The sequence below is a fragment of the Pseudomonas sp. RW10S2 genome (assembly GCF_014268985.1).
Lineage (GTDB): Bacteria > Pseudomonadota > Gammaproteobacteria > Pseudomonadales > Pseudomonadaceae > Aquipseudomonas > Aquipseudomonas wayambapalatensis.
The window spans coordinates 1-57671 of record NZ_JABWRO010000008.1 but is presented as its reverse complement, the minus strand read 5'-3'; the positions used below and the strand labels follow the sequence as shown (position 1 = coordinate 57671).

At 63.1% G+C, this 57671-nt stretch carries 46 protein-coding genes (1 of these 46 running past the window's edge); 26 read left to right on the top strand and 20 right to left on the bottom strand.

All coding sequences use genetic code 11. From position 1 onward, the window contains the following. Nucleotides 1-5428: the final stretch of a non-ribosomal peptide synthetase gene (locus HU729_RS03500; RefSeq protein ID WP_186708396.1), read on the top strand. 7526 nt of this gene lie to the left of the window's left edge; only the last 5428 of its 12954 coding nucleotides appear in the window; its start codon lies beyond the left edge, outside the window; the stop codon is at nucleotides 5426-5428. Between the two features lie 79 nt (nucleotides 5429-5507). Here HU729_RS03500 and HU729_RS03495 read toward each other — a convergent pair whose 3' ends face one another. The 5 genes from HU729_RS03495 to HU729_RS03475 all read right to left on the bottom strand — a co-directional run bounded on the left by HU729_RS03495 (nucleotide 5508) and on the right by HU729_RS03475 (nucleotide 13744). Next, nucleotides 5508-8270 carry an RHS repeat-associated core domain-containing protein gene (locus HU729_RS03495; RefSeq protein WP_186708394.1) on the bottom strand — a complete coding sequence of 921 codons (2763 nt, stop codon included), beginning with the start codon at nucleotides 8268-8270 and terminating at the stop codon, nucleotides 5508-5510. Between the two features lie 104 nt (nucleotides 8271-8374). Further along, nucleotides 8375-9133 carry a thiol:disulfide interchange protein DsbG gene (dsbG, locus tag HU729_RS03490; protein ID WP_186666329.1) on the bottom strand — a complete coding sequence of 253 codons (759 nt, stop codon included), beginning with the start codon at nucleotides 9131-9133 and terminating at the stop codon, nucleotides 8375-8377. 1 nt (nucleotide 9134) lies between these two features. After that, nucleotides 9135-9971 (bottom strand): TlpA disulfide reductase family protein, encoded by an 837-nt coding sequence (locus HU729_RS03485; protein ID WP_186708392.1) that lies wholly within the window; start codon nucleotides 9969-9971, stop codon nucleotides 9135-9137. Beyond that, nucleotides 9971-11701, bottom strand: a complete 1731-nt coding sequence (dsbD, locus tag HU729_RS03480; protein ID WP_186708390.1) for a protein-disulfide reductase DsbD — start codon at nucleotides 11699-11701, stop codon at nucleotides 9971-9973. Before dsbD ends, HU729_RS03485 begins: the two co-directional genes overlap by 1 nt. Before the next feature lie 114 nt (nucleotides 11702-11815). Continuing rightward, entirely contained in the window at nucleotides 11816-13744 is a 1929-nt protein-coding gene (locus HU729_RS03475; RefSeq protein WP_186708388.1) for a transglycosylase SLT domain-containing protein, read from the bottom strand. A 235-nt stretch (nucleotides 13745-13979) separates the two neighbouring features. Between HU729_RS03475 and HU729_RS03470 the strand changes: the two genes are divergently transcribed. Further along, a complete protein-coding gene (locus HU729_RS03470) occupies nucleotides 13980-15911 on the top strand; it encodes an ATP-binding cassette domain-containing protein (protein WP_186666325.1) in 1932 nt (643 codons plus the stop codon). A 60-nt stretch (nucleotides 15912-15971) separates the two neighbouring features. Here the strand turns inward: HU729_RS03470 and HU729_RS03465 are convergent, their stop codons facing one another. Beyond that, entirely contained in the window at nucleotides 15972-16412 is a 441-nt protein-coding gene (locus HU729_RS03465) for a universal stress protein (protein ID WP_186666323.1), read from the bottom strand. Between the two features lie 109 nt (nucleotides 16413-16521). Between HU729_RS03465 and HU729_RS03460 the strand changes: the two genes are divergently transcribed. The 7 genes from HU729_RS03460 (at nucleotide 16522) to HU729_RS03430 (ending at nucleotide 24722) form a co-directional block, all read left to right on the top strand. Beyond that, the gene (locus HU729_RS03460; protein WP_186666321.1) at nucleotides 16522-16959 is read left to right on the top strand and encodes a hypothetical protein; all 438 of its coding nucleotides are present in this window, start codon (nucleotides 16522-16524) and stop codon (nucleotides 16957-16959) included. Nucleotides 16960-17431: 472 nt separating this feature from the next. Continuing rightward, on the top strand, nucleotides 17432-19579 hold the full coding sequence (gene fadB / locus HU729_RS03455; RefSeq protein ID WP_186666319.1) for a fatty acid oxidation complex subunit alpha FadB: 2148 nt from the start codon (nucleotides 17432-17434) through the stop codon (nucleotides 19577-19579). Between the two features lie 30 nt (nucleotides 19580-19609). After that, nucleotides 19610-20785 (top strand): acetyl-CoA C-acyltransferase FadA, encoded by a 1176-nt coding sequence (fadA, locus tag HU729_RS03450; protein ID WP_186708386.1) that lies wholly within the window; start codon nucleotides 19610-19612, stop codon nucleotides 20783-20785. A gap of 79 nt (nucleotides 20786-20864) precedes the next feature. Next, complete coding sequence (locus tag HU729_RS03445) at nucleotides 20865-21116, top strand: DUF1653 domain-containing protein (RefSeq protein WP_186708384.1); 252 nt, start codon at nucleotides 20865-20867, stop codon at nucleotides 21114-21116. Between the two features lie 100 nt (nucleotides 21117-21216). Continuing rightward, nucleotides 21217-23826, top strand: a complete 2610-nt coding sequence (gene topA / locus HU729_RS03440; RefSeq protein ID WP_186708382.1) for a type I DNA topoisomerase — start codon at nucleotides 21217-21219, stop codon at nucleotides 23824-23826. 89 nt (nucleotides 23827-23915) lie between these two features. Further along, complete coding sequence (locus HU729_RS03435; RefSeq protein WP_186666314.1) at nucleotides 23916-24437, top strand: DUF6586 family protein; 522 nt, start codon at nucleotides 23916-23918, stop codon at nucleotides 24435-24437. Nucleotides 24438-24488: 51 nt separating this feature from the next. Then, a complete protein-coding gene (locus tag HU729_RS03430) occupies nucleotides 24489-24722 on the top strand; it encodes a hypothetical protein (RefSeq protein ID WP_186666313.1) in 234 nt (77 codons plus the stop codon). Between the two features lie 49 nt (nucleotides 24723-24771). Here the strand turns inward: HU729_RS03430 and sulA are convergent, their stop codons facing one another. After that, nucleotides 24772-25248 carry an SOS-induced cell division inhibitor SulA gene (gene sulA, locus HU729_RS03425; RefSeq protein ID WP_186666312.1) on the bottom strand — a complete coding sequence of 159 codons (477 nt, stop codon included), beginning with the start codon at nucleotides 25246-25248 and terminating at the stop codon, nucleotides 24772-24774. 13 nt (nucleotides 25249-25261) lie between these two features. Then, entirely contained in the window at nucleotides 25262-25870 is a 609-nt protein-coding gene (gene lexA, locus HU729_RS03420; protein ID WP_054894445.1) for a transcriptional repressor LexA, read from the bottom strand. A gap of 241 nt (nucleotides 25871-26111) precedes the next feature. On the opposite strand from lexA, the gene HU729_RS03415 reads away from it, so the two are divergent. The 3 genes from HU729_RS03415 to nagZ are packed head-to-tail and all read left to right on the top strand — an operon-like array spanning nucleotide 26112 to nucleotide 28411. Next, nucleotides 26112-26825: a TetR/AcrR family transcriptional regulator gene (locus HU729_RS03415; RefSeq protein ID WP_186708380.1), complete on the top strand. Its 714-nt coding sequence runs from the start codon at nucleotides 26112-26114 to the stop codon at nucleotides 26823-26825. A 40-nt stretch (nucleotides 26826-26865) separates the two neighbouring features. Continuing rightward, nucleotides 26866-27387, top strand: a complete 522-nt coding sequence (locus tag HU729_RS03410; RefSeq protein WP_186708378.1) for a L,D-transpeptidase — start codon at nucleotides 26866-26868, stop codon at nucleotides 27385-27387. Between the two features lie 25 nt (nucleotides 27388-27412). Next, nucleotides 27413-28411 carry a beta-N-acetylhexosaminidase gene (gene nagZ, locus HU729_RS03405; protein ID WP_186708410.1) on the top strand — a complete coding sequence of 333 codons (999 nt, stop codon included), beginning with the start codon at nucleotides 27413-27415 and terminating at the stop codon, nucleotides 28409-28411. 31 nt (nucleotides 28412-28442) lie between these two features. On the opposite strand, the gene HU729_RS03400 is transcribed toward nagZ, so the two are convergent. From HU729_RS03400 to mfd, 3 genes are read right to left on the bottom strand one after another with little or no spacing between them, the layout of a single operon-like run. Next, a complete protein-coding gene (locus tag HU729_RS03400; RefSeq protein WP_346655285.1) occupies nucleotides 28443-31742 on the bottom strand; it encodes a DEAD/DEAH box helicase in 3300 nt (1099 codons plus the stop codon). Between the two features lie 12 nt (nucleotides 31743-31754). Further along, nucleotides 31755-32330 carry a CsiV family protein gene (locus HU729_RS03395; protein ID WP_186708374.1) on the bottom strand — a complete coding sequence of 192 codons (576 nt, stop codon included), beginning with the start codon at nucleotides 32328-32330 and terminating at the stop codon, nucleotides 31755-31757. A gap of 9 nt (nucleotides 32331-32339) precedes the next feature. Further along, nucleotides 32340-35789 (bottom strand): transcription-repair coupling factor, encoded by a 3450-nt coding sequence (mfd, locus tag HU729_RS03390; RefSeq protein WP_186708372.1) that lies wholly within the window; start codon nucleotides 35787-35789, stop codon nucleotides 32340-32342. A gap of 167 nt (nucleotides 35790-35956) precedes the next feature. On the opposite strand from mfd, the gene HU729_RS03385 reads away from it, so the two are divergent. The 3 genes from HU729_RS03385 to sthA all read left to right on the top strand — a co-directional run bounded on the left by HU729_RS03385 (nucleotide 35957) and on the right by sthA (nucleotide 40148). After that, the gene (locus HU729_RS03385) at nucleotides 35957-37420 is read left to right on the top strand and encodes a glyceraldehyde-3-phosphate dehydrogenase (protein ID WP_186666302.1); all 1464 of its coding nucleotides are present in this window, start codon (nucleotides 35957-35959) and stop codon (nucleotides 37418-37420) included. 132 nt (nucleotides 37421-37552) lie between these two features. Further along, nucleotides 37553-38551, top strand: coding sequence for an FAD:protein FMN transferase (locus tag HU729_RS03380; RefSeq protein WP_186708370.1), 999 nt, complete (start codon nucleotides 37553-37555; stop codon nucleotides 38549-38551). A gap of 202 nt (nucleotides 38552-38753) precedes the next feature. Then, nucleotides 38754-40148, top strand: a complete 1395-nt coding sequence (gene sthA / locus HU729_RS03375; RefSeq protein WP_054894437.1) for a Si-specific NAD(P)(+) transhydrogenase — start codon at nucleotides 38754-38756, stop codon at nucleotides 40146-40148. Nucleotides 40149-40196: 48 nt separating this feature from the next. Here the strand turns inward: sthA and HU729_RS03370 are convergent, their stop codons facing one another. Continuing rightward, nucleotides 40197-40913, bottom strand: coding sequence for a glycerophosphodiester phosphodiesterase (locus HU729_RS03370; protein ID WP_186708368.1), 717 nt, complete (start codon nucleotides 40911-40913; stop codon nucleotides 40197-40199). 31 nt (nucleotides 40914-40944) lie between these two features. After that, entirely contained in the window at nucleotides 40945-41529 is a 585-nt protein-coding gene (locus HU729_RS03365; protein WP_186666294.1) for a PilZ domain-containing protein, read from the bottom strand. Between the two features lie 93 nt (nucleotides 41530-41622). Between HU729_RS03365 and HU729_RS03360 the strand changes: the two genes are divergently transcribed. Genes HU729_RS03360 through HU729_RS03350 form a run of 3 tightly spaced genes read left to right on the top strand, consistent with a single transcriptional unit; the run spans nucleotide 41623 to nucleotide 44865 of the window. Further along, entirely contained in the window at nucleotides 41623-42873 is a 1251-nt protein-coding gene (locus HU729_RS03360; protein ID WP_065861986.1) for a lipoprotein-releasing ABC transporter permease subunit, read from the top strand. A 7-nt stretch (nucleotides 42874-42880) separates the two neighbouring features. Further along, nucleotides 42881-43564, top strand: a complete 684-nt coding sequence (gene lolD / locus HU729_RS03355; protein ID WP_186666292.1) for a lipoprotein-releasing ABC transporter ATP-binding protein LolD — start codon at nucleotides 42881-42883, stop codon at nucleotides 43562-43564. Between the two features lie 56 nt (nucleotides 43565-43620). Next, complete coding sequence (locus HU729_RS03350) at nucleotides 43621-44865, top strand: lipoprotein-releasing ABC transporter permease subunit (RefSeq protein ID WP_186708366.1); 1245 nt, start codon at nucleotides 43621-43623, stop codon at nucleotides 44863-44865. 23 nt (nucleotides 44866-44888) lie between these two features. Here the strand turns inward: HU729_RS03350 and HU729_RS03345 are convergent, their stop codons facing one another. Continuing rightward, nucleotides 44889-46226 carry a heavy metal sensor histidine kinase gene (locus tag HU729_RS03345; RefSeq protein ID WP_186708408.1) on the bottom strand — a complete coding sequence of 446 codons (1338 nt, stop codon included), beginning with the start codon at nucleotides 46224-46226 and terminating at the stop codon, nucleotides 44889-44891. Further along, a complete protein-coding gene (cinR, locus tag HU729_RS03340) occupies nucleotides 46223-46903 on the bottom strand; it encodes a two-component system response regulator CinR (RefSeq protein WP_186708364.1) in 681 nt (226 codons plus the stop codon). Before cinR ends, HU729_RS03345 begins: the two co-directional genes overlap by 4 nt. A gap of 207 nt (nucleotides 46904-47110) precedes the next feature. On the opposite strand from cinR, the gene HU729_RS03335 reads away from it, so the two are divergent. Continuing rightward, nucleotides 47111-47605, top strand: a complete 495-nt coding sequence (locus HU729_RS03335; protein WP_153774539.1) for a cupredoxin family protein — start codon at nucleotides 47111-47113, stop codon at nucleotides 47603-47605. A gap of 67 nt (nucleotides 47606-47672) precedes the next feature. Further along, nucleotides 47673-48503, top strand: a complete 831-nt coding sequence (gene queF, locus HU729_RS03330) for an NADPH-dependent 7-cyano-7-deazaguanine reductase QueF (protein WP_186666287.1) — start codon at nucleotides 47673-47675, stop codon at nucleotides 48501-48503. Nucleotides 48504-48585: 82 nt separating this feature from the next. On the opposite strand, the gene HU729_RS03325 is transcribed toward queF, so the two are convergent. Together HU729_RS03325 and HU729_RS03320 are read right to left on the bottom strand one after the other, a co-directional pair. After that, nucleotides 48586-48849 carry a DUF4404 family protein gene (locus tag HU729_RS03325; protein WP_063545619.1) on the bottom strand — a complete coding sequence of 88 codons (264 nt, stop codon included), beginning with the start codon at nucleotides 48847-48849 and terminating at the stop codon, nucleotides 48586-48588. A gap of 123 nt (nucleotides 48850-48972) precedes the next feature. Next, the gene (locus HU729_RS03320; RefSeq protein WP_186666286.1) at nucleotides 48973-49536 is read right to left on the bottom strand and encodes a phosphonoacetaldehyde phosphonohydrolase-related protein; all 564 of its coding nucleotides are present in this window, start codon (nucleotides 49534-49536) and stop codon (nucleotides 48973-48975) included. A 199-nt stretch (nucleotides 49537-49735) separates the two neighbouring features. On the opposite strand from HU729_RS03320, the gene HU729_RS03315 reads away from it, so the two are divergent. The 6 genes from HU729_RS03315 to rssC all read left to right on the top strand — a co-directional run bounded on the left by HU729_RS03315 (nucleotide 49736) and on the right by rssC (nucleotide 53505). Beyond that, nucleotides 49736-50443 carry a VacJ family lipoprotein gene (locus HU729_RS03315; protein WP_186666285.1) on the top strand — a complete coding sequence of 236 codons (708 nt, stop codon included), beginning with the start codon at nucleotides 49736-49738 and terminating at the stop codon, nucleotides 50441-50443. 167 nt (nucleotides 50444-50610) lie between these two features. Next, nucleotides 50611-50799 carry a LysR family transcriptional regulator gene (locus HU729_RS25725; protein WP_238348293.1) on the top strand — a complete coding sequence of 63 codons (189 nt, stop codon included), beginning with the start codon at nucleotides 50611-50613 and terminating at the stop codon, nucleotides 50797-50799. 20 nt (nucleotides 50800-50819) lie between these two features. After that, nucleotides 50820-51083: a LysR substrate-binding domain-containing protein gene (locus HU729_RS25720; RefSeq protein WP_238348291.1), complete on the top strand. Its 264-nt coding sequence runs from the start codon at nucleotides 50820-50822 to the stop codon at nucleotides 51081-51083. A 9-nt stretch (nucleotides 51084-51092) separates the two neighbouring features. Beyond that, nucleotides 51093-51509 (top strand): aldo/keto reductase, encoded by a 417-nt coding sequence (locus tag HU729_RS03305; RefSeq protein WP_186708362.1) that lies wholly within the window; start codon nucleotides 51093-51095, stop codon nucleotides 51507-51509. Between the two features lie 332 nt (nucleotides 51510-51841). Next, nucleotides 51842-53026 carry a two-component system response regulator RssB gene (gene rssB, locus HU729_RS03300; protein WP_186666280.1) on the top strand — a complete coding sequence of 395 codons (1185 nt, stop codon included), beginning with the start codon at nucleotides 51842-51844 and terminating at the stop codon, nucleotides 53024-53026. Continuing rightward, the gene (gene rssC / locus HU729_RS03295; RefSeq protein WP_054894422.1) at nucleotides 53023-53505 is read left to right on the top strand and encodes an anti-sigma factor antagonist RssC; all 483 of its coding nucleotides are present in this window, start codon (nucleotides 53023-53025) and stop codon (nucleotides 53503-53505) included. The genes rssB and rssC overlap by 4 nt, the downstream gene beginning before the upstream one ends. 27 nt (nucleotides 53506-53532) lie before the next feature. Here rssC and HU729_RS03290 read toward each other — a convergent pair whose 3' ends face one another. The 3 genes from HU729_RS03290 to dusA all read right to left on the bottom strand — a co-directional run. Beyond that, a complete protein-coding gene (locus tag HU729_RS03290) occupies nucleotides 53533-55425 on the bottom strand; it encodes an alkaline phosphatase D family protein (protein ID WP_186708360.1) in 1893 nt (630 codons plus the stop codon). A gap of 202 nt (nucleotides 55426-55627) precedes the next feature. Beyond that, nucleotides 55628-56554, bottom strand: a complete 927-nt coding sequence (gene tal, locus HU729_RS03285) for a transaldolase (protein ID WP_186708358.1) — start codon at nucleotides 56552-56554, stop codon at nucleotides 55628-55630. A gap of 195 nt (nucleotides 56555-56749) precedes the next feature. Next, a partial coding sequence (gene dusA, locus HU729_RS03280) for a tRNA dihydrouridine(20/20a) synthase DusA (protein WP_186708356.1) occupies nucleotides 56750-57671 on the bottom strand: 922 nt, incomplete at its 5' end.

Sequence of the window (57671 nt, the reverse complement as noted above, 5' to 3'; positions counted from 1 at the left end):
CGACGAGGACCTGGCGCTGTTGCCCCAGGGTGGCATTGGTGAGCTGTATGTCGGTGGCGCGGGCCTCGCCCAGGGCTATCACGACCGTCCGGGGCTGTCGGCCGAACGTTTCGTCGCCGACCCCTTCAGCCATGACGGTGGCCGGCTGTATCGCACCGGCGACCTGGTGCGCCTGCGCGCCGACGGGCTGGTCGAGTACATCGGCCGGGCTGACCAGCAGGTGAAGATCCGTGGTTTCCGCATCGAGCTGGGCGAGATCGAAAGCCGCCTGCAGGAGCACGCCGCTGTCGAGGAGGCCGTGGTCCTGGCCCTCGACCTGCCGGGCGGCAAGCAACTGGTGGGCTACCTGGTCTGTGATCAGGCCAAAGGTGGCAGCGAGGCCCAGGCGCACCTGCGCGAGGCGGTGAAGGCCCATGCCCGCCAGCACCTGCCTGACTACATGGTGCCTGCGCACCTGGTGCTGCTCGAGCGCCTGCCGCTGATGGGCAATGGCAAGCTCGACCGGCGGGCGCTGCCAGCGCCGGACCTCGAGCAGGCACACCAGCTTTACCAGGCGCCGACCAATGAGCTGGAGACGCAGTTGGCGCAGATCTGGTGTGAGGTGCTCAACGTTTCCCGCGTGGGGGTACAGGACAACTTCTTCGAACTGGGCGGTGACTCGATCCTGTCGATCCAGGTGGTCAGCCGCGCCCGTCAGTTGGGCCTGCAGTTCACCCCGCGCGACCTGTTCCAGCACCAGACCATCCAGACCCTGGCAGCCGTGGTCACCCATGGCGCGGCGCCGACGCATGTGGAGCAGGGGGCGCGTCAGGGCCGTATCGGTCTGACGCCGATCCAGCATTGGTTCTTCGACAGCGAGGTGCCACAGCCACAGCACTGGAACCAGGCGGTGCTGCTGCAAGCACGCAAGCCGCTGCACGCCGAACGGCTGGAGACTGCACTGGCGGCGCTGGTGCAGCATCACGACAGTCTGCGCCTGCGCTTCCTCCAGGCCGCAGATCGCTGGCAGGGCGAATACGACCAGGCGAGTGCCCAGCCGCTGCTGTGGACGGCGACAGTCGGTGACTTCAGTGATTGCCAGGCGCTCTATACCGACGTGCAGCGCAGCCTCGACCTGCAGCAAGGGCCCCTGTTGCGCGGCCTGTTGCTGACCGATGGCGCAGGCGAGCAACGCTTGCTGCTGGCCATCCACCACCTGGTGGTCGACGGCGTGTCCTGGCGTGTGTTGCTCGAAGACCTGCAGGCGCTGTATCGCGGTGAAACCCTGGCGGCCAAGACCCATGCCATGGGCGACTGGTCGGCGCGCCTGGCCAGCTATGCCGGCAGCGACTCGCTGCGTGACGAGCTGGACTGGTGGGAGGGGCAACTGGGACGTGTGCGCCGCGAACTGCCGTGCGATCACCCGCAGGGCGGCAACCTGCACCGCCATGCCCGCACCCTGGCTATCGAGCTCGACACCGAGCAGACCCGCCAACTGCTGCAGCAGGCACCAGCGGCCTATCACACCCAGGTCAACGACTTGCTGCTGACCGCCCTGGCCCGCACCCTGAGCCACTGGAGCGGCGATGAGCAGGTGCTGGTACAGCTTGAGGGGCATGGTCGCGAAGGGCTGTTCGAAGACATCGACCTGACCCGCAGCGTCGGCTGGTTCACCAACGCCTATCCGCTGAGCCTGAGCCCGGCAGCCGGTAACAACGATGCCGCGCGCAGTGCTTCGATCAAGGGCATCAAGGAACAACTGCGCCAGGTGCCGCACAAAGGGCTGGGGTATGGCGTGCTGCGCTACCTGGCCGATACTGCGGGGCGTGAGCGCATGGCGGCGTTGCCACAGGCGCGCATCACCTTCAACTACCTGGGGCAGTTCGATCAGCAGTTCGACACCAATGCCGTGTTCCAGCCGCTGGATACCCCGGCGGGCCTGGCCCATGACCTGGATGCTCCACTGCCCAACTGGCTGAGCGTGGATGGCCAGGTCTATGGTGGTGCCTTGCAACTGCGTTGGACCTTCAGTGCCGAGCGCTACGACGAAACGACCATCGCCGAGCTGGCCGAAGCCTATCGCCAGGAACTGCTGGCGCTGGTCGCCCACTGTCTGGCCGAGGGCAACGGTAGCTTCACGCCGTCGGACTTCCCGCTGGCCCAACTGACCCAGGAGCAGATCGATACCTTGCCGGTGCCGGCAGCCGAAATCGAGGATGTCTACCCGCTGACGCCGATGCAGGAGGGGCTGCTGCTGCACACCCTGCTAGAACCGGGCACCGGCATCTACTACATGCAGGACCGCTACCGCATCAACAGTGCGCTGGACCCCGAGCGCTTCGCCCAGGCCTGGCAGGCGGTGGTCGCACGCCATGAGGCGCTGCGCGCATCGTTCAGCTGGAACGCGGGTGAAGCGATGCTGCAGATCATCCACAAGGCGGGCAAGACCCAGGTGGACTACCAGGACTGGCGCGAGCTGGACGACGCCAGCCAGGAGCAACGCCTGCAGGCCCTGCACAAGCAGGAGCGCGAAGCCGGATTCGAGTTGCTGCGCGAGGCACCGTTCCACCTGCGCCTGGTGCGCGTGGCCGATGAGCGCTACTGGTTCATGATGAGCAACCATCACATCCTCATCGATGCCTGGTGCCGCTCGTTGCTGATGAACGATTTCTTCGAGATCTACCAGGCGCTGGGCGAAGGCCGTGCCGCGCAGCTGCCGGTGCCGCCGCGCTATCGCGACTACATCGGCTGGCTGCAGCGCCAGGACCTGGACGAGGCGCGCCGCTGGTGGCAGGCCAACCTGGCCGGTTTCGAACGCGCCACGGCGATCCCCAGCGACCGCCCGCTGCGCCATGACCACGCCGGTGACGGCATGATCGTCGGCGACTGCCATACCCGCCTGCAGGTGAGCGAGGGCGCGCGTCTGCGTGAACTGGCCCAGGCTCATCAACTGACCGTCAACACCTTCGCCCAGGCGGCCTGGGCACTGGTGCTGGCCCGCTACAGCGGCGAGCGCGACGTGGTGTTCGGGGTGACCGTTGCCGGTCGCCCGGTGAGCATGCCGCAGATGCAACGCACGGTCGGGCTGTTCATCAACAGCATCGCCTTGCGTGTGCAGTTGCCGGCGGCCGGCGAGCGCCAGAGCGTGCGCCAGTGGCTGCAAGGCCTGCTCGATCGCAACATGCAGTTGCGCGAATACGAGTACCTGCCGCTGGTGGCGATCCAGGAATGCAGCGAACTGCCCAAGGGCCAGGCGCTATTCGACAGCCTGTTCGTGTTTGAAAACGCGCCGGTCGAGAGCAATGTGCTCGACCACGCCCAACACCTGAACGCCAGCTCCGATTCGGGCCGTACCCACACCAACTTCCCGCTGACGGCGGTGTGCTACCCGGGCGATGACCTGGGCCTTCACCTGTCGTTCGACCAGCGCTACTTCGACTACCCGACCGTCGAGCGCCTGCTGGCCGAGTTCAAGCGCCTGCTGCTGGCGTTGGTCGAAGGCTTCGAGGGTGAGGTGCAGGCACTGCCACTGCTGGGGGCCGACGAGCAGCGCTTCCTGCTCGAGGACTGCAACCGCACCGAGCACGCCTACACCCTGGAGCAGAGCTACGTCGAGCTGTTCGAGGCGCGCGTTGCAGCGCACCCCGAGCGTATCGCTGCCCGTTGCCTGGAGGCGTCCTACGACTATGCCGGGCTCAACCTCGCCGCCAATCGCCTGGGGCATGCCCTGGTCGCGGCCGGTGTGAGCATCGATCAGCCCGTCGCCCTGCTGGCCGAGCGTGGCCTGCCGCTGTTGGGCATGATCGTTGGTAGCTTCAAGGCCGGTGCGGGTTATCTGCCGCTGGATCCGGGCCTGCCATCGGCGCGTCTGCAGCGAATCGTCGAGCTCAGCCGCACGCCGGTACTGGTGTGCAGCGCCGCCTGTGCCGAGCAGGCGGGCCAGTTGCTCGACGAACTGGGTGGGGCGGTGCGGCCGAAACTGCTGGTATGGGAGGATATCCAGGCCAGCCAGGTCGCGGGCCACAACCCCGGTATCTACAGCGGGCCGGACAACCTGGCCTATGTGATCTACACCTCGGGCTCCACCGGGCTGCCCAAGGGCGTGATGGTCGAGCAGCGCGGCATGCTCAACAACCAGTTGAGCAAGGTGCCGTACCTGGCGCTGGACGAACACGACGTGATCGCCCAGACCGCCTCGCAGAGCTTCGATATTTCGGTGTGGCAGTTCCTTGCCGCGCCGCTGTTCGGTGCCAGTGTCGAGATCGTGCCGAATGCCATTGCCCACGATCCACAGGGCTTGCTGGCGCATGTCCAGGCTCGTGGTATCACCGTGCTGGAAAGCGTGCCTTCGTTGATCCAGGGCATGCTGGCCAACGACCTCCAGGCGCTGGATGGCCTGCGCTGGATGCTGCCGACCGGCGAGGCGATGCCCCCGGAGCTTGCGGCCCAGTGGTTGGAGCGCTATCCGCAGATCGGCCTGGTCAACGCCTATGGCCCGGCCGAATGTTCGGACGATGTGGCGTTCTTCCGTGTCGATACCGATTCGACCCGCGGCAGCTACCTGCCTATCGGCACCCCGACTGACAACAACCGCCTGTACCTCTATGGCGAAGAGCAGACGCTGGTGCCGTTGGGCGCAGTGGGCGAGCTGTGCGTGGCCGGTACGGGTGTCGGGCGTGGCTATGTCGGTGACCCGGTGCGTACGGCCCTGGCGTTCATCCCGCATCCACACGGTGCTTCGGGCGAGCGGCTGTATCGCACCGGCGACCTGGCGCGGCGCCGTGCCGATGGTGTGCTCGAATATGTAGGGCGCATTGACCACCAAGTGAAGATCCGCGGCTACCGTATCGAGCTTGGCGAGATCGAAGCGCGCCTGCACGAGCAGCCGCAGATTCGCGATGCGGCAGTCGGTGTCCAGGAAGGCGCCAATGGCAAGCACCTGGTCGGCTACCTGGTTGCCCACCAGGGCGTGATAGCGGATGCCGGCCTGCTCGAGCAGATCAAGCAGCGCCTGCGCGCCGAGTTGCCGGAGTACATGGTGCCGCTGCACTGGGGTTGGTTCGACAAGCTGCCGCACAACGCCAATGGCAAGCTCGACCGCAAGGCACTGCCGGTCATCGAGGTCGGTGGCCAGCACAGCCAGGACTACCTGGCTCCGCGCAGCGAGCTGGAAGAGACCCTGGCCGCTATCTGGGGCGAGGTGCTCAAGGCTGAGCGGGTCGGGGTGCGCGACAACTTCTTCGAACTGGGCGGGCATTCATTGCTGGCCACGCAGATCGCCTCACGCGTGCAGAAGCGCCTGCAACTGAATGTGCCGTTGCGAGCGATGTTCGAGTGCAGCACCGTGGAAGAGTTGGCGGTGTATGTCGAAGGGTTGCAGGGTAGTGCGCTGGATGAGGAGAAGGTGGATCGGTTGAGTGATCTGATGGCGGAGCTGGAGGGGTTGTAATCCAGTTGAGCTGGATATGTAGTGCTGTGGCTGTGCCAAGGGTTGGATCAGTGTCCAACCCTTGGGCTAGTCAGTGCTTTCATTTATTTTGAGTGGAAGGTTTTCTGCGTAAGTTATTAGCAGATATAAAGCTGTTGCGCTTAGTGGGTCGCTGCTTGGCTGCCCCACCAGGCGATTCATCAATCTCGACGATAGCTTCGCTCGGACGGGCGTTTGCAGTGGTCCTCGCTTCTGTCGTTATTGTTTGCAGAGGGATATGCTCCCCTGTTGGGGCGACTTCACGTATTGGCCGGGCAGTAAGTGTTTGTATAGGTGCAGATAGGTCGGATTCAACTGCAAGTGGAGGTGGAGGAGTATCGGCGGAGGTGAGTTCCGGTGTCGGATTTGCTTCAGCGTTCACACGCCCTGCTTCTGCTTGGTCATCGCTGCTGTTTTGCATATTGGCAAGTCGTGTGTTGGTGATATTAATGGCTCTCCTGGTTGTAAAGACCGTGGCGCTGGTGTTAAATAAAATATTGAAAAAAGTTATACCAAGCAATACGAGTTCTGGATATGCCTGCGTTGCTGCACCTATCAAAGTGATGATCGCAGTTAAGACCCCCGTGAATCTGAGAGTTGAAGCCAAGGCACTTAACCTTCCATTATTACCCTCAAACGCTGTTTTGTAAGTACGCCAAAAAGTGGCAGCAGGTGTTGGTGACCCTTCTGCGGCATTCCGCGCGAGCGTGGTTGGCTCAAGCTGCAGGCTATACAACGAATACCCTCCGGCACCGGCCGTCAAGCCGTTCGCAGCCAGGATCATTAGCATAATGATCCTCCTGGCATCCTCGAGCGGGTCATCGGCGGCCAGCCCTGTGGGATCGCGCCTGTTGACCGGGTTGTTACCCACCATGCAGAAAAGATTCAAACCGTCGACCAGTCCTGCAGGATCCGCACTCAACCATCTACCGAAGGCGCATAGATAATAACGCCAGCCAAAATAGTAAAGTCCGCTGGCATCGAGTTCTTTTCCCGAATAACGGTGTGTGCGCAGTTGCAAGCTATCGACTTCAATACCGTCCTCATCGACACCTGTCGTCGCGCCGAACGGTGCATATTCTTCCCGTGATACCACCAGGCCTTGCTCGTCGGTTTCCCCACCCACATTGTTCTGGTGATCACTGAATGCGTAGCGCAAATAGCACCGTTCATTGGTGCGATCCGATATCCAGCGCACCTCTTGAATCTGGCTGATGGCGATATGTTGCCGAGGTTGTTCCTGACCTTCCAGCATCCTGATGCGCACTTCGCAATCCTGCACGTAGGTGGTAACGGTCAAAGCCACTTCATTTGATCGCCGGGTCCGATTCACCTTGCGTGAGCGTACTCCGCCACTGGCGTAGTGGTAGTGCTCGGTATCGTTGTCTTCGCCTGGTCGCTCGACCATGACCACCTGATGCAGTTGATTGTCCGCCTGCCATATCAGGGGCCTGCCGCCATCCAGTTGCTTCTGCAGACCGCCCGCCAGAAACCCCTGTTCTGGGGTAAGCGGATGATCTTTGGGCAGTGCCCGGTTGCTGTTGGCGGCAACTTTCAGGTGGCGTGTGCGCGAGCCCGCGCCGCCGTTATGACTGAGGCGGGTCAGGTTGTCGCCGTCGTCATAGCTGAAGTGCTCTGTGTAACGAGTCCATACGGTGCCTCCCTGGCGGTCGGACCTGGCAAAGGCCCGCGCCGCGAACCTGGTGACTGACGCGCGCTCACGACCTGTGGCACAGGTGAGGCGTTGCAGGCTGTCGTAGTTGAATTCACGCCGCGCCGTGATGTGCTGGTTGTCATGCCAGCCTGGGGCGGCGCCCATATCGTCGATGACGGTGATGTTGCCAATGGGGTCGTAGTGATAATGCAAGTCGCTGATCGACAACGGCCCCAACGGATGATCGACGGGACGGGCGATGTGGTGTCGGCTGAGAAGGTTGCTGCGCTGCGAGTAAGTCCAGGTCTGAACCACACCATTACCTGTGATCTTTACCCGCATTTTTCCATCGGCGCGATACTGCACGGTGTCGAGCAGCACAGCGTAGCGTTTGTCGTGCTGCAGTATGGTGTGGCATACCTCACCGCTGAGGTCATGGGTGTGATGCGTGATTACACCGGTTGCATCGGTCTGTCTCAGTAGCTCGCCCAACGCGTTATGTCGAGCGATGTTCGACCACTGCTGTTGTTCCAGTTCGTCTTCACTGCCTTGTGCCCAGTCTGGCTGACTGGCCGAGGGTTGTAGAAGGCGACGCTGGGTTTCCAGGGGCTGGGAAGTCAGTGACAGGGCGGCAGTCGTCGTGACTCCAGCGTTGTCATGATGTTCGATCAGTTGTCCGGCAAGGTTGCGCAACCGGCTCGGGGCGTCGGCGAGCCCATACCGAAGACGCTCGCGCTGGCGCTGAGCGCCCGCGCAGGGCTGTTCGAGAACTGCTTGTGGTCGACCACCTTCTTCTGGCGAGGTATACAAGGTGCGAGTGACAGTGCCTTGGGCGTTGCTCTTCCACAATGGTTGCCCGGCAATATCGTTGAAACTCAGGGTACGGTCATCGTCCACCGTTTGTTGCGCCAGTACCTGACCGCCCAGGGTGACGATGCTGGTGGCATTGGCAAGAAGCGTGGCTTCGGGCGTTGCGCGCAGTGGACGAGCCCCGAATATCGAGGTGCTCCGTTGTTCGGGCTGTATCTGGACCCGACTGCGCAAAAGCCTGGGTGAACCGCTTTCACCAGGCTGACGCAGCAGTGACAGTTCCAGTACGGGATGACCGCGACTGGAACTGACGGAGGCATGTGGGGTACCGGAATGATGTCGATGCTCGGCGTTGAACATGGGCATGACCAAATGACGATTCAGTAGTGTTCGTCAGTGTAGTTTCGCAACCGATTGCATACACCTGACAGAATTATCAGGTACCCGTCAGCGAGCCTTGTTATTCAGCGCTTGCCGAGTATCTTCCCCAGCATTTCCGGCCGCGGTGCACCCTGCTGGCTCTGCAGTTGCCCTTGCTCATCCTGATAGAAGATCGCCGGTGTCGCACCTAGCCCCATTTCCTCCATCAGTGCCTGGTTGACTGCCAGCTGTTTCTGGGTCGCGTCGGGAATGGTGTCCAGCGCCTTGAGCGTACTGGCCTTGCCGGCGCTTTCGTGGTCTTGCAGTGCCTTGGCAGGGTCTTTTGCCGACAACAGCGCTGCGGATTTGCCCGGGCTGTCCGGGCGGATGATGCCGACCATGATATGGCGCAGTTGCACCTTGCCCGACTCGACCCAGGGCCGCGCCTGTTGCCAGAACATGTTGCAGTACGGGCAGTTGGGGTCGCTGAACAGGTAGACGATACGTGGCGCATCGGTCTTGCCGTCCTGGATCCAGGCGGTCTTTTCCATCTTCGCCCAGATTTCCTTGCTCATCGGTGTGTAGACCAACTTGTCCAACGGTTCGGCGCTCAGGTCCTGGCCTTGTTCATCGAAAAGGCTGCCAACCAGCACGTGCTTGCCGTCGGGCGTCAAGTACAGGGCGATGCCGTTGTTGTGGTACTCGGCGGCATAACCGCGCAGGCCATTGGGCGCGTCGAAAGTACCCTTGATTACCGCGCCCTTGGCTTCCATCTGCTGGATCGCCTTTGGCCAGGGCTCGGCCTGCGCCAGGGGCGCGACGAGCAGGGCCAGGGAGAGGGGCAGGAGAGCAGTCAGTCGCATGTCATTTTCCTTGTACGGCGGGGGCGGGCGCTACGGCCCGCTCTAAAGGCTCCAGGGCGTTGTGCAGGCTGGCGCGGGATAGCTCGCCGAGGTGGCTGCCGACCAGGCGTCCCTCGGCGTTGTAGAACAGGGTGGTGGGCAGGGCCATGGAGCCGACCCGTTGCGCCAGTTGCCCGCTGCCGTCGAACAGCACGTGATTCAGGCTCAGGCCGGTCGTGGCCAGGAAGGTACTGACGCTCTCTGGTGTTTCGCCTTGGTTGACGAACAGGAAGGTCACGTCGGGGTAGTCGCTCTGGGCCTGTTGCAGCACAGGCATCTCACGCCTGCACGGTGGGCACCAGGTGGCCCAGATGTTGATGACCAGTGGTGTGCCGCGGTAGCTGTGCAGGGCCACCGATTCGCCGCTGGCGTTTTGCAGGCTCAGTTCGGGCAGCTCGGTGCCTTTGCTGTACAGGTGGCTGCCCAGGCTCGCCAGCCCCCAGAACAGTGCGCCGCTGAACAGCGCCCAGCCCAGCGGGCGGCGCAGCCCCGGTCGGCGGCGACCCTGCCACAAGGCAGCAGCGATGAGTCCCGCCAGGCCACTCCAGAGCTGGAAGCCGCCATCGCGAATGTCGATGATCTGCACAGGGTCATCGCGGTACATCGCCCAGTACTCCAGGACGAAGCCCGCACGGGCGCAGAGGAGCCCGACCAGAAACAGGTTGAACAGCGCCGATTCGGGGCTCTCGCCGCCACGGCGAGCGACCCACCAGCCGACCAGGCAGGCGATGCCCAACGCTGCAAGCAACAGCAGGTGGTTCAAGGCCATGGTCAGCGGCCCCAAGGTTACCGTCAGCATCAGCCTTGACTCCTGGTCTGGGCCCAGTGTTGCAGGAATGCAGCGGCGTCGATTTCACCGGTGATGCGTCGGGCGCGCCGCTCGTCACCTTCCGGGCCGATCCAGATCAGGCTGGGCGGGCCTGGAACCTGGTAGCGCTGCAGCAATTCGCGGCTGGCAGGGGTGTCGGCGGTGACGTCCAGGCGCAGCATTTGCACGCCGTCGAGGCTGACCTGGACATCGCCGCGGGCGAACACCTGTTTCTCCATCACTTTGCACGATACGCACCAGTCGGCGTAGTAGTCGACCAGCACCCACTGGTTGCGTGCCTTGGCGGCATCCAGTTCACGCTGCAGGTCCTGTGGGGTGTTGACGGTGATGACCCGTGCATCGTGGACATTACCGGCGGTTGTCGTGCCGCCGCCGGTGAAGGGCTGCAGCGGTTGCCAGAGATCGTTGCCTCCTGCGGCGGCACCGACCAGCAGCAGGCCACCCCAGAGGCTACCGAGTAACGGTAGGGCGCGCAGCGCCGGTAAACGCTGCAGGGCAGGCCAGGCCGCCCAGGCCAGGGCAATCAGCCAGGCGCCGACCAGTGCCAGCAGCAGCGGCTCGGGCAGCAGGCTGCGTAAGGTGTACAGGGCCATGGCCAGGAAGACGAAGCCGAACACGCCCTTGACCAGGTTCATCCAGGCTCCGGGGCGTGGCAGGTAGCGGTTGCCCAGGGTGACCAACAGCAGCAGCGGTACGCCCATGCCCAGCCCCAGGCTGAACAGCACCAGTGCGCCTTGCACCACATCGCCGCTCTGGGCGATATAGAGCAGGGCACCGGCCAGTGGCGCGGTCATGCACGGCCCCATCAGCAGGCCAGAGAGCGCGCCAAGCAACGCTGCGCCATACAGGTTGCCGCCACGTGTTCCCTGACCTGCACGATCGAGGCGATCACGCACGGCGGCGGGCAGTTGCAGTTCGAAGGCGCCGAACATCGGCAGGGCGAGCAACACGAACAGACCCGCCAGGCTGCCCAACAGCCAAGGTTGTTGCAGCCACGCCTGGAGGCTCGCGCCGAGCAATGCCGCGACCACACCCAAGGCGGCGTACACCAGCGCCATGCTCAATACATAGACCCCGGCCAGCACCCAGCCGCGTCGGGCACTTGCGCCATTGCCCATGACCAGTCCGGCGAGGATGGGCAGCATCGGCAGGGAGCAGGGGGTGAACGCCAGCAGCAGTCCCAGGCCGAAGAAGGCCAGCAGGCTCCAGGCCAGGCTGCTGTGTTGCAGGCCGCTGGCCAGGGCCTGGTCGCTGGCTTGTCCGCTGTCGGCTGCGGCTGGCGCAGAGAGCGCAGGCTGGCCGCCCAGGTCGATCACCGTAGTTTGCGGTGGATAGCACAGCCCGGCATCGGCGCAGCCCTGCCAGCCCAGTCGCAGTTCTCCAGTGGCATTGGCGGGCAGCAGCAATTGGAGTTCGGTGCGGTAGACGGCGCTATCACCGAAGAACTCATCGTGATGGTTGAGGGCAGGAGGCAGTTGCGGTTGCTGATCGACGGGAATGCCGTCGAATTTGAGGCGCTTCTGGTAGAGGTAATAGCCGTCCTTGATCTGGAAATAAAGGCGCATCTGCCCGGAGGGCAGGCGATCCTGACTCAGGACGAAAGCCTGGTTCACCGGCAGGAAATCCGACTTGGGAGCGAAGGGATTGGCCTGGAGCGGGCCGGCGAGCAGGAATGTCAGGAAGAGCAGGAGAACACGCATGTCGACGCCTTGGCAGTGCATTGAGTGCACCATGCTGGAGCAGGCTGATTAACCGAAAGTTAACCCGGTTCGACATGAGGCCCTGCCGGTTGTTCCGGCAGGGCCTTGGTCGGGTCACATGTCGTCGAAGTAGCGCTCGTGCCAGTCCACCAACGGTTGTGGTGCGTTCAGTTTCTGGCCATAGATCACCGAGTAGGACAGCACGTTCTGCACATACTGACGTGTCTCGTCGAACGGAATCGACTCGACCCAGACATCGAAGCTCAGGTGCTTGGCGCCCTTGAGCCACTGACGTACGCGACCGGGGCCTGCGTTGTAGGCGGCCGACGCCAGCACGCGGTTGCCGTTGAACTGGCCGTGTACCTGGCTCAGGTAGGCGGCGCCGAGCTGGATGTTCTTGTCCGGATCGAGCACCTGCGCAGGTGAGGCCAGGGGGATGCTGAACTTGCGCGCGGTCTCCTTGGCGGTTCCTGGCATCAGTTGCATCAGGCCGCTGGCGCCCACCGGCGAGCGGGCATCGTCCATGAAGGCACTTTCCTGGCGGGTGATGGCGAACACCCAGCTGGAGTGCAGGCCGCGGACCTTGGCTTCACGTACCAGGGTATCGCGGTGAGCCATCGGGAAGCGGATGTCCAGGTCGTCCCAGTACTTGGCCTGGCTGATGGTGCGAATGGCCGGGAAGTACCACCGCAGGTCGTAGGCCAGGCGGGCCTGGGCGACCATCTCGTCACGGTTGAAGTGGCGGCTGACGTGGTACCACTCGCGGCGCCCTTCGACGATCTGGCCACGGGCGTGGAACTCCAGGGCGCGGCGCACGCCGGGGGTGTTGCGCACCTTGTTGATCAACTGCTGGCTTAGCACCAGAGGCTTGTTGTTGAGCTGGTAAGGTGTCTGCGCGCGGTCGGCAGCAAGGAAGCCATAGAAGTCGCGCTCACGCGAGACATTCTTGTAGAGCAGTGGGATCTGCGGGTTGTTCGGTTGTGCCAGCTCCAGGCTGCGCGCCTGCCAGTAACGCCAACGGCTGCTGTCGGCCAGATCCTGGGGCAGGCGGCGGCTCAGTTCGTAGGCTTCTTCCCAGCGCCCGAGACGCAGGAGCAGGCGCATGCGCCATTCGCTGACGGTGTTGTCGCGCAGTTCCGGGTCGTAGCGGGTCATCAGGTCGAGGGCGCGCGGATCGTAGCGCCGCGCCAGCGTGAGGCCGATTTCGCGGGCGATGGCGACCTTCTCGTCGCGGGAGAAATGCATGCGTTGTGCGTAGTCGTCGAGCAGTGCCATGGCTTGCTCGGGATCCTGCCGCGCCAGGCGGCGCAGGCCGAGGCTGACCACATCGGACATCGCCTCGTTGACCGGGGTGAAGCGCGAAGGCTGCTTGAGCAGCTCGGGCTTTTGCGCCACGTCGACCAGCAGCTTGCCCTGTGGGCCGAGTGTGGTGAGCGTTTGCACCAGGTTGTTGGCCAGGCTGTAGTTGCGCGCCTCGGCCGCCAGTTTGGCGCGCTGCCAGCGGCGAGCCTCGGTGAGCTGGCCTTCTGCGGCCCACAGGCCGAACAGGGTATCGCAGGCCGCAGGTTGCGACTTGCCGACGTTCCACAGTTTTTCTGCGGTGGCGAAGCCTTCGGCGCGCAGCCCGTTGGTCAACTGGTACTGGCCGTTGAGGCAGTCCAGTTCTGTGAAGTTCAGCTTCGGGTCATAGTATTTGGCGAAGGTCTTCCAGTCGCCGCGTTCGGCCTGCCAGCGCAACCAGCGCAGTTTCATCCAGTTGGCCTGGGGCAGGTCGCCGTGCTTGGCGAGGAAGCCTTCGATTTCCTCGTTGCTGGCAGTCTTCAGCCGCGCGGTGAGTTCGTCGTAGGCCAGGTAGGGTGTGAGCGGATAGTCGCTGAGCGCTTGGGCATAGCGCAGGTAGGGGCCCTTGTCGCCTTTGGCGAGGGCACGCTTGGCCTCGTCGTAGTACTGGCGCTGCTGGGTGATGTCGATGGCCTGTGCAGCACTCGCGGTCGTGGCGGTGAGCACCAGGCAGGAAACGAATTGGAACAGGCGGCTGCGCATGATACGTCCGGGCAGTTGAACCATGAAAAGTGACGGCGAAGCCAGCACTGTTGAAATCTTGTTTCCTTAGCTTAGCCGTTTGCCGGCGGTGGATGAAAGCATTGGGCTTGTATCGAATCGTTAACGCCGACCACGCGTCGCCAAGCGCGCGCCGTCATCGCATCTGGAATGTCACGCAGGGGCGAAGTAGGCGTGAAAGTCAGGTAGAATGCGCGCCCGGTTTTTGGAGATGATCATGACCCTGCTCAAATTCAGCGATGTGTCCCTCGCGTTCGGCGCCATGCCGCTGCTGGACAAAGTGTCCTGGCAGATCGCCCGTGGCGAGCGGGTGTGCATCATCGGCCGCAACGGCACCGGCAAGTCGAGCATGCTGCGCCTGGTCAAGGGTGAGCAGAAACCCGACGAAGGGGAAATCTGGCGTGCGCCGGCACTGAAGATCGGTGAGCTTCCGCAGGAGTTGCCGGTGGCCGACGATCGCAGTGTGTTCGATGTGGTCGCCGAGGGCCTCGACGGCGTCGGTGCGCTGCTCGCCGAATATCACCACCTGAGCCAGAACATCCAGAATGATGCCGACCTGGACAAGCTGATGCATGTCCAGCATGAGCTGGAGGCCCGCGACGGCTGGCGTCTGCAGCAGGTCGTGGAGAGCACCCTGAGCCGCCTGCAGTTGCCGGCCGACAAGACCCTCGCCGAGCTGTCCGGCGGCTGGCGCCGTCGCGTGCTGCTGGCTCAGGCTCTGGTGTCCGAGCCTGACCTGCTGCTGCTCGACGAACCGACCAACCACCTGGACATCGGTGCCATCGCTTGGCTCGAAGAGGCCCTGAGCGGCTTCAACGGCGCCGTGTTGTTCATCACTCACGACCGCTCGTTCCTGCAGAACCTGGCCACGCGGATCCTCGAGCTGGACCGCGGCGGGCTGATTGACTGGAACGGCGACTACGCCAGCTTCCTGGTGCACAAGGAGGCTGCGCTGGCCGCCGAGGAAACCGCCAATGCGCTGTTCGACAAGCGCCTGGCCCAGGAAGAGGTCTGGATCCGCCAGGGCATCAAGGCCCGGCGTACCCGTAATGAAGGTCGTGTGCGTGCCCTCAAGGCCCTGCGCGTGGAGCGCAGCGAGCGTCGCGAGCGCCAGGGCAGGGCGAACATCCAGATCGAGGTCGCCGACAAGTCCGGCAAGCAGGTGATGGTGCTGGAAAACGTCAGCTTCGCGCACCCTCAGGGGCCGAAGCTGGTCAAGGATTTCTCCATGGTCCTGCAGCGCCAGGACCGCATCGGCCTGCTCGGCGCCAACGGCACCGGCAAGACCACCCTGCTCAAGCTCATGCTGGGTGACCTGGAGCCGACCGCCGGCAAGGTCGATCGCGGCACCAAGCTGGAGGTGGCCTACTTCGACCAGATGCGTCACCAGCTCGACCTCGAGAAGACGGTGATCGACAACCTCGCCGAAGGTCGCGACTTCATCGAGATCGATGGTCAGAATCGCCACGTGTTGAGCTACCTCGGAGACTTCCTGTTCAGCCCCCAGCGTGCACGCACGCCGGTCAAGGCGCTGTCTGGTGGTGAACGTGCGCGTCTGTTGCTGGCCAAGCTGTTCAGCAAACCGGCCAACTTGCTGGTGCTGGACGAGCCGACCAACGACCTGGACGTCGAGACGCTCGAGCTGCTTGAGGAAGTGCTGTCCAACTTCAAGGGCACGGTACTGATGGTCAGCCACGACCGGGCCTTCCTCGACAACGTGGTCACCAGCACCCTGGTGTTCGAGGGTGAGGGCAAGGTGCGTGAGTACGTGGGTGGCTATGAAGACTGGATCCGCCAGGGGGGCTCGCCGAAGCTGCTGGGCGTGACCGAGAGCAAGGGCGGCAAGTCCGAGCTCAACAGTGCGGTGGTCGAGAAGGTTGCGGTCGAGGTCGCCCCGGAGCCCGTGGCGCCTGTGGTGGCCGACAGCAGCAAGAAAAAGCTGAGCTACAAACTGCAGCGTGAGCTGGAGATGCTGCCTGGGCAGATCGATGCGCTGGAGCAGAAGATGGCGGTGCTGCAGGAAGAGGTGAATGCGCCTGGCTTCTATCAGCGGCCGATTGGCGAAACGTCGGACGTGCTGGCCAAGCTCGAGACGTTGCAGGCTGAGCTGGATGTGCTGGTCGAGCGCTGGGCCGAGCTGGAAGGTTGAGTCGATCGAGCCGGCCCTATCGCGGGACAAGTCGCAGCGATAGGGCCGGCTCGGGCTATATCATTCTTTCTTCTGCAACCGCACCGCCAGCACATCGCACGGTGCTCCATGCAGGACGTCATTGGCCGTGGAGCCCAGTAGCAGCGCCAGGCCATGGCGGCCATGGCTGCCGACCACGATCAGGTCGCACTTCTGATCCTTGGCCAGTTGGTGGATTTCCTGGCGCGGCTGGCCGTAGGTCAGGTGCGAATCGCCGCGATTGATGTCTGGATATTTGTTGAACAGGCGATCCATGCGTTCCTTGGCCTGGTCGAACTGCTGTTGCTGCAGTTGCGACAGGTCCATCGGCACGTCGCCACCAAATGCCATGGCCATCGGCTCGACGATATGCACCAGCGAGACCTTGGCGTTCGACGGTTTCGCCAGTGCCATGGCACGTTTGATCACTGGGTCGCATTCTTCGGTCAGGTCGACGGCAACCAGAAGATGTTCGTAGGACATGAGCGGCACTCCTGACAATCGCAATAGTGAAAGTATGGTCGCTTTCTGGCAGGCCTTGCGTGAAAAAGACTAACCCGCTCATTTGCAACGCTTTATGGGAACTACAGATATGACGGTATGGCTGGTGGTGTCAATCCTTGCGCTGATTCTCAGCCCGCTGGCCTGGTTGCGACCGTCGCGCAAGCAGAGCGAACAGATGAGCCTGCGCCTGGAGGGGCGGCGCATGGGTCTGGCCATGCAGCTGGCGCCCCAGGAGTGGCCGCACTGGCTGGAAAACCAACCGCCAAGCCCGTGCCCACAGTACTACCGCGGGCGGCGCAAGGGGCGAGAGGATAGCTGGTGCTACTGGCAGGTCAGCCCGGGCGTGTGGTGGAACAAATGGCGCGAACCCTGCCAGGAGCCACGTCTGGCGGAGTGTTTTGCGCGGTTGCCGGCCAGTGTCTACAAGGTGGAGGCCGATACCCGCATGATCGCCTTGTACTGGAGCGAGCGCGGCGAAAAATCTGTATTGCAGGATATTGCCCACACCCTCGAAACCCTCGCCTGAGGCATGCGCAAAAAAAAAGTGGGAGCAGGGCAACCCTGATCCCACAGTGGTGAAGCTGGCCAGGCAGGCCGGGAAAACATTCGATTCGAGGGCAGTGTAGACCCTTGTCTCCAATGTGCACATGAAAAATCAGCAGGCTGGCAGCGCAACTAACCCCACCAGCCATTGGCCGATCGTCGTCATGAATGATCGACAATCACTGTCATCATGTTTTATCCCCTGGTGTTACAAAATGACTGGAAAGTCGCGTTTTCCGGGTGCTTTCGAGCATTTGACAACGCCGACCTTTTCGGAGAATGTGTGCGTACCCAAATCAAACGGGCGTATGAATTGAGCGTTTGTATGTTCACATCGCTCGTACAGAATCCCGACTAGCGCGCTGACGGGTGTGCCTGGGGGAGGGGCGTAAAGCCGGCCTTCCTGCCAGTGATCGGCGTGTACAGTTCAGCTTCCATATCGTGGAGATCAGTTGATGATTTACGAAGGTAAAGCCATCACGGTTAAGGCTCTTGAAAGCGGCATCGTCGAACTGAAGTTCGACCTCAAGGGTGAGTCCGTCAACAAATTCAACCGCCTTACCCTGAACGAGCTGCGTCAGGCCGTAGACACCATCAAGGCCGACGCCTCCATCAAGGGTGTGATCGTCAGCAGCGGCAAGGACGTGTTCATCGTCGGTGCCGACATCACCGAATTCGTCGACAATTTCAAGCTGCCCGAAGCCGAGCTGGTGGCCGGCAACCTGGAAGCCAACCGTATCTTCAGCGACTTCGAAGACCTCGCGGTGCCAACCGTCGTGGCCATCAACGGCATCGCCCTGGGCGGCGGCCTGGAAATGTGCCTGGCGGCGGATTACCGCGTCATGTCCAGCAGCGCCAAGATCGGCCTGCCGGAAGTCAAGCTGGGCATCTACCCGGGCTTTGGCGGCACCGTTCGCCTGCCGCGTCTGATCGGCTCGGACAATGCCATCGAGTGGATCGCCTCGGGCAAGGAAAACCGCGCCGAAGACGCCCTGAAAGTGGGCGCCGTCGATGCCGTGGTCGCCCCTGAGCTGCTGCAGGCCGGTGCCCTGGACCTGGTCAAGCGCGCCATCAGCGGAGAGCTGGACTACAAGGCCAAGCGTCAGCCCAAGCTCGAGAAGCTCAAGCTCAACGCCATCGAGCAGATGATGGCCTTCGAAACCGCCAAGGGCTTTGTCGCCGGTCAAGCCGGCCCGAACTACCCGGCTCCGGTCGAAGCCATCAAGACCATCCAGAAGGCCGCCAACTTTGGCCGTGACAAGGCCCTGGAAGTCGAAGCCGCAGGCTTTGCCAAGCTGGCCAAGACCTCGGTCGCCGAGAGCCTGATCGGCCTGTTCCTGAACGATCAGGAGCTCAAGCGCAAAGCCAAGGCCCATGACGAGATCGCTCGTGACGTGAAGCAGGCTGCCGTACTCGGCGCCGGCATCATGGGTGGCGGTATCGCCTACCAGTCGGCCGTCAAGGGCACGCCGATCCTGATGAAGGATATCCGTGAAGAAGCCATCCAGCTGGGCCTGAACGAAGCGTCCAAGCTGCTTGGCAAGCGCGTCGAGAAAGGTCGCCTGACCCCGGCGAAGATGGCCGAGGCACTCAACGCCATTCGCCCGACCTTGTCGTATGGCGATTTCGCCAACGTCGACATCGTCGTCGAGGCCGTGGTCGAGAACCCAAAGGTCAAGCAGGCGGTGCTGGCCGAGGTGGAAGGGCAGGTCAAGGAAGACGCGATTCTGGCGTCGAACACCTCGACCATTTCGATCAACCTGCTGGCCAAGGCCCTCAAGCGTCCGGAAAACTTCGTTGGCATGCACTTCTTCAACCCGGTGCACATGATGCCGCTGGTCGAAGTCATTCGTGGCGAGAAGTCCAGTGAAGTGGCGGTCGCCACCACCGTGGCCTACGCCAAGAAGATGGGCAAGAACCCGATCGTGGTCAACGACTGCCCGGGCTTCCTGGTCAATCGCGTACTGTTCCCGTACTTCGGCGGCTTCGCCAAGCTGGTCAGCGCAGGCGTCGATTTCGTGCGCATCGACAAGGTCATGGAGAAGTTCGGCTGGCCGATGGGCCCGGCCTACCTGATGGACGTGGTCGGCATCGACACCGGCCACCATGGTCGCGACGTGATGGCTGAAGGCTTCCCGGATCGCATGAAGGACGATCGCCGCTCCGCCGTCGACGCCCTGTACGAAGCCAATCGCCTGGGGCAGAAGAACGGCAAGGGCTTCTATGCCTACGAAACCGACAAGCGCGGCAAACCGAAGAAAGTCGCCGACGCGTCCGTGCTGGACGTGCTCAAGCCGGTGATCTTCGAGCAGCGTGAAGTCAGTGACGAGGACATCATCAACTGGATGATGGTGCCGCTGTGCCTGGAGACCGTGCGCTGCCTGGAAGATGGCATCGTCGAAACTGCAGCCGAGGCGGACATGGGCCTGGTCTACGGCATCGGTTTCCCTCCCTTCCGCGGTGGTGCGCTGCGCTACATCGATTCGATCGGTGTTGCCGAGTTCGTTGCCCTGGCCGACAAGTACGCCGATCTGGGTCCGCTGTACCACCCGACTGCGAAGCTGCGTGAAATGGCCAAGAACGGCCAGCGCTTCTTCAACTGAACGGCCACGAGCTAGAGCGAGATTATTGATATGAGCCTGAATCCAAGAGACGTGGTGATTGTCGACTTCGGTCGCACGCCGATGGGCCGTTCCAAGGGTGGCATGCACCGCAACACCCGCGCCGAAGACATGTCGGCGCACCTGATCAGCAAGCTGCTGGAGCGCAACGACAAGGTCGATCCGAAGGAAGTCGAGGATGTGATCTGGGGCTGCGTCAACCAGACCCTGGAGCAGGGTTGGAACATCGCGCGCATGGCGTCGCTGATGACCCCGATCCCGCACACCTCCGCCGCCCAGACCGTCAGCCGCCTGTGCGGCTCGTCGATGAGCGCGCTGCACACCGCTGCCCAGGCGATCATGACCGGCAACGGCGATGTATTCGTGGTCGGTGGTGTCGAGCACATGGGGCACGTCAGCATGATGCACGGCGTCGACCCGAACCCGCACCTGTCCTTGCACGCCGCCAAGGCTTCCGGGATGATGGGCCTGACTGCGGAGATGCTCGGCAAGATGCACGGCATCACCCGTGAGCAGCAGGACCTGTTCGGTCTGCGTTCGCACCAGTTGGCTCACAAGGCCACCGTCGAAGGCAAGTTCAAGGATGAGATCATCCCGATGCAGGGCTATGACGAGAACGGCTTCCTCAAGGTTTTTGACTACGACGAAACCATTCGTCCCGAGACCACCCTCGAGGGCCTCGCTGCGCTCAAGCCGGCGTTCAACCCCAAGGGTGGCACTGTCACCGCCGGTACCTCGTCGCAGATCACCGACGGTGCCTCGTGCATGATCGTCATGTCCGGCCAGCGTGCCATGGACCTCGGTATCCAGCCATTGGCCGTGATTCGTTCGATGGCAGTAGCCGGTGTGGATCCGGCGATCATGGGTTATGGCCCGGTGCCTTCGACTCAGAAAGCCCTCAAGCGCGCGGGTCTGACCATCGCCGACATCGATTTCTTCGAGCTCAACGAAGCCTTCGCCGCACAGGCCCTGCCAGTGCTGAAGGATCTGAAAGTGCTCGACAAGATGGATGAGAAGGTTAACCTGCACGGCGGCGCCATCGCCCTGGGCCACCCGTTTGGTTGCTCCGGTGCACGGATTTCCGGCACCTTGCTCAACGTCATGAAGCAGAATGGCGGTACGCTGGGTGTGGCGACCATGTGTGTCGGCCTGGGTCAGGGCATCACCACTGTCTTCGAACGCGTCTGATCGCTTCGCGGGACAGCAGCCGGGGCCTAGTGCCCCGGTTTTTTGTTTTTTACAGGATTTGTTCAAGAGGGTGGGCGGCATGCAGATACAACCAGGCGTATACCGGCATTACAAAGGGCCTGAGTACCGTGTCTTCAGCGTTGCGCGGCACTCGGAGAGCGAAGAGTGGATGGTGTTCTACCAATGCCTGTATGGTGACTATGGGTTCTGGGTACGTCCACTTTCGATGTTCCAGGAGTCGGTCGAGGTTGACGGCGAGCAGGTGCCACGCTTTGCTTTGGTCAAGGCCGAAGAGGGGCTTGCGGCACTGGCCGGGAAGCCCTGCGAGTGATCGACCGCGCTTGACCTCACTCTTTTGCCACTATATATAGCGGTGCCGCGTCCGGCACCTGACGCGTTTTTCATCTTCAGATTCAGGAATACTCCGATCCATGGGCAAATCGCTGGTCATTGTGGAATCCCCGGCCAAGGCCAAGACCATCAACAAGTACCTGGGCAGCCAGTACGTGGTGAAGTCGAGTATCGGCCATATCCGAGACCTCCCCACCAGCGGTTCGGCCAGTACGGCCAAGGAACCGGCGGCCAAGCGCGGCAAGACCGCGGGTGAGGCTCCGGCGCTGACGCCAAAGGAGAAAGCCCGGCGCCAGTTGGTGGCGCGCATGGGCGTCGACCCGGAGGCCGGCTGGAAAGCCAAGTACGAGATCCTTCCCGGCAAGGAGAAGGTGATCGATGAGCTGCGCCGCCTGGCCAAGGATGCCGACACCATCTATCTCGCAACCGACTTGGATCGCGAGGGGGAAGCCATTGCCTGGCACCTGCGCGAAGCCATCGGGGGAGATGACAGCCGTTACAAGCGCGTGGTGTTCAACGAAATCACCAAGAAGGCCATCCAGGAGGCGTTTTCGCAGCCTGGCGACCTGGATATCGCTCGGGTCAACGCCCAGCAGGCGCGGCGCTTCCTCGATCGCGTGGTGGGCTACATGGTTTCGCCGCTGCTGTGGTCCAAGATCGCCCGTGGCCTGTCTGCCGGTCGTGTGCAATCGGTAGCAGTGAAACTGGTGGTCGAGCGTGAGCGCGAGATCCGTGCGTTCAATCCCGAGGAGTATTGGGAGGTCCATGCTGACCTGGGTACTGCGAAGAACGCCAAGGTGCGCTTCGAAGTGGCGCGCGAGAACGGCGAAGCCTTCAAGCCGTTGAACGAAGCGCAGGCCATGGCGGCGCTGGAGAAGCTCAAGGCTTCCAGCTACAGCGTGATCAAGCGTGAGGATCGCCCGACCAGCAGCAAGCCGTCGGCGCCCTTCATCACCTCGACCTTGCAGCAGGCGGCAAGCAATCGCCTGGGCTTCGGGGTAAAGAAGACCATGATGATGGCCCAGCGTCTGTATGAAGCCGGTTACATCACCTATATGCGTACCGACTCGACCAACCTGTCGACCGATGCCGTTGAAATGGCGCGCAGCTACATCGAAAGCGAGTTTGGCAAGCAGTACCTGCCGGCCGCTCCGGTCGTCTACGGCAGCAAGGAAGGGGCACAGGAGGCGCACGAAGCGATTCGTCCGTCCGACGTCAACACCCATCCGACCAAACTCAGCGGCATGGAACGCGATGCCGAGCGCCTGTACGAGCTGATCTGGCGCCAGTTCCTGGCCTGCCAGATGCCACCGGCGCAGTACCTGTCCACGAGCGTCACCGTGGCGGCTGGCAACTTCGAGTTGCGTGCCAAGGGGCGTATTCTCAAGTTCGACGGTTACACCCGCGTATTGCCTCAGCAGGCCAAGCCGGGCGAGGACGACGTGCTGCCGGAAATGGGGCAGGGCGAGACGCTCAAGTTGATCCAGCTCGATCCGAGCCAACATTTCACCAAGCCGCCAGCGCGCTTCACTGAAGCGAGCCTGGTCAAGGAAATGGAAAAGCGCGGTATCGGTCGTCCGTCGACCTATGCAGCGATCATTTCCACCATCCAGGACCGCGGTTACGTGACCCTGCACAACCGCCGCTTCTACTCCGAAAAGATGGGCGACATCGTCACCGAGCGTTTGTCGGAAAGCTTCTCCGATCTGATGGACTACGGTTTCACCGCCGGCATGGAGGAGAACCTCGATGATGTGGCCCAGGGTGAGCGTGACTGGAAGAACGTGCTCGATGAGTTCTACGGCGATTTCAGCAGAAAGCTGCTGGCGGCCGAGTCCGCCGAGAATGGCATGCGTGCCAACCAGCCGACCCTGACCAACATTCCATGCAAGGAATGTGGTCGCCCCATGATGATCCGTACCGCGTCCACCGGAGTGTTCCTCGGCTGTTCGGGCTATAGCCTGCCACCGAAAGAGCGCTGCAAGGCTACTGTGAACCTGGTGCCGGGCGACGAAATCGCGGCGGATGACGAAGGTGAGTCCGAGTCGTTGGTGCTGCGCGGCAAGCACCGCTGCCCGATCTGTTCGACGGCGATGGATGCCTATCTGCTCGACGAGAAGCACAAGCTGCATATCTGCGGTAACAACCCGGATTGTGCCGGCTACGAGATCGAGGAAGGCAGCTACCGTATCAAGGGGTACGAAGGGCCGAGCCTTGAGTGCGACAAGTGCGGCAGCGAGATGCAGCTCAAGACCGGCCGCTTCGGCAAGTTCTTCGGTTGCACCAACCCGGCGTGCAAGAACACCCGCAAGCTGCTCAAGAGCGGTGAGGCGGCGCCACCGAAGATGGACAAGGTGGAGATGCCGGAGCTCAAGTGCGAGAAGGTCGATGACACCTACGTGCTGCGTGACGGTGCCTCGGGCTTGTTCCTGGCGGCAAGCCAGTTCCCGAAGAATCGCGAGACCCGTGCGCCATTGGTGCTTGAGATCATCCCGCACAAGCACGAGATCGACCCCAAGTACCATTTCCTCTGCGATGCGCCGCAGAAGGATCCGGACGGTCGTCCGGCGGTGATCCGCTATAGCCGCAAGACCAAGGAGCAGTACGTGCAATCCGAGGTAGACGGCAAGCCGACAGGCTGGAAGGCGTTCTACGACGGCAAGGCGTGGAAGGTCGAAGACAAGCGCTGATTCTTCGGTGTTTTGATTAGGGCCGCTTTGCGGCCCTAATCATTTATGATGCAGCTATTCGCCTTGCTGCCTATGGGAGGTCATCCGAAATGGCCCAGGAACTCTACACCCGCACCAACCAGAAACTGTTCTTTGCAGGCCTGGCCCTCGAGTCCATGGCCAAGGCAGGGCAGAGCCAGGCCATGAACGCCCAGGGCCTGATCCAAGCTGAGCGCGAAGCGGCGTTGTTCCATCTGTATGGGGCGTTGCTCGGGCTGTGTCACGAGATTGCTGGTTTCTATCGCCTGCCGCAGGCGAAGGCGTCCCGTGCGGAGCTGTTGCTTGACGATGAAACGCTGAAGACCGTTGCCATTCCGGAAATGGCCGAGATGCTTGAGCTGGCACGCCAGCCGCAAACCTGGCTGGCGCAGTTGATCAAGGCTTATGCCGATTTGTTCCAACCACCGGTCGCGAAGAAAGTCGCCAAGACCGATGTCACCCAGCCGTTGATTCAGGCCGTCAATCTCGATGAAGTCGAGGAAATCGTGCTGTCTCGGGAACAGTTGGAAGAGTGGCGGCAGAACCTCAAAGGGCTTGTAAGACGTTTCCGGGAAGCGTTGAGTGAGTGCTGACAATCTGCGCGGCTGGTACACTACTCGCCTTTCGTGAACAGCAGGCCCTTTATGTCAACGTCCTTTCTAGAAATTGTCGAATTGCCTGATGGCCGGATCGAACTGCGCCGTGCCGAGGACGAGGGTTCGCTGGTTACCCTGGATTTCTCCGAAGATGCCAAGGCATTTCTTCAAGGGCAGCATGTAGAAGTGGCCAAAGCCATGCTCAGCGTTGGTGTGCAGATGGCAGGTAAATTGATCGAAGGCGACTTCGAGCGTGATGAGGGGCCGCGTGTTCTGCATTGAACACGCCAGTTGAGTCATCATTGCAGATCGCACAGGCAAAGCCTGAACATCAGCCGAGGCGGATGTTCAGGCTTTGTGCGTTTCCGCAGGTGGCGGCACGAACGAGCTGTTGGCGGATGCTGGTATTGACGTTGCCGAGCCAGCTGACCACGGTGTGACTATGGCCCAGGCGTAGCGCTTCGCAGGCCAGTTGCAGGGCGCTTTGGTTGCTTCCGGGGTGCAGCAGCAGGATGCGTTCGCGATTCAGGCCCGCCTCACGCAGCCAGGTTTGGGTGAGGCTGGCCGGCGGTGCGATCAGTGTCAGCCAGCGCGCATCATCTTCTTCGCTCAGCTCGCGCAGGATAGGGGCCAAAAGGCTCTGGCAGTGCCCTGGCGCGCCGCGCAGCGACAGTTCACTGAACAGTTCAGGTTGGCCGGGCTTGCGCGGTTCCTCTCGACTTTTCAGGCCTGGCAGTACCGGCTGTGCGAGAAAGGCTTCGAACAATGGCAATTGTGCGGGCTGCGATAAATGGGCGGACTGCTGCATGACGCCTCCTGGATCAGCGGCGAATGACGCCGACGCTCAAGCCCTCGATCACCAGCTCCTGATCTTTCAGGTCGACTTCGATGGGGGCGAATTCGGGGTTTTCGGCAATCAGCCAGACCTTGCTGCCCTCGCGCTTGAAGCGCTTGACGGTAACTTCGTCACCGATGCGGGCGACCACGATCTGGCCGTTGCGGGCTTCGCGGCAGGTGTGCACGGCGAGCAGGTCGCCGTCGACGATGCCGATATCCTTCATGCTCATGCCGTGGACGCGCAACAGGTAGTCGGCGCGGGGATGGAAGAAGGCTGGATTGATGTTGCAGGATTCCTCGATGTGCTGCTCGGCGAGGATCGGGGCACCTGCTGCAACACGACCGATGATCGGCAGGCCGCTGTCGTCAGGCTTGGCTTCGAGGCCAGGGATGCGAATGCCGCGGGAGGCGCCCGGCGTCATCTCGATGGCGCCTTTGCGCGCCAAGGCCTTGAGGTGCTCTTCGGCGGCATTGGGCGACTTGAACCCTAGCTCTTGTGCGATTTCTGCGCGGGTAGGCGGGAAACCGTTGTCTTCGAGGCAACGTTTGATGAAGGCCAGGATCTCGGCTTGGCGGGGCGTCAGTTTCAGCATGGCGAGTGGCTCTGTCTTTTTATACAGTGACTGGGATTATATACAGTACAGGGGCTGCTGCAAGCGCCGCGCTTCAAGAAAATCGCCGCGATCTGCCAGACGTTGTGCCCAGCCCTTGATATTTGTGGCTTGCAGCTTGAGCCCCGGCGCTTTAAAAAGGGCGACCGTCGGGTCACCGAACCTTGACATGCGCGTGCTTGAAACGTATGTTTCAAACAACTGTTTGTCAGGCGGATAAGTCATGGCCCAATCGGAAACCGTTGAACGCATTCTCGATGCTGCCGAGCAGCTGTTCGCGGAAAGAGGTTTCGCGGAAACTTCGTTGCGTTTGATCACCAGCAAGGCCGGGGTCAACCTGGCGGCGGTGAATTACCATTTCGGCTCCAAAAAGGCGCTTATCCAGGCGGTATTCTCGCGCTTCCTCGGTCCGTTCTGCGCCAGCCTGGAGCGTGAGCTCGAGCGCCGCCAGGCGCGCCCGGAGCAGAAGCCGACGCTCGAAGAGCTGCTGGAGATGCTGGTGGAGCAGGCCCTGGCCGTGCAACCGCGCAGCAACAACGACCTGTCGATCTTCATGCGTCTGCTGGGTCTGGCCTTCAGTCAGAGTCAGGGCCACCTGCGCCGCTACCTTGAAGACATGTACGGCAAGGTGTTCCGGCGCTACATGCTGTTGGTCAACGAAGCTGCTCCGCGCATTCCCCCCATCGAGCTGTTCTGGCGCGTGCATTTCATGCTGGGTGCCGCGGCGTTCAGCATGTCCGGTATCAAGGCGCTGCGCGCCATCGCTGAAACCGATTTTGGCATCAACACTTCGATCGAGCAGGTCATGCGCCTGATGGTGCCGTTCCTCGCCGCCGGCATGCGTGCCGATACCGGGGTGACCGACGAGGCCATGGCGGCCGCGCAACTGCGACCACGCAGCAAGAGCGCAGTCAGCGCTACGCCAGCCAAGGCTTGAGCACTGGGCGCAGCAGGGCGCTTCGGCTAAGCTAGCGCCCATGCCTGACCTTGATTTCCTGCACATTTCCCTCGCAGACCAACGCCTTTACGGATTTTTCCGGGGGACGTTGTGCGTGCGCCTGGATGTTTCCACTGCGCGTCTGGGAGCGGGTGAACTCAAGGGTTCCGGCTGCACACCGCGTGGCCTGCATCAGGTCAGGGCGAAGATCGGCGCTGGATTGCCGCAAGGGGCTGTGCTCCGCAGCCGACGCTGGACCGGCGAAGTCTGGTCGTGCGCTCTGCATGAGCAATTTCCAGGCCGAGACTGGATTCTCACCCGAATCCTCTGGCTCAGTGGCTGCGAACCGGGCGTCAACCGCCTGGGTCGAGTCGATACCTTTAGTCGTTACATTTACCTGCACGGCACGCCGGACAGCGAACCGCTGGGCGTGCCGTTGTCCCATGGCTGCGTGCGCCTGCGCAACCGCGAGCTGTCGGATCTGTTCGAGCGCGTACCGCTCCATTGTCCGGTGCGCATAGACGAGTCTGCCTGCCCGCAATGGGCCTCTCTGGATATTTAATGAAGGACACCCTATGACTGCCAGCCTGCAAGGCTCCCTGATGGTGGATATCGCCGGTCAATGGTTGACCCCCGAGGATCGTCACCTCCTGCGCCAGCCCGAAGTGGCCGGTCTGATCATCTTTGCCCGTAACATCGATAGCCCACGCCAGGTGCGCGAGCTGTGCGCCTCGATCCGTGCTATTCGTCCTGACCTGATCCTGGCGGTCGATCAGGAAGGTGGTCGGGTCCAGCGTCTGCGCCAGGGCTTCGTACGTTTGCCCGCCATGCGTGCCATCGCCGACAACGCCAACGCCGATTACCTCGCCGAACAATGCGGTTGGCTGATGGCGACCGAAGTTCTCGCGGTCGGCCTGGACCTGAGCTTTGCGCCGGTGCTTGACCTCGATCACCAGCGCAGCGCGGTGGTTGGTAGTCGTGCCTTCGAGGGCGATCCACAGCGCGCCACGCAACTGGCCGGTGCTTTTATTCGTGGCATGAGCGCCGCAGGCATGGCGGCCTGTGGCAAGCACTTCCCGGGGCACGGTTGGGCCGAGGCCGACTCGCACGTGGCGATCCCGACCGATGAGCGCAGCCTGGCGCAATTGCGCCAGGCTGACCTGGTGCCGTTCACCCGCCTCAGTGGGCAACTGGCAGCGGTGATGCCGGCCCACGTGATCTACCCCCAGGTCGACAACCAGCCGGCAGGTTTCTCGCGGCGCTGGCTGCAGGACATCCTGCGTGGTGAGCTGGGCTTCGAGGGGGTGATCTTCAGTGACGACCTGTCCATGGCCGGTGCGCATGTGGTGGGCGATGCGGCCAATCGCATCGAGGCGGCGTTGAGCGCCGGTTGCGACATGGGCCTGGTGTGCAATGACCGGGCGGCGGCGGAGCTTGCACTGAGCGCGGCGCAGCGCTTGAAGGTGCGGCCTTCGCCACGTATCGCCGGCATGCGCGGGCGGGGCTTTGCGCGCACTGACTACCGGCAGCAGCCGCGTTGGCTCGAGGCGCTGGGGGCTTTGAAGGACGCGCAGTTGGTGGATTGACCGGGGTGTCTGCGAAGTAGGCGCCCCGTATTCAGCGCCCTCGCTTGCCCGGCAACGGCGCGAACAGTGCTTCGATCTCGTCATCCCCGAGCCGCCACTGACCGGCCTGCCCACCATCGAGCAGGCCGGCCGCGAGGGCGGCTTTCTCTTGCTGCAACTGCTGGATCTTTTCTTCCACCGTGCCGCGGGTGATCAGCTTGTAGACGAACACCGGCTTGTCCTGACCGATGCGGTAGGCGCGGTCGGTTGCCTGGTTCTCGCTGGCCGGGTTCCACCAGGGATCGTAGTGAATCACCGTATCGGCAGCGGTCAGGTTCAGGCCAGTACCGCCGGCCTTGAGGCTGATCAGGAACACTTCGCTGTCGCCGCTCTGGAACTGTTGAACCGGCGCGCGGCGGTCGCGGGTGTCGCCGGTCAGCAGGCTGTAGCGAATGTCGCGCTTTTCCAGCTCCTGTTCGATCAGTGCGAGCATCGAGGTGAACTGGGAGAACAGCAACACTCGGCGGCCTTCACTGAGCAGTTCCTCGAGCATTTCCATCAAGCTGCCCAGCTTGCCCTTGTCGGCTTGATTGCCCTTGGCTTCCACGCCCTTGACCAGGCGCAGGTCGCAGCACACCTGGCGAAGCTTGAGCAGGGCATCGAGGATGACGATCTGGCTGCGTGAGGCGCCGTTACGGGCGATTTCATCGCGCACCTTCTTGTCCATCGCCACGCGCACGGTTTCGTAGGTGTCACGCTGTGCATCGCTGAGGTCCACCCAGTGAACCATCTCGCTCTTGGCCGGCAGCTCGCGGGCCACCTGCTCCTTGCTGCGGCGCAGCAGGAAAGGGCGGACCCTGCTGGCCAGGTGGGCCAGGCGCTCGCGGTCGCCATGACGTTCGATGGGGGTGCGGTAATCCTGGTTGAAACGTTTCTGATCGCCCAGCCAGCCGGGCATCAGGAAGTGGAAGATCGACCATAGCTCACCCAGGTTGTTCTCCATGGGCGTGCCGGTCAGGCACAGGCGCTGGTTGGCCTGCAGCTCCCGGGCGGCCTGGGCGGCCTTGCTGGTGCTGCTCTTGATGTTCTGTGCTTCGTCCAGCACCAGCACGTGCCAGGCTTGGGCCTGCAGTTGCTCGAGGTCGCGTGGCAGCAGGGCATATGTGGTCAGGATCAGGTCGTACTCGTGCAGTGCGCCGAAGAACCGGGTGCGGCCCGGGCCGTGCAGGGCCAGGACACGCAGGTCGGGTGCGAAGCGTTGGGCTTCGTCCAGCCAGTTGGGCACAAGGCTGGTGGGCATCACTGCCAGGGCGGGATGGGTCAGGCGCCCGGCTTCTTTTTCCAGCAGCAGGTGGGCAAGGGTCTGCAGGGTCTTGCCCAGGCCCATGTCGTCGCCGAGGATGCCGCCGGTGCCCATCTCGCGCAGGGCCTGCAGCCAGTTCAGGCCCTGCTGCTGGTAGGGGCGCAAGGTCGCGGCCAGGCCCTTGGGTGGCTCGACCTCCAAGTCACGCGCATCGCGCAGGCGCCGACCCAGGTCACGCAGTTGTTCGCCACCTTCCCATTGCAGGGGCAGGTGCTCGATATCGTTAAGGCGTGCGGCATCGGCGCGTTCCAAGCGCAGCGTCGGGCCGGTGGCATCCTCGTGCAGGTACAGCTCGCCGAGGGTGCCCATGACTGCCTTGATCCGCCCGTAGGGCAAGGCGACACGCATGGCCGGACTGTCCAGGCGGCCGCGGTTGAGGTCGATCAACAGGTGTTCATCGTCGCCGCGCCGCGCAAGTTCGCTGGGGCGCAGCAGTTCGGGGCTGCTGCGCAGCAACTGCAGGACAATCGGCAGCAGGCTGTGGCGCTGGCCGTCGACGACGATGCCCAGTTCCAGGTCGAACCATTCGTGGCCGGGGGCTTCCTGAATGTTGGCGTACCAGTCTTCCACGTCGTGGAGGTTGAATGCGAAGTCGCGGTGGACATCCACCTTCCAGCCTGCCTCGCGTAGTCGCAGCAGCTCTTCGCGGGCAAAACGCAGCCAGGTTTCGTCGTCGGGCAGTTGGAACATCTCGCCGGCGCTGTCGGGCAGGGCCTTGCTCTGGCGCGTGGCAGGCTTGAAACCGAGCTTGCGCAGGGTGTCGCGCAGGCGTTTTTCATGCTGCGGCTGGCGGCGAATGCGTTGGCTGGTGCTGTCTACCAGGCGGCTCAGCGGCTTGTCGTCGGGGCCGCTGGTGCGCAACCCGTCGTAGTCGAACGAGAGCGCGGCGCGGTGTTGCATCTGGCGCTGCATGCGTCCGGTCTTGGGCATGTAGGCGCTGAATTCGAGGCTGCCAAGGGTCAGGTGGGGGATGGGCTCGATGTTGTCGAGCAGTTCCTGCTTCACCGTTGTCGGGGTTGGCAGTCGGTGGTTCAGGGCGTTGAGTTTGTGGCTGAGTGGCACGATCAGGTGTTCCGGTACATCGGGTGCGAGCGAGAGCTGGATGGCGGTGTGCGGGTCGAGACTGTGGGCGACGGTACCGACTTCTCTGGTCATGACATCGAAGTAAAACAACGGCACCAGCGGCAGGACGCAAAGCAGCGGTTTGTCGGCGCTGTACCACATGCCGCGGTATTCGCCGCTGTCCAGGCGCACCCAGCGAAATTCCGCCTGGCGCTCCTGGCCGCGGCGCAGCAGCGGCAATTCTTCCATGAACATCAGGCGTCCGGTTTCCAGCACCCGTTGCAGTAGCTCGCCGCCTTCCTGGCCCTTGAGCACGTAGCCGCGCTCCTGGCCGTAGGGTGCGTTCTGTGCCGACAACTGGCGCAGGATGCGCAGATCTTCTTCCTTGACGAACTTGGGCGGCTCGTAGAGCAGTTCGTACAGCGAGTGCACCCGGCTGTAGCGTATGCCGTCATCGCTGCGAGTGCCCTTGCGAACGCGCAGGGCGCAGCCCTGATCGCCCAGCAACATGAGCTGGTAGCAGACCATGCGTCCGCGTTTGTCTTCGCCAGGCTGGTGGGTGCTGGGGCGTTGCTCAAGGCCCTGCAGCCAGTGTTGCAGGTGATGGGGCAGGTGATCGCTGGCCGCCGGTTGTGCCGTATGGCGGTGGGCGAGCGTGTAGAGCACGGCGGCGCAGTGCTTGCAGTTCTCGCCGACCGGGCAGGTGCACTGACCGCGAACATGGCAGTGTCCGGCGGAGGTGAAGGTGATGATGATCCGTTGACGATAACGGCTGTCGCCGCTGCCGCTGCAGGTTGCCTCGATGCGCGCATCGCCGTGGGAGAGGATCTCTACCCTGCCTTGCTCGGCATAGCGTTCACCACGCTGCAGGGCTCCGGCGTCGAATTCGCGCTTCCAGCTTGGATTTTCCGCAACCTGCTTCTGCACGTCACTCACGTGTCACTGCTCCATCATTTCCGGATCCAGTGTCGGCAGCTTGCGCATCCCGGCCGGTGCAACCTTGATCAACAGCGCCAGGTGCCCGCCGTCGAGGAAGGTCAGCTGGCCGTTCTTCACATTGCTGTTGCTTTGCTTGAATTGCTCGCTGCGCAGCACGCTGCCGTTGCCGTCCAGTTCGTTGACCCAGAAGTTGGCCTCGATGCGCGTGAAGCGGCCCTCGGCGATGCTCAGGTTGCCCTCGATGGGGAAGTGCCCGAACTGCTCGTCGCCTGCGCCCACGGCAATGCGGCTGGGCTCGCTGCCCACCTGCTGCTGCCAGGCCTTGTGCAGCAGCACAGTGTAGTCGGCAGTGGCTTGCAGGCGGGTGGCTTCGTCAGCCAGTGCCAGCGGGCGCTCGGCGTCCTTGGCCAGGCGCGGCGCGCCGGCGCTCCAGTTTTCGGGGGCGAACGGGCTGGTCACTGCAGGCACGGCGTTCTGCCGCAGGAGGAGGATTTCCACCTGATAAGGGCCTTCGGCGAAGGCCGTTACTGGCGCGATGAGCGTCAGCAACAAGGTCAGGCAACGAATGGCGCGCATGGAGCTTCCTTAATTTGACTGTGGGGCCAGGCGCTCGAACAGCGCCTCCAGGGTATTGAAGCGTTCTTCCGGGCGTTCCATCGGCACCAGGAAGCGGAACTGGGTCGCGCCTTCGAACTTATAGCGCTTGGGCTGGCCCTGGATCAGTTTGATCAGGGTCAGCGGATCGACCGGTGTTTCGGCCTCGAACTCAAGCTTGCCGCCATTGGGGCCGGCATCGACCTTCTTGATGCCAAGCTTCTCGGCCTGCAGCTTGAGCAGCGTCAGGCGCATGAGGTTCTTGGTCGGCTCGGGCAGCAGGCCGAAGCGGTCGATCATCTCCACTTGCAGGTCCTTGAGCCCTTCTTCGTCGGCCGCCGAGGCGATGCGCTTGTACAGGATCAGGCGGGCGTGCACATCGGGCAGGTAGTCTTCGGGGATCAGCGCCGGCAAGCGCAGGTTGATCTCCGGGCCGCCGCCCAGTGGTTGCTCGAGATTGGGTTGGGTGCCCTTGCGGATCGCCTTGACCGCACGTTCGAGCATTTCCATGTAGAGAGTGAAACCCACTGCCTGGATCTGCCCGCTCTGGCCTTCGCCGAGCAACTCGCCGGCGCCGCGGATCTCCAGGTCGTTGGTGGCCAGCACGAAGCCTGCGCCCAGGTCCTGGGTGTTGGCGATCGCCTCCAGGCGCTTTTCGGCATCGCCGCTGATCTGTTGGCGGGGCGGGGTGAGCAGGTAGGCGTAGGCCTGGTGGTGGCTGCGTCCGACCCGGCCGCGCAGCTGGTGCAACTGGGCCAGGCCGAACTTGTCGGCACGTTCGATGACGATGGTGTTGGCGCTAGGGACGTCGATGCCGGTCTCGATGATGGTCGAGGCGATCAGCACGTTGAAGCGCTTGTGGTAGAAATCGCTCATCACCTGTTCGAGTTCGCGCTCGCGCATCTGCCCGTGGCCAATGCCGATGCGGGCCTCGGGCACCAGTTCGGCGAGGTCGGCGGCGCATTTCTCGATGGTCTTCACATCGTTGTGCAGGTAATAGACCTGACCGCCACGCAACAACTCACGCAGCAGCGCTTCCTTGACCGTGCTCTTGTTCTGCTCCATGACGAAGGTGCGCACCGACAGGCGTCGCGCCGGCGGAGTGGCGATGATCGACAGGTCGCGCATGCCGGCCACGGCCATGTTCAGGGTGCGCGGGATTGGCGTGGCGGTGAGGGTGAGGATGTCCACCTCGCTGCGCAGCGCCTTGAGCTGTTCTTTCTGGCGTACGCCGAAACGGTGCTCTTCGTCGATGATCGCCAGGCCCAGGTCCTTGAAGCGTACGTCGTCCTGCAGCAGCTTGTGGGTGCCGATGAGGATGTCGATCTTGCCTTCGGCAAGGTCTGCGGCGGCGGCGGCCACTTCCTTGGCGGACTTGAAGCGGCTCATCACTTCGACCGTCACCGGCCAGTCGGCAAAGCGATCGCGGAAGCTGTTGTAGTGCTGCTGGGCGAGCAGGGTGGTGGGGACCAGGACCGCGACCTGGCGACCGCTGTGCACCGCGATGAAGGCTGCGCGCATGGCCACTTCAGTCTTGCCGAAGCCGACATCGCCACAGACCAGTCGGTCCATGGGCTTGGCCGCAAGCATGTCGAGGCGCACGGCCTCGATGGCGGCCTGCTGGTCGGGCGTCTCCTCGAACGGGAAGCCGGCGCTGAAGGTGGCGTAGTCGGCGGCCGGGTCGGCGAAGGCGTAGCCCTTGCGCGCAGCACGGCGGGCATAGATGTCGAGCAGCTCGGCGGCCACGTCTCGCACCTGTTCGGCGGCCTTGCGCTTGGCCTTCTGCCAGGCTTCGGAGCCAAGTCGGTGCAGCGGCGCCAGGGCGTCGTCGCTGCCGGTATAGCGGGCGATCAGGTGCAGGTTGGCCACCGGCACATAGAGCTTGGCGCCCTCGGCGTATTCCAGGGTGAGGAACTCGGCGGCCTGGCCGTCGATTTCCAGGGTGGCCAGGCCCAGGTAGCGGCCCACGCCGTGATCGATGTGCACCACAGGGGCGCCTTCGCGCAGCTCGGTGAGGTTCTTGATCACTGCGTCGTTGGCCGCTTCGCCGCGCTTGTCGCGACGTCGGCGCTGCATCACGCGCTGGCCGAACAACGGGCTTTCAGCCACAAGGGCCAGGCTCGGGTCATCCAGCAGCAGGCCTTCATCGAGCGGGGCGATGGTGATCGCCAGGCGCTCGCTGCCAGTGATGAAATCGTCCCAGCCCTCGACGGTGTGCGGGCGCAGCTTCAGGCGTTCGAGCAGCTCCAGCAGTACCTCACGGCGGCCTGCCGATTCGGCGGTGAACAGCACGCGGCCGGGGAACTGGTCGAGGAAGTTCGACAACTCAGCCAGCGGCTGGTTGGCCTTGGCCTCGATGGCAAGGTTGGGCAGGGCGCGGGCCGGGAAGCGCTCGCGGCCAGCGCCTGGCTCGAGTTCGTCGGCGCTGACCACCACGCGCGGCCATTGCTTGAGGCGGGCGAAGCAGTCCTCGACCGGCATGAACAGCTCGGCCGGTGGCAGCAAGGGGCGGCTGAGGTCGCCGCGGCGCTCTTCGTAGCGCCCGCGTACGTCGTTCCAGAAGTGTTCGGCGGCCTGCTCGACACCGGGCAGGGAGAATACCTGGGTATCTGCCGGCAGGTAGTCGAAGAGTGTCGCGGTCTCTTCGAAGAACAGTGGCAGATAGTATTCGATGCCGGCCGGGATGATGCCGCTGGTCAGGTCCTGGAAGATCGCACTGCGCCGGAAGTCGACGTCGAAGCGCTCTCGGAAACGGGCCTTGAAGCGTGTCACCTCATCCTTGTGCATAGGGAATTCGCGGGCCGGCAGCAGGCGGATCGAGTCGACCTTGTCGACCGAGCGCTGGGTCTCCGGGTCGAAGGTGCGCAGGGTCTCGATCTCGTCGTCGAACAAGTCGATGCGATACGGCGCCTTGCTGCCCATGGGGAACAGGTCGATCAGCGCGCCGCGCACGGCAAATTCACCATGCTCGTAGACCGTGTCGACGCAGCGGTAGCCGCTGGCTTCCAGGCGGGTGCGCATCTGCTCGACGTCGATCTTCTGGCCCACGTCCAGCACCAGGCTGCTGCCCAGCAGGAAACGGGTCGGGGCCAGGCGGTGCAGGGCGGTGGTGATCGGCACCACGAGAATGCCGTGGTCCAGCTCAGGCAGTCGGTAGAGGCTGGCAATGCGCTGGGAGATGATGTCCTGGTGCGGCGAGAACAGGTCGTAGGGCAGGGTTTCCCAGTCGGGGAACGGCAGCACCGGGAGCTGCGGGGCGAAGAAACGCAGCTCCTGTTCCAGGCGGTCGGCGGCCTGGCTGTCGGCAGTCAGCAGCAGGGTGAAGCGCCCGGCGCTGCTGGCGGCCTCGGCGATGGCGAGACTGAGGGCGGCACCGGGCAGGTTGCCCCAGGTTTGTTTGCCGGCCGTGGCCGACAGTTGCGGAAGGCGCAGAACTGACACGGAAGATCCGACTCCAAGCGTTGCGGCAAAGAGGTCAATTGTACCGGCGACGCTGCTCGCTGTCAGGCTCGAAAGGCCATGGCGGCTGGCTTTGCGGGTAGCGACAGGCGCTCATTGCCCGATACGCATCAGGGCGTCATAATGTAGCCCCTTTTTTCTGTCCCTACATGTGGAAGGTTCCCGTGACTCAGAAGCCCGACCAGTGTCTTGGTGAGTGGATCGATCGTGAAGCCCTGGCTGAAGCGATGATCCCGCTTATCGGTCAGCTCTACCGCAACAACAATGTGGTGAGCTCGATCTATGGCCGCAGCCTGATCAACCGTTCGGTTATCTCGATCCTCAAAGCGCATCGCTTTGCACGTCACCGTCAGACCGACGAGACCGAACTGTCCGTACACGAGACATTCCCCCTGCTCAAAGCCATGAGCGAGCTGAAACTGGGCGCCGCCTCGGTCGACCTGGGCAAGCTGGCCAACAAGTTCAAGCAGGAAGGCAACGGTCGCACTGCCGAGCAGTTCGTCCGTGAAGAGCTGGCTGATGTGGTTGGCCAGCAGAACGCTTCGGCGCGCAAGGGCACCGATGTCGTCCTGTACGGCTTCGGCCGCATCGGCCGCCTGCTGGCGCGCATCCTGATCGAGAAGACCGGTGGCGGCGACGGCCTGCGCCTGCGTGCCATCGTCGTGCGCAAGGGCGCCGAGAACGACCTGGTCAAGCGTGCCAGCCTGCTGCGCCGCGATTCGGTCCACGGCCCGTTCGATGGCACCATCACCATCGATGAAGCCAATAACACCATCACCGCCAACGGCAACCTGATCCAGGTCATCTACGCCAAGAGCCCGAGCGAAGTCGACTACACCCAGTACGGCATCGAAAACGCACTGATCGTCGACAACACCGGCGTCTGGCGTGATGCCGACGGCCTGGGCCAGCACCTGGCCTGCCCGGGCGCTGCCCGTGTGATCCTCACCGCTCCTGGCAAGGGTGCGCTGAAGAACATCGTGCACGGCATCAACCATGGCGATATCGCCGCCGATGACAAGATCATCTCCGCGGCGTCCTGCACCACCAACGCCATCGTGCCGGTGCTCAAGGCCATCAACGACCAGTACGGCATCGTCAACGGCCACGTCGAGACCGTTCACTCGTTCACCAACGACCAGAACCTGATCGACAACTTCCACAAGGGCAGCCGTCGCGGTCGTGCCGCGCCGCTGAACATGGTCATCACCGAAACCGGCGCCGCCACTGCCGCTGCCAAGGCACTGCCAGTGCTCAAGGGCAAGCTGACCGGCAACGCCATTCGCGTACCGACACCGAACGTGTCGATGGCCATCCTGAACCTGAACCTGGAAAAGGCCACCAACCGCGAAGAGCTCAACGAGTACCTGCGCCAGACCGCCATGCACTCGGAACTGCACAAGCAGATCGACTACGTCAGCTCCCAGGAAGTGGTTTCGACCGACTTCGTCGGCTCGCGCCACGCCGGTGTGGTCGATGCCGAAGCGACCATCTGCAACGATAACCGTGTTGTCCTGTACGTCTGGTACGACAACGAATTCGGTTACAGCTGCCAGGTCGTTCGAGTGATGGAAGAAATGGCCGGTGTGAACCCGCCAGCGTTTCCACGCTGATAGGCTTGTAAGGCGATGAAAAAACGGGAACCTTCGGGTTCCCGTTTTTTTTATGTTGTGTCTGTGCCGGCCCGGCAAAGGTAAACGTTCGTCCCGCCACAGAAGCGGCACAGGCAACCGAGAATCTGAATCTTGCGCAAAGCCTTCCTGCTTATCCTGATGCTGCTATCGGCCTGCGACCAGCAACCCACGCTGGAGCGCCTTGGCGGTCCGACCATGGGCAGCAGCTACAGCATCCAGTATGTTCGCAGCCCCGGCGGCCCGGCGCCGAGCCAGGTGCGCGAGGCAGTCGAAACCATCCTGCATGGCATCGACGCGTATTACTCCACCTACCGTGACGACTCCGTTGTCAGCCGTTTCAACCGATTGCCGGCCAATCAATGCCTGACCATCCCGCAGGGCATGCTCGAGCTGGTCACCTTCGGCCAGCACCTGGCCGATGTGAGCGAGGGGGCGTTCGACCTCAGTGTCGAGCCACTGCTCAACTTGTGGGGTTTCGGCCCGCAGGCCCGCCAGGAGCAGGTGCCCGATCCCCAGGCCCTGGCTTTGGCCCGTCAGCGCGTAGGTTATCGTCACCTGCACATCGACGGCGAGCGTCTGTGCAAGGACGTTGCGCTGGAGTTGGACTTCAACAGCATCGCTGCCGGTCACGCCGTCGACCTGATCGCCGAGCGCCTGCGGGCGATGGGTATCGACAGCTTTGTCGCCGAAGCCACCGGCGAGTTGCAGGCCGCAGGCCGCAAGCCTGATGGCAGCCCCTGGCGCATTGCACTGGAGCTGCCGCGCGAGGATCGCCAGATCGCTCGCCAGGTGATAGCCGTCGATGGCCTGTCGGTGTCGACCTCGGGTGACTACCGCAACTATTTCGAGGACAATGGCCGGCGCTATTCGCACACCTTCGATGCCCGCCTGGGGCGTCCGGTGGTGCACGATCTGGCTGCGGTCACCGTGCTGGACCGCTCGGCGCTGATCGCCGACGGTTACTCGACGCTGCTGTTGATTCTCGGGCCCGAGCGCGGCTGGGATTTTGCTGTGGCCCACGGCATCGCTGCCGTATTGGTGACCCGGGTCGAGGGTGGTTTCGTCTCCCGTTCCACGCCAGGTTTCCAGCGGGTGTTGAAAGGCGGGTGAAAGGCAGGGCACGGATGATCGCGGCCACGGAAACGGCGAAATGACATGTAGTGCAGGCAAAGATGGCCTACGACGCGACCAAGGGTTAATGTGCGCGGCGTTCACGCTTGATTAGACTGCACCCGAATTTTTTCATGGCGCCCCGGCGGCATGATGAGCCCCGCGGCCAGCCGGCCGGCGGGCCAGTTCTGAAGGAGTACGCATGGCTGTCTACAACTACGACGTAGTGGTGCTGGGTTCCGGCCCGGCCGGAGAAGGCGCGGCAATGAACGCCGCCAAAGCGGGGCGCAAGGTCGCAATGGTCGACAGCCGTCGCCAGGTCGGCGGCAACTGCACCCACCTGGGCACCATCCCGTCCAAGGCACTGCGTCACTCGGTGCGGCAGATCATGCAGTTCAACACCAACCCGATGTTCCGCGCTATTGGTGAGCCGCGTTGGTTCTCCTTCCCCGACGTGCTCAAGAGCGCCGAGAAGGTGATTTCCAAGCAGGTTGCCTCGCGCACCGGCTACTACGCGCGCAACCGCGTCGACGTGTTCGTCGGCACTGGCAGCTTCGCCGACGAGCAGACCGTCGAAGTGGTCTGCCCCAACGGTGTGGTCGAGAAGCTCAACGCCAAGCACATCATCATCGCCACCGGCTCGCGCCCTTATCGCCCGGCCGACATCGACTTCCACCACCCGCGCGTCTATGACAGCGACACCATCCTCAGCCTGAGCCACACGCCGCGCAAGCTGATCGTCTACGGTGCCGGGGTGATCGGTTGCGAATACGCCTCGATCTTCAGTGGCCTGGGTGTGCTGGTCGAATTGGTCGACAACCGTGGTCAACTGCTGAGCTTCCTGGATTCGGAAATCTCCCAGGCGCTGAGCTACCACTTCAGCAACAACAACATCACCGTACGCCATAACGAGGAGTACGAGCGTGTCGAGGGCCTGGACAACGGGGTGATCCTGCACCTGAAGTCGGGCAAGAAGATCAAGGCCGACGCCTTGCTGTGGTGCAACGGCCGTACCGGCAACACCGACAAGCTGGGCCTTGAGAACATCGGCATCAAGGTCAACAGCCGCGGCCAGATCGAGGTCGACGAGAACTACAGCACCAGTGTGCCGAACATCTACGGTGCCGGTGACGTGATCGGTTGGCCGAGCCTGGCCAGCGCCGCCCACGACCAGGGCCGTTCGGCGGCCGGCAGCATCGTCGACAACGGCAGCTGGCGCTTCGTCAACGACGTGCCGACCGGCATCTACACCATTCCGGAGATCAGCTCGATCGGCAAGAACGAGCAGGAGCTGACCCAGGCCAAGGTGCCATACGAAGTGGGCAAGGCGTTCTTCAAGAGCATGGCGCGTGCGCAGATCGCCGGCGAGCCGCAGGGCATGCTGAAGATCCTGTTCCACCGCGAAACCCTGGAAATCCTTGGCGTGCACTGCTTCGGTTACCAGGCTTCGGAGATTGTCCACATCGGCCAGGCGATCATGAACCAGCCGGGTGAGCTGAACAATCTCAAGTACTTCGTCAACACCACCTTCAACTACCCGACCATGGCCGAAGCCTATCGGGTAGCTGCCTACGACGGTCTGAACCGGCTTTTTTGAGCGGCTCCGGCCGGTGGCCTGAGCCGGTCGGGGAGACCGATTTCAGCCCTACCCGAGGGTGGTCTTGGCCAAACCGGGAAAGTCTGTAATCAGGCTGTCCACGCCAAAATCGGCGAGTCGGCGCATCAGCGCCGGCTCGTTGACCGTCCACACCGACACATGCAAACCCTGCTTCTGCGCCTTGAGCAGGCGTTCGGGGGTGCACAGTGTCCAGTTCAGCGCGAGCATCTCGCAGGCATAGTTCTGTGCGACTTTCAGCGGGTCGAGCCAGGCGTACTCGGCAACCAGCCCGCGCGCGATGTCGGGCACCAGTTCCTGCGCTGCCCCCAGCACTTCCCGTGAGCTCGAGGTGATGGTCACCTTGTCGAGCAGGCCATACTGTTGGGCCAGTTCGCGAATCGCCAGCACCGTGCTTGCCGCGCGGGTGCGCGAAGCACTCTTGACCTCCAGCTGCCAGTGGGCAAAGGCGCATTTCTCGAACAGCTCTTCAAGGCGCGGAATAGGACAGGGCTGCACATGTCCGGGGCCGCCCTTGCGTGCGTCGTAGGTGACCAGGTCCGCTGCCGAGTGTTCGACGACCTTGCCGCGTCGCCCAGTGGTGCGCTTGAGGGTCGGGTCATGGATCACCATCAGCTCGTTGTCGGCCGACAGGTGCAGGTCCAGCTCGCAACGGTCGACGCCGTGCGACAGGCACTGGCGGAAGCTGGTCAGGGTATTCTCGGGCGCTTCGCCCTTGGCGCCGCGATGGCCGTAGATCAGGGTCACGTTCGTTCCTTCAGGTCAAAAGGGAAAAGGCTCAGGATTGCGGATTGTTCTGTTCGATCTGCTGACGCCGCTGCTGTTGCTGGCGCTGCAGGATGTAGCGGGCCAGGAGCTGGCGCTGGGCATCGGTCATGTCGATGAACTCGGTGCCAACCTCGAAATCGCCTTCGGGACGCGGGTCGCAGTGGGTGACGCGGCCACGCAGCAACAGGCCGTGGGCGCGTGGCATCAGCACCATCTTCACCTTGACCCGGGTGCCGGGCGCGATCTGCTGCGCCTGGGCGAACTCGACACCGCCTTCGGAGATGATCACCCGCTGCGGCTGGCCGATCTCGCCGATCAGCGTGTGCGCGACTACCGCGCTGAGCAGGTCGAGGCGTTTGTTCTGGGCGCGCAGGAAGGCAGCCAGGGTACGGTCCTTGTCGCTGAGCTGGCGCAGCAAGTGCTGGGATTCGAAGTCCGACAGGTGCAGCTCGCTGAGCAGGTTGAACAGCGGTGAATCATCCTGCAACAGTTCTGGCTCAAGGGCTTCGGCTGCGCTCAGGGGGCTGATTTCCAGTGCGATCCTGTCTTCGATGCGGTAGTATTCCCGGCGATCTTCTTCGTCTAATGTCGTCATGGCGAACCCATGGTTGCGGCGGTGGTCCGAGTGTAAAGCCGCCGTAGGCGCCTCGCCACCAGGACGTTCCCTTTCATCCGAACAAGCCCCGACATGTTCAGACCTCTCTTCGTATTCATCGGTACGCGCTACACCCGTGCCAAGCGACGCAACCATTTCGTCTCGTTCATTTCCCTGACCTCGATGATCGGCCTTGCCCTGGGCGTGGTAGTGATGATCGTGGTGCTGTCGGTGATGAATGGCTTCGATCACGAGATGCGCACCCGCGTCCTTGGCATGGTTCCCCACGCCACCATCGAGGGCGACCAGCCCATCGGCGACTGGCAGGCCCTTGCTCAACAAGTAAAGCAGAATCCGCACGTGCAGGCGGTCGCGCCCTTCACGCAGATGCAGGGGCTGCTCACCCATGACGGCAAGGTGCAGAAGATGCTGCTCAACGGCATCCAGCCGGATCGCGAGCGTGAGGTGTCGATCATCGACAACTTCCTGCAGCAGGGCAGCCTCGACCAGTTGGCGCCCGGCGAATGGGGCATCCTCATCGGTGACAAGGCCGCCACCAAGCTGGGTGTGAAGGTCGGCGACAAGGTCACGTTCGTCGCGCCCGAGGTGAGCATCACCCCGGCCGGGATGTTCCCGCGCATGAAGCGCTTTACCGTGGTCGGCACCTTCCATGTCGGCGCCGGCGAGATCGACGGCTACCTGGGGCTGACCAACCTCTCCGACCTTTCGCGCCTGCACCGCTGGAAGGCCGACCAGGTGCAAGGCCTGCGCCTGAAGTTCGATGACCTGTTCAAGGCGCCGCGCGAGGCCTGGAGCATCGTCCAGCAGCTGGGCGAGCACCAGTACTACGCCCGCGACTGGACCCGCACCCAGGGCAACCTGTACCAGGCGATTCGCATGGAGAAGTCGATCATCGGCCTGCTCCTGCTGCTGATCGTCGCGGTGGCGGCGTTCAACATCATTTCCACCCTGGTGATGGTGGTCAATGACAAGCGTGGCGACATTGCCATCCTGCGTACGCTTGGCGCCACGCCCCGGCAGATCATGGCGATCTTCATGGTCCAGGGCACGGTGATCGGCGTGGTCGGCACACTGATCGGCGCGGTGGTCGGGATCATCGCCGCGCTCAACGTCAGTGCGGCGATCGCTGGCGTCGAGACCCTGATCGGGCACAAGTTCCTCAATGCCGATGTGTACTTCATCGATTACCTGCCGTCGCAGATCATCGCCCAGGACGTGTGGATGGTCTGCGGTGCGGCGCTGGTCCTGAGTTTCCTCGCCACCCTGTATCCGGCCTGGCGTGCAGCGCGCACCCAGCCTGCAGAGGCGCTACGTTATGAGTGAGTCGCGCATGAGTGATAAAGCCGTACTGAGTTGCCGCAACCTGGGCAAGTCCTATGACGAGGGCCCGGAGTCGGTGCAGGTGTTGTCGGGCCTGAGCCTGGAACTGCACCCGGGTGAGCGGGTGGCCATCGTCGGTAGCTCCGGCTCTGGCAAGAGCACGCTGCTCAACCTGCTGGGCGGCCTCGATACGCCAACCCAAGGCAGCGTCTGGCTGGCCGGGGAAGAACTTTCGGCGCTTGGCGAGCGTGATCGCGGCTTGCTGCGCAACCGCGCCCTGGGTTTCGTCTATCAGTTCCACCACCTGCTGGCAGAATTCACGGCACTGGAAAACGTCTGCATGCCGCTGCTGATCGGTCGTACACCCATCCCGGAAGCACGTCAGCGGGCTGAGGCGCTGCTCAAGCGTGTAGGCCTTGGCCATCGACTGAATCACAAACCTGCCGAGCTGTCCGGCGGTGAGCGCCAGCGCGTGGCGATTGCCCGTGCGCTGGTCAACCAGCCGGGCCTGGTGATGCTCGACGAACCCACCGGCAACCTCGACCACCACACCGCCCTGGGGATCCAGGAACTGATGCAGGAACTGTCGACGGCGTCGCGCACGGCGTTCCTGGTGGTGACCCACGACCTGAGCCTGGCACGCAAGATGGACCGTGTGCTGAGCCTGGAAGACGGTCGTCTGGTCTCGATCTGATTGCATGGGGCTGCCTGCGCGGCCCCAATCTACTGTTCAACTGGGTGTTCGCGTACATGTTCAGACCCTTGCCCTTGTTCATCGGTGCCCGCTACACCCGTGCCAAGCGCCGCAATCACTTCATCTCGTTCATCTCCATGACCTCGATGATCGGCCTTTCCCTGGGCGTGCTGGCGATGATCGTGGTGTTGTCGGTGATGAACGGTTTCCAGCGTGAGATGAGCTCGCGCGTGCTGGGGCTGGTGCCCCATGCCAGCATCCTTGGCGTACAGCCGCTGGATAACTGGCAAAGTGTTGCCGAAACCGCGCTGAAGAATCCGGCGGTTATCGCCGCGGCGCCTCTGACGGAAATGGAAGGCATGCTCTCCTACAAGGGCGCGATGCAGCCGATCCAGGTCAGCGGTATCGACCCGGCGCAGGAGGGCAAGGTCTCCATCGTCGGCCAGCATATCGTCCAGGGGGCCTTGCAAGCCCTGCAGCCGGGTGAGTATGGCGTGGTGCTCGGGGAACTGACGGCCCGTCGCTTTCGTCTGAACACCGGCGACAAGGTCACCCTGATCGTCCCGGAGGTGAGCAGTGCGCCTGGTGGTATCACCCCGCGCATGCAGCGCCTGACCGTGGTCGGCATCTTCAAGGTCGGTGCCGAGCTGGATGGTTCGCAGGCCTACATCCATATGGCCGACGCCGGCGAGATGCAACGCTGGGCGCCGGGCCAGGTGCAGGGCGTACGCCTGAAGCTGCACGACCTGTACGCTGCACCGCAGGTGTCCAAGGCGATCGCTTCGGGCCTGGGCGATGCCTACCGCGCCGATGACTGGTCGCACACCCAGGGCAGCCTGTTCAGTGCGATGAAGATGGAAAAGACCATGATCGGACTGCTGCTGCTGATGATCATTGCCGTGGCAGCGTTCAACATCATCGCCACTCTGGTGATGGTGGTGAACGACAAGGGCGCCGACATCGCGATTCTGCGCACCATCGGGGCGACGCCGGCGCAGATCATGGGCACCTTCATGGTCCAGGGCAGCCTGATCGGTATCGTCGGCACCCTGATCGGCGGGGTGTTGGGCGTGATCGGTGCGCTCAACGTCAGCGCCATCGTCGGTTGGCTGGAACGCACCAGCGGCCAGCATATCTTCACCTCCGACATGTACTTCATCAGCAGCCTGCCGTCGCAGTTGCAGTGGGGCGATGTCGCGATCATCTGTATCGCGGGCTTGGTGATGAGCTTCCTGGCCACGTTGTATCCGGCCTATCGCGCGTCGCAGATCGAGCCTGCAATGGCATTGCGCTACGAGTGACGTGTGGCCCACGCCAGCCTGCCTCACCCTGTCTGGGGCAGGTCGATCACGAAGCGTGTCCATCCCCCTTCACAGCGAGCCTGAATCCCCCCGCCATGGGCCAGTACGATGGATCGGGTGATCGCAAGTCCCAGCCCGGCATGCTCGCTGCTTCCTTCATGGCGCATCGGATCCTCCCGATAGAAGCGGTCGAACAGGCGCGGCAGCGCCTGCGCTGCTATCGCGGGGCCGGTATTGGCGATCTCTATGTGCAATCCCGGTGACAGCGTCACCTCGATGGTCCCACCAGGCGGGGTGAAGCGCAGCGCGTTGTCCAGCAGGTTGGACAGGGCTCGGCGCAGCATGTGCCGGTCGCCCGCTGTTTGCGCTTCGCCGCGGCGCAGCAGGGTGATGCCGGCATCCTCGGCCAGTGGCGCGTAGTACTCCAGCAGTGCGTCGGTCTCGGTCGCCAGGTCCAGGGCCTGTCGGCTGGGCATCAGCAGACCGTGGTCGGCCTTGGCCAGGAACAGCATGTCGTTGACCATCTGCGCCATGTGCTGCAGTTCTTCGAGGTTGCCGTGAAGGGCTTCGCGGTATTCCTCCAGGCTGCGGGGGCGGGTGAGGGTGACCTGGGTGTGGGTCAGCAGATTTGACAGCGGCGTGCGCAGCTCATGGGCGATGTCGGCGGAAAACGCCGAGAGGCGCTGAAAGGCATCATCCAGGCGTTGCAGCATGGCGTTGACGGTCTGGCCGAGCTCGGCGAGTTCTTCAGGCAGTTGCGCCACTGGCAGGCGAGTGGTGAGCGAGCGCGCATTGACGCTGGCGGCCACCGCGCCCATCTGGCGCAACGGTCGCAAGCCTCGGCGTGCAGCCCAGGCGCCGAGGAGGGCTGTGGCCAGCGCGCAGAGCCCGACGGTCAGCCAGATCAGCTGCTGCATGCGTTGCAGAAAGTGCTGATGGTGGGTGATGTCGAGAAACAAGGTGATCTGAGCGTTTGGCAAGGCCTGGCACAGGCTGCGGTAGTCCATGCCGTCACTGTGCAGGGTGGCCAGGCCCGGCTGGCGGGGCTCTTGCGGCAAGCCTTCGCGGCTGTCGAACCACAGCGTACCGTCGTTGCCGCGAATGCGTAGGGCCAGGTCCGACTGGTGGCTGAGCTCGCTGCGCAGCGTCGGCAGGTGGTCGTCCAAGGCTGCGCGGGAGTCGACATCGGCCAGGTGCGCACGCAATTGCGAGAGGCGAGCGCTGAGCAACTGCTGGTCGAGCTCGACGAAGTGGCGCTCACTGGCATGGCTGAACAGCAACCCGGCGCTCAGCGAAACGGCGGCGGTGCAGGCCGCGAACAGCAGGGCCAGGCGCCCGCCGAGGGAGAGTCGGGGCATCAGTCGTGGCGCTCCTCGAGCACGTAGCCCATGCCACGCACGGTATGGATCAGCTTGTTGGCGTGGTTGTCGTCGATCTTCAGGCGCAGGCGACGGATCGCAACTTCGATCACGTTGGTGTCGCTGTCGAAATTCATGTCCCACACCTGCGAAGCGATCAGCGATTTGGGCAGCACCTCGCCCTGGCGCCGCAGCAGCAACTCGAGCAGGGCGAATTCCTTGGCGGTCAGGTCGATGCGGCTGCCGGCGCGCTCGGCGCGGCGACGGATCAGGTCCAGGCGCAGGTCGGCCAGGGCCAGGGTGGTGTCCTGGGAGGAGCTGGCACCGCGGCGCAGCAGGCTACGTACCCGGGCCAGCAGTTCGGAGAAGGCAAAGGGTTTGACCAGATAATCGTCGGCACCCAGCTCCAGGCCATGGACGCGGTCTTCGACAGCGTCACGCGCTGTCAGGAACAATACCGGCGTGTCCAGCCCGGCCTGGCGCACCGCCTGGAGGATCTGCCAGCCATCCCGGCCCGGCAGCATGACATCCAGGATCAGCAGGTCGTGGTCGCCGGTGAGCGCGAGGAATTGACCCGTTTCGCCGTCGCCGGCCAGCTCCGTGGCAAAACCGGCTTCGCTCAGGCCCTGGCGCAGGTATTGGCCGGTCTTGGCCTGGTCTTCGACGATCAGCAGTTTCATGCACTGTCCACTGTCAAAAAGGTAAACGCACGAGCACTCCAGTTTTCATAGAACAGCCCGGAGTGTCGTGCCGCAGCATTGGCTCAAATGATACGTGACGATCGGCAAGCGCGCCCAAGCTGACAAACTTGTAATCTGCCTGTCAGCCAGCCGCCAGTCCTATGGCTCTAGAGTGGCTCTATCTCTAGCGCACAAACCGGAGTTGCAATGAAACATTTGATTCTCGCCGCTACCCTCGCCGTGGCCAGCCTGCCGGTCTTCGCCGATGGCGCCAAGACCTTCGGCTTCGGCGAACCGGCGCCGGCCTCCAAGGCCACCCGTACCGTCGATGTGGTGCTCAAGGATATCGCCTTCGAGCCCAAGAGCCTGCAGGTCAAAGCCGGCGAGACGGTGCGCTTCGTGGTGATCAACGAAGGCAAGCTGGCTCATGAGTTCAACCTGGGTGACAAGGCCATGCACGTCGAGCACCAGAAGGAGATGGCGGCCATGGCGGGCATGGACCATGGCAACATGGCCGGGATGGACCATAGCCAGATGGGCCATGGCGGCAACGGGCATGATCAGGGCAACACTGTGCTGGTCCAGCCCGGGCAGCGCGCCGAGCTGACCTGGACCTTCCGCAAGTCGACACCCATCGAGTTCGCCTGCAATGTGCCGGGCCACTATCAGGCGGGCATGGTCGGTCAGTTGACCATCGAGTGACTTCATCCCCAAGGCGGGCTGCAAAACCGGTAGAATGGCGCCATTCCCGCGCTTTCAGGTCAGATACATGCATCCCGCCGCCGAACACTCCCCGCTGGGCAAGTCCAGCGAATACATCGCCACCTACACTCCGTCGCTGCTGTTTCCGATCCCACGCACGGCCAAATGGGCCGAGCTGGGCGTGACCGCGCAGACCCTGCCGTGGCAGGGCGTGGACTACTGGAACTGCTTCGAACTGTCGTGGTTGCTGCCCTCCGGCAAACCGGTGGTGGCCATCGGCGAGTTCGCCATCCCGGCCGACTCGCCGAACATCATCGAGTCCAAGTCGTTCAAGCTCTACCTCAACTCGTTGAACCAGACGGTGTTCGCATCGATCGGCGAGCTGCAGGCGTGCCTGGAGAAGGACCTGTCCGCTGCGGCAGGCAAGCCTGTGAGTGTTCAGGTTCGAACGCTGGGTGAAGTCGAGCAGCAGGGGGTGGTGGCCTTGCCGGGCCAGTGCATCGATGCGCTGGATGTGAGCATCAGCAACTACGAGCAACCCCAGCCTGAGCTGCTGAGCTGCAACTCGGAGCGTATCGTCGAAGAAACGCTGCACAGCCACCTGCTCAAGTCCAACTGCCCAGTCACCGGCCAGCCTGACTGGGGGAGTGTGGTGGTCGAGTACAAGGGCAGCGCGCTGGATCATGCCAGCCTGCTGACCTATCTGGTGAGCTTCCGCCAGCATGCCGACTTCCATGAGCAGTGCGTCGAGCGGATCTACCTGGACCTGTTGCGCCTGCTGAAGCCTGAGCATCTGACGGTGTATGCGCGTTATGTGCGCCGGGGTGGGTTGGACATCAACCCGTACCGCAGCAACGGGCCGATCAGTGCGCGCAACGGGCGGTTGGTGCGGCAGTAAGGTCAATGCCTGGCGCCCCAACCAGCGCGAGGCCGCTCCTGCAGAGCTTGCGCTGACTGCAGGGCGGCGCCGGGTGGTGAAATCAGATCCCCATGCTGTGCAGCGAGTTGGCAATGCTGCGCAGCGTCGCCGTGAGGTCCGGGTGATCGGCTTCGAAGCGCTCGATGGCCAGGTTCACGCCATCGACCAGGTTGTTGTCTGGCGTGGCCTCTTCGAGTTTCAGTTGCGCTTCGATCTGTCGCGCTTCTTCATGCAGGCTGGCGAGTTCTTCTTCCGACAGCGGTACGTTTCGATCCAGTTGCTCGCGCAGGCTGTTGAGGCGCTCTTGCAATTCGCGGGCGGGCATTGGCTGTTCTCCATCAATGACTTGGCAAGCCATGGACCTCGGCGAAGCGGCAAAGGTTCTGGCCTGACTTCAAGCGTAATCCACTTGCCGGCGCTTTGCATGACCGGCATCAACGACGCTGTGTCAGGGTTTTTCACCCTTGCGCCGCCGCTGAGCGATGTCCGCGAGGCAGGTTTCCAGTGATTCCAGGTGGTCGATCACCGAATGCACGCCCAGGCCGAACAGCTCGAGGGTGGCTTTGCCGCGGGCCAACTCCTGCTCCTGTACGCTCATGGCTTGCCACAGATTCGATGCCTGGTCGCACGACGGGCTGCAGGCGGCGAGGCCGACCGTCCACAATCCGGCGTTCAGGCCCGACTGCAACAGGCGCGGCTCGCCACTGACCAGTACGCAGCCGTCGAGGCGATCACTGTTCAATGACATCAAGGCATGCCAGCAGGCATTCGGTGAAGGCCATGGCGAACCGTTGGCGACCTGGCCGGGCAGCCAGTCCGGGAGCACGCTGGCCAGACGCTCGCCTTGATGGTTGTGCAGATCGTCCAGCCAGATGCAGGGTACTTGCTGGCGCCGCAGCTGTTCTAGGGTGTCCAGGGCGCCAGGGGCGGGCAGGGGGCTGCCGTTCGCGGTCTGGACCAGGCAGCCGCGCAGGCCGAACAGCACAGCAGTGAGGGCAGGTGCTTCGTGCATGGCAACATCCCTGAAATACACCGCAGGCTAAACGCCCTTCATGACGGTCGGATGACAGTTGGAAGATGAAACTCTTGTTCACAAAATGTTGAACAAAGGTGTGTAATGCTGGCTGCCTGCCAGATTGCCTTTATACTGGCGCACTATCCAGCACCGCCTTCAGGCGGCTGCCACCGTGAAATCCGATGGAGAAACATCTATGCAGAGGATCGGTGCCGGTGTGATCGAGCGAATCACCCAGGCCTGTGTCTGTGCCAGCCTGTTGCTGGCGCCTGTGGCCGCCACTCAGGCGGCGACCGAGGAAGATCCTTGGGAAGTGGTCAATCGACCGATCTTCAGGTTCAACGACACCATTGATACCTACGCCCTCAAGCCGTTGGCCCAGGGCTATCAGGCCGTCACCCCGCAGTTCCTCGAGGACGGCATTCACAATGTCTTCCTGAACCTGGGCGACGTCGGCAACCTGGTCAACAATGTCCTGCAGCTCAAGCCTCGCGCCGCAGGCATCGACACGGCGCGGCTGATCGTCAACACCACATTCGGCCTGGGTGGCTTCATCGACGTCGGCACCCGCATGGGACTGCAGCGCAACGACGAAGATTTCGGCCAGACCCTTGGCTACTGGGGCGTGCCCAGCGGGCCATACGTGGTCATTCCGCTGCTTGGGCCAAGCACGGTGCGTGACGGCCTGTCCAAGTACCCGGACTCCTTCACCGAACCCTACCGCTATATCGATCATGTACCGACCCGCAACTCGATCTTCGCCCTGAACGTGATCGATACCCGCGCCAGCCTGCTGTCGGCAGAGAAGCTGATGCAGGGCGACAAGTACATTTTCATCCGCAACGCCTACCTGCAGAACCGCGAGTTCAAGGTCAAGGACGGCGAAGTCGAAGACGACTTCTGAGTCAGGCGAACAGAAGAAGGCGACCGCAAGGGTCGCCTTCTTCGTTTTGGCGCAATGTGAGAATGGGGCATTGGGGCACTGAATCCTTTTCACGCCTGGTGCGTTCAGCTTCTCTCCGATTGGCGGCACAATGGCGGTCGTTCTCATTCTCAAGGGTGGCTGGCCCCATGGCGGCATTCAAGCGCTCCGATCTGGCGGACCTGAACGTGTTCTTCACCATTGCTCGCCGCGGCAGTTTCGTCGATGCCGGCAACGAACTCGGGCTGACCGCCTCGGCGTTGAGCCACACGATGAAGAAGCTCGAAGATCGCCTCGAAGTCCGCCTGCTCAATCGTACCAACCTTCGGTGGCACTGACGGCCGCCGGCAGCGATCTCATGCAGTCCCTGGCCCAAAGCTTCGAGGCCATCGGCCACGGCCTCAATACCCTCGAAGACTACCGCAAGGCGCCAGTCGGCCGCCTGCGTCTGAACATTCCCCATGACGCCGGGCGCCTGCTGATCCTGCCGGTGCTTGATCAGTTTTTGTCGCGCTTTCCCCAGGTGCACCTCGACCTGGTGATGGACGACCGCATGCTCGACATCGTTGCCGAAGGCTTCGATGCCGGTATCCGCTTCGGTGCAACCGTGCCCAGGACATGATCGCAGGGGTTGCTCGGCACGCTCGACGATCTGGGCGTGGGTTGCATCGCCTTCTCGCCGTTGGCCCAGGGCATGCTCACCGACAAGTATCTGCAGGGCGTGCCGAGTGAATCGCGCGCCACCCGTGGCGGTTCGCTGCCCTCGCGCATGCGCGGCGATGACAACCTGGCGCGCATCCGCAGCCTCAATGATATCGCCCAGGCCCGCGGCCAGACCCTGGCGCAGATGGCGATTGCCTGGGTGCTGCGTGACTCGCGGGTGTCCTCGACGCTGATCGGCGCTCGCACACTGGCGCAACTCGACGACTCCCTCGATGCGGTGGGCAATCTGCAGTTCACCGCCGACGAACTGGCCGCCATCGACCATCATGCCACCGATGGTGGTGTCGACCTGTGGAGTGTGTCGTCGAACATCGGTCGTCGCTGAACCCTGATCCTCTCAAGACTTGCCCTCGAGTGGCTCCAGGCATTTACATCCTGTAATTGTCTGGCCGCTCAAGGGCTTTTCTATGCCCAACCGTACGCCAAACGGCCCCGCCAAATAACCGCTGGTGATTAGCACAGCGAACTCGACCCTCGTATGCTTGAAACGCCCCGCGGATGGGAGTACCGTCTGCGCCTTACAGGGCACCACTGCGATTTGCTGGACAGGTTTTCTTGTCCTACACCTCAAAGAGAAGTGGTCACAGAGTATTCCAGTAGCCGTCCGTCGCCCTTGCCGATGCCCGCTACGCCAACCAATCGGCGCCGTTCGCCCACATGCAGAAAACCAGTGCAACGCTGCTGATCATCGATGACGACGACGTGGTTCGTGCAAGCCTCGCCGCCTATCTGGAAGACAGTGGCTTCAGCGTCCTCCAGGCCGGTAATGGCCAGCAGGGGCTCCAGGTCTTCGAAGAACACCAGCCCGACCTCGTGATCTGCGATCTGCGCATGCCGCAGATGGGCGGCCTCGAACTGATCCGCCGGATCACCGAGCACGCTCCGCAGTTGCCCGTGATCGTGGTGTCCGGTGCCGGCGTCATGAGCGATGCGGTCGAGGCCTTGCGCCTGGGCGCGGCCGACTACCTGATCAAGCCGTTGGAAGACCTTGCCGTGCTCGAGCACTCGGTGCGCCGTGCGCTCGACCGTTCGCGCCTGGTGCTCGAAAACCAGCGCTACCGCGACAAGCTCGAAGCTGCCAACCGGGAGCTGGAGGCCAGTCTGCACCTGTTGCAGGAAGACCAGACCGCCGGCCGCCAGGTGCAGATGAACATGCTGCCGGAAAAGCCGTGGACCGCGGGCGACCTGTCGTTCGACCACCAGATCATTCCCTCGCTCTACCTCTCCGGCGATTTCACCGATTATTTCCGCGTCGACGAGCGCCGCATCGCCTTCTACCTGGCCGACGTATCCGGCCATGGGGCGTCCTCGGCATTCGTCACCGTGCTGCTCAAGTTCATGACCACCCGCCTGCTGTTCGAGTTCAAGCGCAACGGCAAGATGCGCGAGTTCAAGCCGTCGCAGGTGTTGGCGCACATCAATCGTGGCCTGATCAACTGCAAGCTGGGCAAGCATGTGACCATGGTCGGCGGGGTGATCGACGAGGAGACCGGCCTGATGACCTACAGCGTCGGCGGCCATCTGCCGCTGCCGGTGCTCTACACCCCGGGCCAGGCCCGCTACCTGGAAGGCCGTGGCCTGCCGGTGGGGCTGTTCGATGAAGCCACCTACCAGGACCATGTGCTCGAGCTGCCGCCGCGCTTCAGCCTCACGCTCATGTCCGACGGCATTCTGGACCTTTTGCCCGGGGATACACTCAAAGATAAGGAAGCGGCCTTGCCGGAAATCGTCAAGACCGCGGGGGGCAGCCTGGACGGGCTGCGCCAACGATTCGGATTGGCTACGCTTGGGGAGATGCCGGATGATATCGCCCTATTGGTGTTGAGCAGGAACCTTCAATGAGTACCGGTAGAATCCAGTTCGCCGAGCAGAGCGGTACCTTCGTACTGAAATTCGTCGGTGAAGTGCGCCTGACCCTGTGTTCGGCGCTGGATGCGACGATCGAGAAGATCTTCACCGCACTGAACTTCTCGGCCATCGTCATCGACCTGACCGAAACCGAGAGCATCGACAGCACCACCCTGGGCCTGCTGGCCAAGTTGTCGATCCTGTCGCGGCAGAAGGTTGGCCTGCTGCCGACCGTGGTCACCACCAATCCGGACATTTCCCGGTTGCTGCAGTCGATGGGGTTCGACCAGGTATTCAACATCGTCGACCGTCCGCTGCCATGCCCGGATTGCCTGAGCGACTTGCCATCGCAGGATCAGAACGAAGAAGTGGTGCGCTCCAAGGTGCTGGAAGCGCACAAGATCCTCATGGGGCTGAACGATTCCAACCGCGAAGCGTTTCGTGACCTGGTGAGTGCGCTGGAGCGTTCCTGACTCGGCGCCAACGGCGCCCTGTATCCGCTAGCGCTCCACCTCATGGCTGTGCACGAACTCCGTCGCTTCACCTCCTTCGGCACTCAGCTGGACAACCCGCACCGGCCGCCCCTGCTCGTCGAAGAATACCTGCCCCAGGCCCGCGCCATTCCACAGCCGCTCCCCGGCCTTGCTTCGGCTTGGCACGCGTGGCACCACCTCCATCGATCGACGCTTTGTGAACCAGTTGAGTGGCGAGCGTGGTGAGTACAGCCAGCGGTTCAGGCGGTCGAGCACATCCAGCAGGCGCACTGGAAAGGTGTTCTTGATCCCGCTGCTGGTGACCTGCCACAGGTGTGGGCTGCGTTGGCGGTGGCGGATCAGCACCTCGTAGACGAATGAATAATGCACATCCCCGGACAGGATCACGTAGTGCCCTGGCGTGCGGGAATGACGGAAGATATTCAGGATCACCTGCGCGGAGCCGCGATGGGCCATCCAGTTCTCGGCGTCCACCAGCAGCGGGTAGCCCAGCGCAGTGAACACCCGCTGCACCGTCTCGATCAGCTTGACCCCGAAAATCGGCGCCGGTGACACGATGATTGCCGATGGATGATCGAGCAGGGCCTGCTGCAGTTCGCACAGCGCCTCCCAGTCGAGCAGCCCGGACGGTTTGCCCAGCTTGCTTTCGCTGCGCCAGCGCCGGGTGCGGGTGTCCAGCACGCGCAACGGTGGGTTGCTGGGCAGGTCGTACTGCCAGCCCTGGAAACGCAGCAGGTCGCCGATCAGTGTATCCAGGGCCTCACCGTCCAATGCGCCCTGCGGTGCATTTGCAGTCAGGGCCTGCAACCCTTCGACCAGCGTCGTACAGCCCTCGGGGTCATTGCCCCAGCCTTGGCACAGCAGGTAGCCGAGCAGGGCGTTGCCGATGATCCGGCGCGAGAAGGGGTGGCCATAGGCGGTATGTTCCCATTGCGCCGACAGGTTCCAGTCATCGGTGATGTCGTGGTCGTCGAAGATCATCAGGCAGGGCAGGTGGGCCATGGCGCGCGCCACTTGACCCAGACCGTCGCGGAAGGCCTCGATCAGCGGCAGTTCGTTCTGATAGCGCTGCTGGCGCGCGGCAGTGAGCCCCTCGGGCGCCTCCAGCTCCACCAGTGTCCAGGGCGTGGGCGACCAGACCAGCAGGTACATGGCCATGACCTCGGCAAAGGTCACCAGGTGGTTGTCGGCATTGCTCGACGAGAAGATCGGCTTGCGCTTGCCCCGGAAGAAGCGTTGGCGCAGCGGCTCATTGCCCTGCTGGGCGGGCAGCAGGTCGGCGCGATGGTAGTAGCAGGCGGGGTGACGATAGAGCGCCTGGCTGCTGTCGACCAGCGCGCCGTCGAGGGGCTCGTCGAATAGCTTCAGGCGTTCGATCAACCCGTGGATGGCCTTGAGCGTGGGGCCGGCGACATCGTCTGCATAGACCTGGTCGCCGGTCATCATCAGCAGTGCCGGGCGTTGTTCGGGAGGGGGATTGTCGAGCAGCAGGCGGTCGGCGCAGAGCAGGCCGTCGGCGGCGGGGTGATGGGGTTTGCGGCACGAGCCGTGCAGCAACGGATCGATACGTTTGCGCAGAACGAAGCTCGGGCGGCAGGCACCTGGGTAGAGCAGGTGCGGTGCCCAGTCGGCGATGCCCTGGCCATTGTCCAGGTGCAGGTCGTAGCCCAGCGCGACGTCCTCGGGCAGTGCCTGGTCGATGTGCACTTCCAGCAGATGGACGAAGGCATGCTGGCCGATCGGAACGACCCGACACTCCAGGTGGGTACTGACCTGCGCGCCGTCCAGCACGAATCGAGGGTTCAGCGGGCGCGAGCCGACCAGCCAGATGGCCAGGCGTTGCGGTTCCAGGCGGCGCAGCACGGGGCCGGCGAGGACGAGGGGGAGGGTGGTGGTCATTGCTTCCATCTGTTGGGAGGCTGCCGGCCCCATCGCGGGACAAGCCCGCTCCCACAGCGGCACCTATCCCATGGCAGGGAACATGCTTCTGTGGGAGCGGGCTTGTCCCGCGATGGGCCGGCAGCCTCTTTTTCGAATACACAAACGCAAACGGGCGGGAAATACTCAGTACTTCCCGCCCGTTCCACAACTCGGATATGTATCAGCCTTTGTCGGCCATCAACGCCTCGAGCTTCTCCTGGTCGCGCGCAAACTGGCGAATGCCTTCGGCCAGCTTCTCGGTGGCCATGGCATCTTCGTTCATCGCCCAGCGGAACTGGCTCTCGTTCAGCACCTGCTTGGCTTCGCCAGCATTGCCTGGTGTGAGGATGCGCGGCAGCTCGCCTTGGTCGTCGCTCAACTGCTGCAGCAGTTCAGGGCTGATGGTCAGGCGATCGCACCCGGCCAGTTGCTCGATCTGCCCGACGTTACGGAAGCTTGCGCCCATGACCACGGTGTCGTAGCCGTTGGTCTTGTAGTAGTCGTAGATGCGTGTCACCGACTGCACGCCTGGATCCTCGGCGCCGACGTACTCCTTGCCGGTGCTCTTCTTGTACCAGTCGTAGATCCGGCCCACGAACGGCGAGATCAGGAACACCCCGGCGTCGGCACAGGCCTGGGCCTGGGCGAAGGAGAACAGCAGCGTGAGGTTGGTCTGGATGCCTTCCTTTTCCAGCTTCTCGGCGGCGCGGATGCCTTCCCAGGTAGAGGCCAGCTTGATCAGTACGCGATCCTTGGAAATGCCGGCAGCTTTGTACAGGTCGATCAACTGGCGAGCCTTGTTCAGCAACGCCGGCTCATCGAACGACAGGCGTGCATCGACCTCGGTGGAGATACGGCCGGGGATGACCTTGAGAATGCCCGCGCCCACGGCTACCGCGAACTTGTCGCAGGCCAGGTCGACGTTGCCTTTGGCGTCGGCCTTGACCTGTTTGAGCAGGTCGGCGTAACCCGAGATGGCCGCGGCCTTGAGCAGCAGCGAAGGGTTGGTGGTGGCATCGACCGGCTTGAGACGGGTGATGGCATCCAGGTCCCCGGTGTCGGCGACCACGGTGGTGAACTGCTTGAGTTGTTCCAGCTTTGAGGTCATGGGCGTGCTCTGTCCTGATGCTCTGTCCTGTGAGTGTCTTGACATTACCCGAGCCCTGACGGCCACTCAAGGCCAAACACAGGCTAAGGCAATCCTGCGTCATGCGGGCGCGGGCTGGCCCCGCGCTGGCCACATGGCAGCCCCAGGATGGGGGCGTCGAATCCCCCTTCGAGTCCAACCCCCGCCCAGGGTTCCCTAGCGTCCGACCAGCAACTCTGCCGCCTGCTCGACCACTTTCAGCGGCTCGGCCGCCTTGTGAATGTCTGCCGACAGCAACTGGCGGAACCGGCGCGCCCCCGGGAAGCCCTGGCCCAGGCCGAGGATGTGCCGGGTGATGTGATGAATGGCCCCGCCACTCTCCACATGCGCTACCAGATACGGCATCAGCCGCGCCATCGCCTCGCTGCGCGTCACGACAGGCGCGTCGCTGGCGAACAGTTGTTGATCCACCTCGGCCAGCAGGTACGGATTGTGGTAAGCCTCGCGCCCCAGCATCACGCCGTCGAAGGTCTGCAGGTGGGTGCGGCATTCGTCGAGGGTCTTGATCCCGCCGTTGAGCACCAGCTCAAGGTCCGGGAAGTCCTGTTTCAACTGCGCCGCCACCTCGTAGCGCAGCGGCGGCACCTCGCGGTTCTCCTTTGGCGACAGGCCTTCGAGGATCGCGATCCGCGCATGCACGGTAAAGCTGCGACAGCCGGCTTCGCGCACCTGGCCGACAAAGTCGCACAGCTCGGCATAGCTGTCGCGGCCATTGATGCCGATGCGGTGCTTGACCGTCACCGGAATCTCGACCGCATCGATCATCGCCTTGACGCAGTCGGCCACCAGCGCCGGATGGCCCATCAGGCAGGCCCCGATCATGTTGTTCTGCACCCGGTCGCTGGGGCAGCCGACATTGAGGTTGACCTCGTCGTAACCCGCTTCCTGGGCCAGGCGAGCACAGGCGGCGAGTTCAGCCGGGTTGCTGCCGCCCAACTGCAGGGCCAGCGGGTGCTCGGACTCGTCATGGCGCAGGAAACGCGCCGCATCGCCGTGGAGCAGGGCGCCGGTGGTGACCATTTCGGTGTAGAGCAGGGCGCGTTGGGAGAGCAGGCGCAGGAAGTACCGGCAGTGGCGG

Excerpts from the sequence above, each read along its gene's own strand:
- queF (WP_186666287.1), top strand. The coding sequence starts at position 47,673 with ATGCATCCCGCCGCCGAACACTCCCCGCTGGGCAAGTCCAGCGAATAC.
- fadA (WP_186708386.1), top strand. The coding sequence starts at position 19,610 with ATGAGCCTGAATCCAAGAGACGTGGTGATTGTCGACTTCGGTCGCACG.
- HU729_RS03430 (WP_186666313.1), top strand. The coding sequence starts at position 24,489 with ATGTCAACGTCCTTTCTAGAAATTGTCGAATTGCCTGATGGCCGGATC.
- HU729_RS03335 (WP_153774539.1), top strand. The coding sequence starts at position 47,111 with ATGAAACATTTGATTCTCGCCGCTACCCTCGCCGTGGCCAGCCTGCCG.
- HU729_RS03320 (WP_186666286.1), bottom strand. The coding sequence starts at position 49,536 with ATGCACGAAGCACCTGCCCTCACTGCTGTGCTGTTCGGCCTGCGCGGC.
- sulA (WP_186666312.1), bottom strand. The coding sequence starts at position 25,248 with ATGCAGCAGTCCGCCCATTTATCGCAGCCCGCACAATTGCCATTGTTC.
- dsbD (WP_186708390.1), bottom strand. The coding sequence starts at position 11,701 with ATGCGTGTTCTCCTGCTCTTCCTGACATTCCTGCTCGCCGGCCCGCTC.
- lolD (WP_186666292.1), top strand. The coding sequence starts at position 42,881 with ATGAGTGATAAAGCCGTACTGAGTTGCCGCAACCTGGGCAAGTCCTAT.
- HU729_RS03465 (WP_186666323.1), bottom strand. The coding sequence starts at position 16,412 with ATGTCCTACGAACATCTTCTGGTTGCCGTCGACCTGACCGAAGAATGC.
- lexA (WP_054894445.1), bottom strand. The coding sequence starts at position 25,870 with ATGCTGAAACTGACGCCCCGCCAAGCCGAGATCCTGGCCTTCATCAAA.
- dsbG (WP_186666329.1), bottom strand. The coding sequence starts at position 9,133 with ATGCGACTGACTGCTCTCCTGCCCCTCTCCCTGGCCCTGCTCGTCGCG.
- HU729_RS03385 (WP_186666302.1), top strand. The coding sequence starts at position 35,957 with ATGTGGAAGGTTCCCGTGACTCAGAAGCCCGACCAGTGTCTTGGTGAG.
- rssC (WP_054894422.1), top strand. The coding sequence starts at position 53,023 with ATGAGTACCGGTAGAATCCAGTTCGCCGAGCAGAGCGGTACCTTCGTA.
- tal (WP_186708358.1), bottom strand. The coding sequence starts at position 56,554 with ATGACCTCAAAGCTGGAACAACTCAAGCAGTTCACCACCGTGGTCGCC.
- HU729_RS03360 (WP_065861986.1), top strand. The coding sequence starts at position 41,623 with ATGTTCAGACCTCTCTTCGTATTCATCGGTACGCGCTACACCCGTGCC.
- topA (WP_186708382.1), top strand. The coding sequence starts at position 21,217 with ATGGGCAAATCGCTGGTCATTGTGGAATCCCCGGCCAAGGCCAAGACC.
- HU729_RS03475 (WP_186708388.1), bottom strand. The coding sequence starts at position 13,744 with ATGCGCAGCCGCCTGTTCCAATTCGTTTCCTGCCTGGTGCTCACCGCC.
- HU729_RS03485 (WP_186708392.1), bottom strand. The coding sequence starts at position 9,971 with ATGCTGACGGTAACCTTGGGGCCGCTGACCATGGCCTTGAACCACCTG.
- HU729_RS03290 (WP_186708360.1), bottom strand. The coding sequence starts at position 55,425 with ATGACCACCACCCTCCCCCTCGTCCTCGCCGGCCCCGTGCTGCGCCGC.
- HU729_RS03325 (WP_063545619.1), bottom strand. The coding sequence starts at position 48,849 with ATGCCCGCCCGCGAATTGCAAGAGCGCCTCAACAGCCTGCGCGAGCAA.
- rssB (WP_186666280.1), top strand. The coding sequence starts at position 51,842 with ATGCAGAAAACCAGTGCAACGCTGCTGATCATCGATGACGACGACGTG.
- sthA (WP_054894437.1), top strand. The coding sequence starts at position 38,754 with ATGGCTGTCTACAACTACGACGTAGTGGTGCTGGGTTCCGGCCCGGCC.
- cinR (WP_186708364.1), bottom strand. The coding sequence starts at position 46,903 with ATGAAACTGCTGATCGTCGAAGACCAGGCCAAGACCGGCCAATACCTG.
- HU729_RS03435 (WP_186666314.1), top strand. The coding sequence starts at position 23,916 with ATGGCCCAGGAACTCTACACCCGCACCAACCAGAAACTGTTCTTTGCA.
- HU729_RS25725 (WP_238348293.1), top strand. The coding sequence starts at position 50,611 with ATGGCGGCATTCAAGCGCTCCGATCTGGCGGACCTGAACGTGTTCTTC.
- HU729_RS03445 (WP_186708384.1), top strand. The coding sequence starts at position 20,865 with ATGCAGATACAACCAGGCGTATACCGGCATTACAAAGGGCCTGAGTAC.
- HU729_RS03460 (WP_186666321.1), top strand. The coding sequence starts at position 16,522 with ATGACGGTATGGCTGGTGGTGTCAATCCTTGCGCTGATTCTCAGCCCG.
- HU729_RS03495 (WP_186708394.1), bottom strand. The coding sequence starts at position 8,270 with ATGTTCAACGCCGAGCATCGACATCATTCCGGTACCCCACATGCCTCC.
- HU729_RS03410 (WP_186708378.1), top strand. The coding sequence starts at position 26,866 with ATGCCTGACCTTGATTTCCTGCACATTTCCCTCGCAGACCAACGCCTT.
- HU729_RS03365 (WP_186666294.1), bottom strand. The coding sequence starts at position 41,529 with ATGACGACATTAGACGAAGAAGATCGCCGGGAATACTACCGCATCGAA.
- fadB (WP_186666319.1), top strand. The coding sequence starts at position 17,432 with ATGATTTACGAAGGTAAAGCCATCACGGTTAAGGCTCTTGAAAGCGGC.
- HU729_RS25720 (WP_238348291.1), top strand. The coding sequence starts at position 50,820 with ATGCAGTCCCTGGCCCAAAGCTTCGAGGCCATCGGCCACGGCCTCAAT.
- HU729_RS03315 (WP_186666285.1), top strand. The coding sequence starts at position 49,736 with ATGCAGAGGATCGGTGCCGGTGTGATCGAGCGAATCACCCAGGCCTGT.
- HU729_RS03350 (WP_186708366.1), top strand. The coding sequence starts at position 43,621 with ATGTTCAGACCCTTGCCCTTGTTCATCGGTGCCCGCTACACCCGTGCC.
- HU729_RS03415 (WP_186708380.1), top strand. The coding sequence starts at position 26,112 with ATGGCCCAATCGGAAACCGTTGAACGCATTCTCGATGCTGCCGAGCAG.
- HU729_RS03470 (WP_186666325.1), top strand. The coding sequence starts at position 13,980 with ATGACCCTGCTCAAATTCAGCGATGTGTCCCTCGCGTTCGGCGCCATG.
- HU729_RS03395 (WP_186708374.1), bottom strand. The coding sequence starts at position 32,330 with ATGCGCGCCATTCGTTGCCTGACCTTGTTGCTGACGCTCATCGCGCCA.